53 protein-coding genes (1 of these 53 running past the window's edge) are annotated in these 55,853 nt (G+C 65.9%); 25 read left to right on the forward strand and 28 right to left on the reverse strand.

What is annotated here, in order from left to right:
• Positions 1-366: 366 nt before the first annotated feature.
• The 11 genes from hemE to ACFPU0_RS00845 all read right to left on the reverse strand — a co-directional run bounded on the left by hemE (position 367) and on the right by ACFPU0_RS00845 (position 16,180).
• Complete coding sequence (gene hemE / locus ACFPU0_RS00795) at positions 367-1,434, reverse strand: uroporphyrinogen decarboxylase (protein ID WP_377690894.1); 1,068 nt, start codon at positions 1,432-1,434, stop codon at positions 367-369.
• A 136-nt stretch (positions 1,435-1,570) separates the two neighbouring features.
• A complete protein-coding gene (locus ACFPU0_RS00800) occupies positions 1,571-2,989 on the reverse strand; it encodes an FAD-dependent oxidoreductase (RefSeq protein ID WP_377690895.1) in 1,419 nt (472 codons plus the stop codon).
• A gap of 114 nt (positions 2,990-3,103) precedes the next feature.
• Positions 3,104-7,549, reverse strand: coding sequence for a glutamate synthase large subunit (gltB, locus tag ACFPU0_RS00805; protein WP_377690896.1), 4,446 nt, complete (start codon positions 7,547-7,549; stop codon positions 3,104-3,106).
• A 253-nt stretch (positions 7,550-7,802) separates the two neighbouring features.
• Positions 7,803-9,467: an AAA family ATPase gene (locus ACFPU0_RS00810; protein WP_377690897.1), complete on the reverse strand. Its 1,665-nt coding sequence runs from the start codon at positions 9,465-9,467 to the stop codon at positions 7,803-7,805.
• Between the two features lie 9 nt (positions 9,468-9,476).
• Complete coding sequence (gene aroB, locus ACFPU0_RS00815) at positions 9,477-10,580, reverse strand: 3-dehydroquinate synthase (protein ID WP_377690898.1); 1,104 nt, start codon at positions 10,578-10,580, stop codon at positions 9,477-9,479.
• A gap of 51 nt (positions 10,581-10,631) precedes the next feature.
• Positions 10,632-11,150, reverse strand: a complete 519-nt coding sequence (aroK, locus tag ACFPU0_RS00820; protein ID WP_377690899.1) for a shikimate kinase AroK — start codon at positions 11,148-11,150, stop codon at positions 10,632-10,634.
• A gap of 5 nt (positions 11,151-11,155) precedes the next feature.
• Positions 11,156-13,297, reverse strand: coding sequence for a type IV pilus secretin PilQ (gene pilQ, locus ACFPU0_RS00825; RefSeq protein WP_377690900.1), 2,142 nt, complete (start codon positions 13,295-13,297; stop codon positions 11,156-11,158).
• Positions 13,298-13,351: 54 nt separating this feature from the next.
• Entirely contained in the window at positions 13,352-13,864 is a 513-nt protein-coding gene (pilP, locus tag ACFPU0_RS00830) for a type 4a pilus biogenesis lipoprotein PilP (protein WP_377691329.1), read from the reverse strand.
• Positions 13,865-13,881: 17 nt separating this feature from the next.
• Positions 13,882-14,505, reverse strand: a complete 624-nt coding sequence (pilO, locus tag ACFPU0_RS00835) for a type 4a pilus biogenesis protein PilO (RefSeq protein ID WP_377690901.1) — start codon at positions 14,503-14,505, stop codon at positions 13,882-13,884.
• Positions 14,502-15,116 (reverse strand): type 4a pilus biogenesis protein PilN, encoded by a 615-nt coding sequence (gene pilN / locus ACFPU0_RS00840; RefSeq protein ID WP_377690902.1) that lies wholly within the window; start codon positions 15,114-15,116, stop codon positions 14,502-14,504. Before pilN ends, pilO begins: the two co-directional genes overlap by 4 nt.
• The gene (locus ACFPU0_RS00845) at positions 15,116-16,180 is read right to left on the reverse strand and encodes a pilus assembly protein PilM (protein ID WP_377690903.1); all 1,065 of its coding nucleotides are present in this window, start codon (positions 16,178-16,180) and stop codon (positions 15,116-15,118) included. The genes pilN and ACFPU0_RS00845 overlap by 1 nt, the downstream gene beginning before the upstream one ends.
• A gap of 185 nt (positions 16,181-16,365) precedes the next feature.
• Here ACFPU0_RS00845 and ACFPU0_RS00850 point away from each other — a divergent pair, with 185 nt between their 5' ends.
• Complete coding sequence (locus ACFPU0_RS00850; RefSeq protein WP_377690904.1) at positions 16,366-18,801, forward strand: penicillin-binding protein 1A; 2,436 nt, start codon at positions 16,366-16,368, stop codon at positions 18,799-18,801.
• Positions 18,802-18,857: 56 nt separating this feature from the next.
• On the opposite strand, the gene ACFPU0_RS00855 is transcribed toward ACFPU0_RS00850, so the two are convergent.
• The 4 genes from ACFPU0_RS00855 to rpmE form a co-directional block, all read right to left on the reverse strand.
• The gene (locus ACFPU0_RS00855) at positions 18,858-20,126 is read right to left on the reverse strand and encodes a malic enzyme-like NAD(P)-binding protein (RefSeq protein WP_377690905.1); all 1,269 of its coding nucleotides are present in this window, start codon (positions 20,124-20,126) and stop codon (positions 18,858-18,860) included.
• 99 nt (positions 20,127-20,225) lie between these two features.
• Entirely contained in the window at positions 20,226-21,680 is a 1,455-nt protein-coding gene (locus ACFPU0_RS00860; protein ID WP_377690906.1) for a M48 family metalloprotease, read from the reverse strand.
• Positions 21,677-22,477, reverse strand: coding sequence for a thermonuclease family protein (locus tag ACFPU0_RS00865; RefSeq protein WP_377690907.1), 801 nt, complete (start codon positions 22,475-22,477; stop codon positions 21,677-21,679). The genes ACFPU0_RS00860 and ACFPU0_RS00865 overlap by 4 nt, the downstream gene beginning before the upstream one ends.
• A 26-nt stretch (positions 22,478-22,503) precedes the next feature.
• Positions 22,504-22,716, reverse strand: a complete 213-nt coding sequence (rpmE, locus tag ACFPU0_RS00870; protein ID WP_271409551.1) for a 50S ribosomal protein L31 — start codon at positions 22,714-22,716, stop codon at positions 22,504-22,506.
• A 167-nt stretch (positions 22,717-22,883) separates the two neighbouring features.
• Here rpmE and ACFPU0_RS00875 point away from each other — a divergent pair, with 167 nt between their 5' ends.
• From ACFPU0_RS00875 to ACFPU0_RS00920, 10 genes are all read left to right on the forward strand, one after another.
• Positions 22,884-25,106, forward strand: coding sequence for a primosomal protein N' (locus ACFPU0_RS00875; protein WP_377690908.1), 2,223 nt, complete (start codon positions 22,884-22,886; stop codon positions 25,104-25,106).
• A gap of 114 nt (positions 25,107-25,220) precedes the next feature.
• Positions 25,221-26,960, forward strand: coding sequence for an arginine--tRNA ligase (gene argS, locus ACFPU0_RS00880; RefSeq protein WP_377690909.1), 1,740 nt, complete (start codon positions 25,221-25,223; stop codon positions 26,958-26,960).
• A 6-nt stretch (positions 26,961-26,966) separates the two neighbouring features.
• Positions 26,967-27,707, forward strand: a complete 741-nt coding sequence (locus tag ACFPU0_RS00885; RefSeq protein ID WP_377690910.1) for an SPOR domain-containing protein — start codon at positions 26,967-26,969, stop codon at positions 27,705-27,707.
• 96 nt (positions 27,708-27,803) lie between these two features.
• Positions 27,804-28,334 carry an ATP-dependent protease subunit HslV gene (hslV, locus tag ACFPU0_RS00890; protein WP_280284976.1) on the forward strand — a complete coding sequence of 177 codons (531 nt, stop codon included), beginning with the start codon at positions 27,804-27,806 and terminating at the stop codon, positions 28,332-28,334.
• A 29-nt stretch (positions 28,335-28,363) separates the two neighbouring features.
• Positions 28,364-29,701 (forward strand): HslU--HslV peptidase ATPase subunit, encoded by a 1,338-nt coding sequence (hslU, locus tag ACFPU0_RS00895; protein ID WP_377690911.1) that lies wholly within the window; start codon positions 28,364-28,366, stop codon positions 29,699-29,701.
• 89 nt (positions 29,702-29,790) lie between these two features.
• Positions 29,791-30,165, forward strand: a complete 375-nt coding sequence (locus ACFPU0_RS00900) for a gamma-butyrobetaine hydroxylase-like domain-containing protein (protein WP_377690912.1) — start codon at positions 29,791-29,793, stop codon at positions 30,163-30,165.
• A 276-nt stretch (positions 30,166-30,441) separates the two neighbouring features.
• Positions 30,442-32,121, forward strand: a complete 1,680-nt coding sequence (gene phaC, locus ACFPU0_RS00905; RefSeq protein ID WP_377690913.1) for a class II poly(R)-hydroxyalkanoic acid synthase — start codon at positions 30,442-30,444, stop codon at positions 32,119-32,121.
• 153 nt (positions 32,122-32,274) lie between these two features.
• Complete coding sequence (gene phaZ / locus ACFPU0_RS00910; protein ID WP_377690914.1) at positions 32,275-33,132, forward strand: poly(3-hydroxyalkanoate) depolymerase; 858 nt, start codon at positions 32,275-32,277, stop codon at positions 33,130-33,132.
• Between the two features lie 172 nt (positions 33,133-33,304).
• Complete coding sequence (gene phaC, locus ACFPU0_RS00915; protein ID WP_377690915.1) at positions 33,305-34,987, forward strand: class II poly(R)-hydroxyalkanoic acid synthase; 1,683 nt, start codon at positions 33,305-33,307, stop codon at positions 34,985-34,987.
• A 75-nt stretch (positions 34,988-35,062) separates the two neighbouring features.
• Positions 35,063-35,677, forward strand: a complete 615-nt coding sequence (locus tag ACFPU0_RS00920; RefSeq protein WP_377690916.1) for a TetR/AcrR family transcriptional regulator — start codon at positions 35,063-35,065, stop codon at positions 35,675-35,677.
• 48 nt (positions 35,678-35,725) lie between these two features.
• Here the strand turns inward: ACFPU0_RS00920 and ACFPU0_RS00925 are convergent, their stop codons facing one another.
• The 3 genes from ACFPU0_RS00925 to ACFPU0_RS00935 form a co-directional block, all read right to left on the reverse strand.
• Complete coding sequence (locus ACFPU0_RS00925) at positions 35,726-36,535, reverse strand: phasin family protein (protein WP_377690917.1); 810 nt, start codon at positions 36,533-36,535, stop codon at positions 35,726-35,728.
• A gap of 10 nt (positions 36,536-36,545) precedes the next feature.
• On the reverse strand, positions 36,546-36,977 hold the full coding sequence (locus ACFPU0_RS00930; RefSeq protein WP_377690918.1) for a phasin family protein: 432 nt from the start codon (positions 36,975-36,977) through the stop codon (positions 36,546-36,548).
• Positions 36,978-37,206: 229 nt separating this feature from the next.
• Positions 37,207-37,482 (reverse strand): polyhydroxyalkanoic acid system family protein, encoded by a 276-nt coding sequence (locus ACFPU0_RS00935; RefSeq protein WP_377690919.1) that lies wholly within the window; start codon positions 37,480-37,482, stop codon positions 37,207-37,209.
• A gap of 140 nt (positions 37,483-37,622) precedes the next feature.
• On the opposite strand from ACFPU0_RS00935, the gene ubiE reads away from it, so the two are divergent.
• The 10 genes from ubiE (at position 37,623) to ACFPU0_RS00985 (ending at position 44,144) form a co-directional block, all read left to right on the forward strand.
• Entirely contained in the window at positions 37,623-38,393 is a 771-nt protein-coding gene (gene ubiE, locus ACFPU0_RS00940) for a bifunctional demethylmenaquinone methyltransferase/2-methoxy-6-polyprenyl-1,4-benzoquinol methylase UbiE (RefSeq protein ID WP_377690920.1), read from the forward strand.
• Positions 38,393-39,010, forward strand: coding sequence for a ubiquinone biosynthesis accessory factor UbiJ (locus tag ACFPU0_RS00945; protein WP_377690921.1), 618 nt, complete (start codon positions 38,393-38,395; stop codon positions 39,008-39,010). The genes ubiE and ACFPU0_RS00945 overlap by 1 nt, the downstream gene beginning before the upstream one ends.
• Entirely contained in the window at positions 39,007-40,599 is a 1,593-nt protein-coding gene (ubiB, locus tag ACFPU0_RS00950; RefSeq protein WP_377690922.1) for a ubiquinone biosynthesis regulatory protein kinase UbiB, read from the forward strand. Before ACFPU0_RS00945 ends, ubiB begins: the two co-directional genes overlap by 4 nt.
• A 78-nt stretch (positions 40,600-40,677) precedes the next feature.
• Positions 40,678-41,079, forward strand: a complete 402-nt coding sequence (gene hisI / locus ACFPU0_RS00955) for a phosphoribosyl-AMP cyclohydrolase (protein ID WP_377690923.1) — start codon at positions 40,678-40,680, stop codon at positions 41,077-41,079.
• The gene (locus tag ACFPU0_RS00960; RefSeq protein ID WP_377690924.1) at positions 41,072-41,407 is read left to right on the forward strand and encodes a phosphoribosyl-ATP diphosphatase; all 336 of its coding nucleotides are present in this window, start codon (positions 41,072-41,074) and stop codon (positions 41,405-41,407) included. Before hisI ends, ACFPU0_RS00960 begins: the two co-directional genes overlap by 8 nt.
• Before the next feature lie 25 nt (positions 41,408-41,432).
• The gene (locus tag ACFPU0_RS00965) at positions 41,433-41,693 is read left to right on the forward strand and encodes a twin-arginine translocase TatA/TatE family subunit (RefSeq protein WP_377690925.1); all 261 of its coding nucleotides are present in this window, start codon (positions 41,433-41,435) and stop codon (positions 41,691-41,693) included.
• Positions 41,694-41,699: 6 nt separating this feature from the next.
• Complete coding sequence (gene tatB, locus ACFPU0_RS00970) at positions 41,700-42,176, forward strand: Sec-independent protein translocase protein TatB (protein ID WP_377690926.1); 477 nt, start codon at positions 41,700-41,702, stop codon at positions 42,174-42,176.
• Positions 42,173-42,967, forward strand: coding sequence for a twin-arginine translocase subunit TatC (gene tatC / locus ACFPU0_RS00975; RefSeq protein WP_377690927.1), 795 nt, complete (start codon positions 42,173-42,175; stop codon positions 42,965-42,967). The genes tatB and tatC overlap by 4 nt, the downstream gene beginning before the upstream one ends.
• Positions 42,964-43,671 carry a 16S rRNA (uracil(1498)-N(3))-methyltransferase gene (locus tag ACFPU0_RS00980; RefSeq protein ID WP_377690928.1) on the forward strand — a complete coding sequence of 236 codons (708 nt, stop codon included), beginning with the start codon at positions 42,964-42,966 and terminating at the stop codon, positions 43,669-43,671. Before tatC ends, ACFPU0_RS00980 begins: the two co-directional genes overlap by 4 nt.
• A gap of 50 nt (positions 43,672-43,721) precedes the next feature.
• Entirely contained in the window at positions 43,722-44,144 is a 423-nt protein-coding gene (locus ACFPU0_RS00985; RefSeq protein WP_377690929.1) for a UPF0158 family protein, read from the forward strand.
• 118 nt (positions 44,145-44,262) lie between these two features.
• Here the strand turns inward: ACFPU0_RS00985 and ACFPU0_RS00990 are convergent, their stop codons facing one another.
• From ACFPU0_RS00990 to pip, 5 genes are all read right to left on the reverse strand, one after another.
• On the reverse strand, positions 44,263-44,997 hold the full coding sequence (locus tag ACFPU0_RS00990) for an amino acid ABC transporter ATP-binding protein (protein WP_377690930.1): 735 nt from the start codon (positions 44,995-44,997) through the stop codon (positions 44,263-44,265).
• Entirely contained in the window at positions 44,990-45,889 is a 900-nt protein-coding gene (locus ACFPU0_RS00995) for an amino acid ABC transporter permease (RefSeq protein ID WP_377691330.1), read from the reverse strand. Before ACFPU0_RS00995 ends, ACFPU0_RS00990 begins: the two co-directional genes overlap by 8 nt.
• Before the next feature lie 158 nt (positions 45,890-46,047).
• A complete protein-coding gene (locus ACFPU0_RS01000) occupies positions 46,048-46,839 on the reverse strand; it encodes a transporter substrate-binding domain-containing protein (RefSeq protein ID WP_377690931.1) in 792 nt (263 codons plus the stop codon).
• A gap of 122 nt (positions 46,840-46,961) precedes the next feature.
• Positions 46,962-47,399 (reverse strand): D-aminoacyl-tRNA deacylase, encoded by a 438-nt coding sequence (gene dtd, locus ACFPU0_RS01005; RefSeq protein WP_377690932.1) that lies wholly within the window; start codon positions 47,397-47,399, stop codon positions 46,962-46,964.
• Positions 47,399-48,373 carry a prolyl aminopeptidase gene (gene pip, locus ACFPU0_RS01010; protein WP_377690933.1) on the reverse strand — a complete coding sequence of 325 codons (975 nt, stop codon included), beginning with the start codon at positions 48,371-48,373 and terminating at the stop codon, positions 47,399-47,401. Before pip ends, dtd begins: the two co-directional genes overlap by 1 nt.
• A 93-nt stretch (positions 48,374-48,466) precedes the next feature.
• Here pip and ACFPU0_RS01015 point away from each other — a divergent pair, with 93 nt between their 5' ends.
• The 4 genes from ACFPU0_RS01015 (at position 48,467) to ACFPU0_RS01030 (ending at position 51,056) form a co-directional block, all read left to right on the forward strand.
• Positions 48,467-48,898, forward strand: coding sequence for a hypothetical protein (locus ACFPU0_RS01015; RefSeq protein ID WP_377690934.1), 432 nt, complete (start codon positions 48,467-48,469; stop codon positions 48,896-48,898).
• Positions 48,895-49,368 carry an NUDIX domain-containing protein gene (locus tag ACFPU0_RS01020; RefSeq protein ID WP_377690935.1) on the forward strand — a complete coding sequence of 158 codons (474 nt, stop codon included), beginning with the start codon at positions 48,895-48,897 and terminating at the stop codon, positions 49,366-49,368. Before ACFPU0_RS01015 ends, ACFPU0_RS01020 begins: the two co-directional genes overlap by 4 nt.
• Positions 49,369-49,529: 161 nt before the next feature.
• Positions 49,530-50,945, forward strand: a complete 1,416-nt coding sequence (locus ACFPU0_RS01025) for an NAD(P)/FAD-dependent oxidoreductase (protein WP_377690936.1) — start codon at positions 49,530-49,532, stop codon at positions 50,943-50,945.
• 15 nt (positions 50,946-50,960) lie between these two features.
• The gene (locus tag ACFPU0_RS01030) at positions 50,961-51,056 is read left to right on the forward strand and encodes an alpha/beta fold hydrolase (protein ID WP_377690937.1); all 96 of its coding nucleotides are present in this window, start codon (positions 50,961-50,963) and stop codon (positions 51,054-51,056) included.
• A gap of 34 nt (positions 51,057-51,090) precedes the next feature.
• On the opposite strand, the gene hutG is transcribed toward ACFPU0_RS01030, so the two are convergent.
• The 5 genes in view from hutG to ACFPU0_RS01055 are tightly spaced (at most 12 nt apart) and all read right to left on the reverse strand, a layout consistent with a single transcriptional unit that may run on beyond the window.
• Complete coding sequence (hutG, locus tag ACFPU0_RS01035) at positions 51,091-51,894, reverse strand: N-formylglutamate deformylase (RefSeq protein ID WP_377690938.1); 804 nt, start codon at positions 51,892-51,894, stop codon at positions 51,091-51,093.
• Positions 51,887-53,095 carry an imidazolonepropionase gene (hutI, locus tag ACFPU0_RS01040; protein ID WP_377690939.1) on the reverse strand — a complete coding sequence of 403 codons (1,209 nt, stop codon included), beginning with the start codon at positions 53,093-53,095 and terminating at the stop codon, positions 51,887-51,889. Before hutI ends, hutG begins: the two co-directional genes overlap by 8 nt.
• Positions 53,092-54,624: an HAL/PAL/TAL family ammonia-lyase gene (locus tag ACFPU0_RS01045; RefSeq protein WP_377690940.1), complete on the reverse strand. Its 1,533-nt coding sequence runs from the start codon at positions 54,622-54,624 to the stop codon at positions 53,092-53,094. The genes hutI and ACFPU0_RS01045 overlap by 4 nt, the downstream gene beginning before the upstream one ends.
• Positions 54,625-54,636: 12 nt before the next feature.
• The gene (locus ACFPU0_RS01050) at positions 54,637-55,467 is read right to left on the reverse strand and encodes a quaternary amine ABC transporter ATP-binding protein (RefSeq protein WP_377690941.1); all 831 of its coding nucleotides are present in this window, start codon (positions 55,465-55,467) and stop codon (positions 54,637-54,639) included.
• Positions 55,464-55,853 carry the 3' end of an ABC transporter permease gene (locus tag ACFPU0_RS01055; RefSeq protein WP_377690942.1) on the reverse strand. 462 nt of this gene lie beyond the right edge of the window, so 390 of the gene's 852 nt are visible here — the last part of the coding sequence; its start codon lies beyond the right edge, outside the window; the stop codon is at positions 55,464-55,466. The genes ACFPU0_RS01050 and ACFPU0_RS01055 overlap by 4 nt, the downstream gene beginning before the upstream one ends.

The raw sequence follows: 55,853 nt of genomic DNA on the forward strand, positions 1-55,853 counted from the left end.
ATGTTCGAGAGCAAGGGCGAGAGGGGTCCGCCTTGCGGCGTACCCTCTCGGCGCGGGCTCACGAGCCCGCCCTCCATGACCCCAGCCTCCAGGTAGCGACGGATTGGGCCGCCTCACCCCGCTACGCCGCCTCCATCCGCTTCCTGTTCGTCAGGCCAGCAATTTGCTTCCGGCTTCCTTCAGATTCGCAGTCACCCGCGACACCCTTGCCTTCCGCTAGCACTTCCCCTTGCCGGGCGTGCAGAGGACTTTCACCTCCAAGTCGTCCAGTTCACCACCACAGTGAACCGAACAGCGCCAGTCACGGCGCTACGCGCCATGCCTGGCGCACCCAAGAGAAAGGGCCGCTTGCGCGGCCCCTCATGCTTACCCGTGATACTGCGCCGACAGCTCGTGTACCGCCTCGAAGAAGGCACCGGCGTGGGCCGGGTCGACTTCCGGGGTGATGCCGTGGCCGAGGTTGAACACATGGCCCGAACCCTGGCCGTAGGCCGCCAGGATGCGCCCCACCTCGGCGCGGATGGCGGCCGGGTTGGCGTAGAGCACGGACGGGTCCATGTTGCCCTGCAGGGCCACCTTGGCGCCGACGCGGGCACGGGCGCTGCCGATGTCGCAGGTCCAGTCCAGGCCCAGGGCCTCGGCGCCGGTGTCGGCCATGGATTCCAGCCAGAGGCCGCCGCCCTTGGTGAAGAGGATCACCGGTATGCGGCGACCGTCCTGTTCGCGGATCAGGCCATCGACGATCTTCTTCATGTAGGCCAGGGAGAACTCCTGGTAGGCCGCTGCCGACAGCGCACCGCCCCAGGAATCGAAGATCTGCACCGCCTGGGCGCCGGCCCTGATCTGGCCGTTGAGGTAGGCGGTCACCGCCTGGGCCAGCTTGTCCAGCAGGGCGTGCATGGCCTGGGGATTGTCGTAGAGCATCGCCTTGGACTTGCGGAAGTCGCGGCTGGAACCGCCTTCCACCATGTAGGTGGCCAGCGTCCAGGGGCTGCCGGAGAAGCCGATCAGCGGCACGCGGCCGTTCAGCTCGCGGCGGATGGTGCGCACGGCATCCATCACGTAGCCCAGGTCCTTTTCCGCGTCGGGAATCGGCAGCGCGTCGATATCGGCCTGGCTGCTCACCACCTTCCTGAAACGCGGGCCCTCGCCGGCCTCGAAGAACAGACCCTGGCCCATGGCGTCGGGGATGGTGAGGATGTCGGAGAAGAGGATGGCCGCATCCAGCTGCGGGTAGCGGTCCAGCGGCTGCAGGGTGACCTCGCAGGCCAGCTGCGGGTTCATGCACAGGCTCATGAAGTCGCCGGCCTTGGCGCGGGTGGCGCGGTACTCCGGCAGGTAGCGACCGGCCTGGCGCATCATCCAGACCGGAGTGACGTCGACTGGCTGCTTCAGCAGGGCACGGAGGAAACGGTCGTTCTTCAGGGCGGTCATGGCAGGATTCCAGCAAAAAAAGTGCGGGCATTCTCCCAGAATCTGATGAAGCCGAGTAGAGCGGCTGGAGGCTAGAGGCTGAACGAAACGGGGACATCCGTCGTCCAGCCTTCAGCCTCCAGCGCTTTTATCGGCTTTATACCCCCAGATAGTCGAGGATGCCCTCGGCAGCAGTGCGCCCTTCGAAGATCGCCGTCACCACCAGGTCGGAACCGCGGACCATGTCGCCGCCGGCGAAGATCTTCGGGTTGCTGGTCTGGTGCTTGAACTGCGACTGGGCGGGAGCGACCACGCGGCCCTGGTTGTCGATGCCGATGTCGAACCGCTCGAACCAGGGGGCCGGGCTCGGACGGAAGCCGAAGGCGATCAGCACGGCTTCCGCCGGGATGATTTCCTCGGAGCCCGGGATCGGCTCGGGGCTGCGACGGCCACGGGCATCCGGCTCGCCGAGACGGGTCTCGACCACCTTCACGCCTTCCACCTTGTCCTCGCCGACGATGGCGATGGGCTGGCGGTTGAAGAGGAACTTCACGCCCTCTTCCTTGGCGTTCTTCACTTCGCGGCGCGAACCCGGCATGTTCTCTTCGTCACGGCGATAGGCACAGGTCACGGCCTTGGCGCCCTGGCGAATGGAGGTGCGGTTGCAGTCCATGGCGGTGTCGCCACCACCCAGGACCACCACGCGCTTGCCCTTCATGTCGACGAAGTCCTCGGGGGACTTCTCGAAGCCGAGGTTGCGGTTGACGTTGGCGATCAGGAAGTCCAGCGCATCGTGCACGCCCGGCAGGTCCTCGCCGGGGAAGCCGCCCTTCATGTAGGTGTAGGTGCCCATGCCCATGAAGACTGCATCGTATTCCTCGAGCAGTTGGTCCATGGTCACGTCCTTGCCCACCTCGGTGTTCAGGCGGAATTCGATGCCCATGCCGCTGAAGACTTCGCGGCGACGGCTCAGCACCTGCTTCTCGAGCTTGAACTCGGGGATGCCGAAGGTCAGCAGGCCGCCGATTTCCGGGTTCTTGTCGAACACCACCGGGGTCACGCCATTGCGCACCAGCACGTCGGCGCAGCCCAGGCCTGCCGGGCCGGCGCCGATCACGGCAACGCGCTTGCCGGTGGGCTTGACCTTGGACATGTCCGGACGCCAGCCCATGGCGAAGGCGGTGTCGGTGATGTACTTCTCCACCGAGCCGATGGTCACCGCGCCGAAGCCGTCGTTCAGGGTGCAGGCGCCTTCGCAGAGGCGGTCCTGCGGGCACACCCGGCCGCAGACTTCCGGCAGGGTGTTGGTCTGGTGCGACAGTTCGGCGGCGGCCAGGATATTGCCCTCCGAAACCAGCTTCAGCCAGTTCGGAATGAAGTTGTGCACCGGGCACTTCCACTCGCAATACGGATTGCCGCAGCCGAGGCAGCGGTGGGCCTGGTCGGCCGCCTGCTGCGGCTTGAACAGGTCATAGATCTCGACGAATTCCTTCTTGCGCTGGCGCAGCAGTTTCTTCTTCGGATCCTTGCGCCCGACCTCGATGAACTGGAAGTCGTTGTTCAGACGTTCAGTCATTAAAAAAACCTCTTAACAGCAGCGGCAAGCTACTAGCTGCAAGCTGCAAGACTCATCACGGTGGCGGCAAGCCTCTTGCCCTTGGAACTCGAGGCTTGCCGCTTGGGCTGCTCGTTATTGCGGGTTGGCACGGGTGCTGGAGAGCAGCGAAGCGAGGCTCGCGGCCTTCGGCTTGACCAGCCAGAACTTGCGCAGGTAATCGTCCAGGTTTTCCAGCAGGTGGGCGCCCCAGTCGCTGGAGGTTTCCTTGACGTACTCCACCAGCACGCTGTGCAGGTGGCTGCGGTAGGCCTCCATGGCCTCGTTGCTGATGCGCTGGATTTCCACCAGTTCGTGGTTGACCCGGTCGACGAAGCTGTTGTCCTGGTCGAGCACGTAGGCGAAGCCGCCGGTCATGCCGGAACCGAAGTTATAGCCGGTCTTGCCCAGGACACAGACGAAACCGCCGGTCATGTATTCGCAGCAGTGATCGCCAGTGCCTTCCACCACGGCGTGGGCGCCGGAGTTACGCACCGCGAAGCGCTCGCCCGCGGTACCCGCGGCGAACAGCTTGCCACCGGTGGCGCCATAGAGACAGGTGTTGCCGACGATGGCCGATTCCTGGCTCTTGAAGGGGCTGCCCTTGGGTGGGGTGATCACCACCTTGCCGCCGGTCATGCCCTTGCCCACGTAGTCGTTGGCGTCGCCTTCGAGGTACAGGTTCAGGCCACCGGCGTTCCACACACCGAAGCTCTGGCCAGCGGTGCCGCGGAAGCGGAAGGTCACCGGAGCATCCTTCATGCCCTGATTGCCATGGCGACGGGCGATCTCGCCGGAGATCCGCGCGCCGATGGAACGGTCGCAGTTGCAGATTTCCAGGTCGTAGACGCCGCCGGACTTGTTCTCCACGGCCGCCTTGGCGATGCCCCACATCTTCTCGGCCAGCAGGCCCGGATCGAAGGGCGGGTTCTTCTCCACCTCGCAGAACTGCGGCTTGTCGGCCGGGACATGGTCGCTGCCGAGCAGCGGGCTGAGGTCCAGATGGCCCTGCTTCTCGGTGTCGCCCGGGAGCATTTCCAGCAGGTCGGTGCGACCGATCAGTTCGCTCAGGCTGCGCACGCCCAGCCTGGCCAGCCACTCGCGGGTTTCCTCGGCGATATAGGTGAAGAAATTCATCACCATTTCGACGGTGCCGATGAAGTGGTCCTTGCGCAGCTTGTCGTTCTGGGTGGCGACGCCGGTGGCGCAGTTGTTCAGGTGGCAGATGCGCAGGTACTTGCAACCCAGGGCGATCATCGGCGCGGTGCCGAAGCCGAAGCTCTCGGCGCCGAGGATGGCGGCCTTGATCACGTCGAGGCCGGTCTTCAGGCCGCCGTCGGTCTGCACCCGGACCTTGCCGCGCAGGTCGTTGCCGCGCAGGGTCTGGTGGGTTTCCGCCAGGCCCAGTTCCCAGGGGCTGCCGGCGTACTTGATGGAGGTCAGCGGGGATGCGCCGGTGCCGCCGTCGTAACCGGAGATGGTGATCAGGTCGGCATAGGCCTTGGCCACGCCGGCGGCGATGGTGCCGACGCCCGCCTCGGCCACCAGCTTCACCGAGACCAGGGCCTGCGGGTTGACCTGCTTGAGGTCGTAGATCAGCTGCGCCAGGTCTTCGATGGAGTAGATATCGTGGTGCGGCGGCGGCGAGATCAGGGTCACGCCGGGCACCGCGTAGCGCAGGCGGGCGATCAGGCCGTTGACCTTGCCACCGGGCAGCTGGCCGCCCTCGCCGGGCTTGGCACCCTGGGCCACCTTGATCTGCAGCACTTCGGCGTTGACCAGGTATTCCGGGGTGACGCCGAAACGGCCGGTAGCCACCTGCTTGATCTTGGAGCTCTTCACGGTGCCGTAGCGCGCCGGATCCTCACCGCCCTCACCGGAGTTGGAGCGGCCGCCCAGGCGGTTCATGGCCTCGGCCAGGGCCTCGTGGGCTTCCGGAGACAGCGCGCCCAGGGAGATGCCGGCGGCGTCGAAGCGCTTGAAGATGGACTCCAGCGGCTCGATCTCTTCCAGCGGCAGCGGCTGCGAGGCGACCTTCACCTTGAGCAGGTCGCGCAGCATCGATACCGGGCGGTTGTCCACCAGCGCGGTGTATTCCTTGAACTTCTCGTAGTTGCCCTGCTGCACTGCAGCTTGCAGGGTGTTCACCACGTCCGGGTTGTAGGCGTGGTACTCGCCGCCGTAGACGAACTTCAGCAGGCCACCCTGCTGGATGGCCTTGCGGTTGTTCCAGGCCTCGAAGGCCAGCAGCTTCTGCTCGGACTCGATATCGACGAAACGTGCGCCCTTGATGCGGCTGGCGACGCCACGGAAGCTCAAGTCCACCACTTCCTCGGACAGGCCCACGGCTTCGAACAGCTGGGCGCCGCGATAGGAGGCGATGGTGGAGATACCCATCTTCGAGAGGATCTTCAGCAGGCCCTTGGAGATGCCCTTGCGGTAGTGCTTGAAGACTTCGTAGAGGTCGCCCAGCACCTCACCGGTGCGGATCAGGTCGGCCAGAACCTCGTAGGCGAGGAAGGGGTACACGGCGGACGCGCCAAAGCCCACCAGCACGGCGAAGTGGTGCGGGTCGCGGGCGGTGGCGGTTTCCACCAGGATGTTGCAGTCGCAACGCAGGCCCTTCTCCACCAGGCGGTGGTGCACGGCGCCGACGGCCAGGGAGGCGTGGGCCGGCAGCTTGCCAGGGGCGATATGGCGGTCGGTCAGCACCAGCAGCACCTTGCCGGCACGCACGGCTTCCTCGGCCTGGTCGGCCATGTTGCGCACCGCGGCTTCGAGGCCGAGGCTCTCGTCGTAGTTCAGGTCGATGATGTGGCGCTCGAAGCCCGGGCGGTCCAGGCTCATCAGCGCACGCCACTTGGCCGGGGAGATCACCGGGCTGCTGAGGATCACACGGGTGGCGTGGTCCGGCGACTCTGCGAAGATGTTGCGCTCGGCGCCCAGGCAGATCTCCAGGGACATCACGATGGCTTCGCGCAGCGGGTCGATCGGCGGGTTGGTCACCTGGGCGAACTGCTGGCGGAAGTAGTCGAACGGCGAACGCACGCGCTGGGAGAGCACGGCCATGGGGGTGTCGTCACCCATGGAACCCACCGCTTCCTGGCCTTGCTCGGCCAGCGGGCGCAGTACCTGGTCACGCTCCTCGAAGGTGACCTGGAACATCTTCATGTACTGCTTGAGCTGGTCGCTGTCGTAGCTGGCCACGCCGTGGTCGTCGTCCAGCTTGGCCTGGATGCGCACGGCGCTCTGGCGCAGCCACTGCTTGTAGGGGTGGCGCGACTTCAGGCGGTTGTCGATGGCCTCGGTGTTGAGGACCTGGCCGGTCTCGGTGTCCACCGCGAGGATCTGTCCCGGGCCGACACGGCCCTTGGCCAGCACCTCTTCCGGCTTGTAGTCCCACACGCCGATTTCCGAGGCGAGAGTGATGTAGCCGTTCTTGGTGGTGACCCAGCGGGCCGGGCGCAGGCCGTTGCGGTCGAGCAGGCAGACGGCGTAGCGGCCGTCGGTCAGCACGACGCCGGCAGGGCCGTCCCAGGGCTCCATGTGCATGGAGTTGTATTCGTAGAAGGCACGCAGGTCGGCATCCATGGTTTCCATGTTCTGCCAGGCCGGCGGGATGATCATGCGCACGCCACGGAACAGGTCGATGCCGCCGGTGACCATCAGCTCCAGCATGTTGTCCATGCTCGAGGAGTCGGAGCCCACACGGTTGACCAGCGGGCCCAGTTCGTCGATGTCGGGCAGCTGCTCGTTGGCGAACTTGGTGCGACGGGCCACCGCCCAGTTGCGGTTGCCGGTGATGGTGTTGATCTCGCCGTTGTGGGCGAGGAAGCGGAAGGGCTGCGCCAGCGGCCACTTCGGCAGGGTGTTGGTGGAGAAACGCTGGTGGAAGACGCAAATGGCGGTCTGCAGGCGTTCGTCACCCAGGTCCGGGTAGAACTGCTGCAGGTCGGCCGGCATCATCAGGCCTTTGTAGATGATGGTCTTGTGCGAGAAGCTGCAGATGTAATGGTCGGCATCCGCGGCATTGGCCACGGAGGAGCGGCGACGGGCGCTGAACAGCTTGACCGCCATTTCCTGGTCGCCAAGGCCTTCACCGCCGACGAACACCTGCTCGATCTGCGGCAGGCGCTCCAGGGCCAGGCGGCCGAGGACGCTGGTGTCCACCGGGACCTTGCGCCAGCCGATCAGCTGCAGGCCGGCCGCGACGATTTCGCGGTTCATGTTCTCGCGAGCCGCTTCGGCCCGAACCGGGTCCTGGTTGAAGAAGACCATGCCGACAGCGTACTGGGCAGGCAGCTCGACCGCGAAGGTCTCCTTGGCCACGGCACGCAGGAAGAGGTCGGGCTTCTGGATCAACAGACCACAACCGTCACCGGTCTTGCCGTCGGCGTTGATACCGCCGCGGTGGGTCATGCAGGTCAGGGCTTCGATGGCGGTTTTCAGGAGATGGTGGCTCGCCTCGCCCTGCATATGGGCGATCAAGCCGAAACCGCAGTTATCCTTGAACTCATCAGGATGGTACAGACCTGCTTTCATAGGGGAACTCTCACCAGGGCTGCCTTCAGAAAAAGGCAGAATTGCTTTGTAATTCAACTCCTTACCATACGCACCGGACTTGTCGCCAGCTTTTGCGTAGGGCAAAGGGAGGTCATTGTACATAGCCCTTTGGTCGACCACAAATTTTAGTGGCCAACTAGTGAAAGTCGATGTCGCAAAAATGAATGATTGAGCCAGGAGGTCGTGCTAGCGACCACCTGGTCAGAAGGCGAAGGATCAGGCTCGTGAAGGACTAGCGAGCCATCTCCTGCTGGATGCTGGCGAAGGTCTTGGGCCAGGGTTTACCAGCCTGGACCTTGGCCGGCAAGGACTTGACCGCCGCCAGGGCAGCATCTCGACTGGCGAAGTTGCCGTAGGTCACCACATAGAGCGCCTTGCCCTGGTGCTGCTTCTTGAAGTAGCGGTACTGCCCGCCGTTCTGCTGCACGAAGGCCTTGGCGCTGTTTTCCGAACTGGTGCCCAGCACCTGCAAGGCGAAGTGGCTGCCGGACTGGCTGCGGTACCAGCCGTTTCCGGCTGCGCCGGCGGCGGCGGGTACAGACGCCTGTACGGGCTTGGCGGCTGGCTTGGCCGCCGGTGCAGGAGCGGGCTTGGCCGCGGCCTGGGTCGGAGCGAGCACCGGTTTCGCGGCAGGCGCAGGGGCAGGAGCCACCGGTTTCGGCGCAGCAACCGGCGCGGTCGGCGCCACAGCGATTGGCTGAACCGGCTGCGGCAACGGCTTGGCCGAGGCGATGGGCTCGATCGGCGCGGCCGGCGCCGGGCCGGCTGGGACACCCTGGGGCGGCGCGATGCTGGTGACCGTGGGCGGCACGCTCGCTCCACCCTGGGCAGGAGCCGGGCCATCTTCCGGCTCGCCCTGACCCGCGGCCTGGGCCAGGGGTTCACGAATCACCGGCTGGGCCTCGCCAACCAGCGGCAGGGGCAACGGCTGCGAGGAACCGGCGAACTCGACGGACGGAGCCCCAGAATCCCCCTCGGCCTGCCCGGCCGTCGCCTGAGCCTGGTCCTGGGGCAGTTGGGCCGTGGCGGGAGCGGTCTCGACGTCGTTGCGACCCTGCATCATCCAGGCGGCGATTACACCCACACCCACTACGGCCAGGGCCAGCAGGTGCTTCTTCGGCAGATTGAAGCCCGCCGTGGATTTCCGTACCGCGCCGCGCTGGGCAAGCATCGCCTCGACCAGCATATCGCGGGCCACCTGATTGATGGCCCCGGGCCAGCCGCCGGACTGCAGGTGAATTTCCTCCACCTGCTCATCGCTCAGCAGCTCGACACCACGCCCCGCACCCTCGAGGCGCTGGGCGAGGTATTCGCGGGTCTCTTCCAGGCTGTAAGGCTGCAGCTCGATGACATGGAAACGCTCTTCACCCTCCACCAGCGCATCGAGGCGCGCCAGCAGGGAGTCCTCGCCAAACAGGAATACGTGGGGCCGTGCCTCGACATTGCCTTCGGCCAGGGCCAGCAATTGCTCGAGGGAGGCATCGTCCAGTTCCTCCGCGTCATCTACCAGCAGGTAGACCTCCTGGCCGGTGAGGGCCAGTTGGCCGATCTGGGCGAGGATGGAACGCAGGTCGGCCTGGGCGACGTTCAGCCCCTGGGCGATCTGGCGCAGGAGGCCGCCGGCCTCCACCGAACTGCGCGCCGAAACCACCAGGCTCTGCACCGACTGCTTGTTGGTGCTGGCCACCAGCGCCTGGCGCAGCAGGGTCTTGCCACTGCCGTGGCGACCGCTCACCACCAGCATCAGTTGGCTGTAGCGCGCCAGGTGGTGCAACTGGCCGAGCACCGGCTTGCGCTGGGCGGGGAAGAACTTGAACCCGGGAACGCGGGCCGCGAAGGGATCATGGGTGAACTGGTAGTGGCCGAGGTAGGCCTCGTCGGCGTGCAGGCTGCTCATGGGAATCCTTTACTCTCCAAGCTGGTCGGCCAGGGCGCGATAGTCGGCGGCCAGGGTGGCCTCCAGCACATCGCGCGGGTAGTCGGCGGTCACGACAGCGTCCCCGATCCGGCGCAGCAGCACCAGACGCAATTGGCCATCGAGCACCTTCTTGTCTACGGCCATGTGCCGAAGGAAATGTTCCGGCGCCATGTCCGCCGGCGGGACGACCGGCAGACCGGCGTTGCGCAGCAGGTGAATCGCCGCGTCACGCTCGTCGGTGGAAATCCAGCCCAGGCGGCTGGACATTTCCAGGGCCATGACGGTCCCCGCCGAAACCGCCTCGCCATGCAGCCAGGCACCATAACCCTGCTGGGTCTCGATGGCATGGCCGAAGGTGTGACCCAGGTTGAGGATGGCGCGCAGCCCGGACTCACGCTCATCCACCCCGACCACCCGCGCCTTGGCGGCGCAGGAACGCTCGATGGCTTCGGTCAGTGCACCGGCATCGAGGCCGCGCAGGGCTGGCATTTTCTCGTCCAGCCAGGGCAGGAAGGGCTCGTCGCAGATCAGTCCGTACTTGATCACCTCGGCCAGGCCCGCGGACAGCTCGCGTTCCGGCAAGGTGCGCAGGCTGTCGGTGTCGATGATCACCGCCCTGGGCTGGTAGAAGGCGCCCACCATGTTCTTGCCCAGGGGATGATTGATCCCGGTCTTGCCTCCGACCGAGGAGTCGACCTGGGACAGCAGGGTGGTGGGCACCTGGATGAAGTCCACCCCACGCTGGTAGCAGGCCGCGGCGAAGCCGGCCATGTCGCCGATCACGCCGCCGCCGAGGGCGATGACGGTGGTCCGGCGGTCGTGGCGCGCACCCAGCAGGGCGTCGAAGATCAGCTGCAGGGTTTCCCAGTTCTTGTGGGCCTCGCCATCCGGCAGCACCACCGGCAGCACGGAGTAGCCCTGGAGGGTGCGGGTCAGCTGCTCGAGGTAGAGGGGCGCCACGGTCTCGTTGGTGACGATGGCCACCTGCCGGCCGGCGATGTGCGGCTTGAAGAGTTCGGGCTGCGACAGCAGACCCGAGCCTATGTGGATGGGATAGCTACGCTCGCCAAGATCGACCTGAAGTGTCCGCATGGGGCCCCCGACATAAAAAGGGCTAAAGGATAGCGCAGTTCCGCCCGCGCTTTAACGGGGCGGCAGTTTCTGCAGGCGCGCCAGTATCTCTTGCACCACCATGCGCGGCGGCCTCTCGTCCGTCTCGATGATGATGTCGGCGATCTCGCGATACAGGGGATCGCGGATGGCCATCAGATCGCGCAGGACCTGGCCCGGGTTGACCGACCTCAGCAACGGCCGATTGCGGTCGCGGGAGGTGCGTTCAATCTGCTGCTCCACCGAGGTGTGCAGATAGACCACGCGACCGCCGCCGCGCAGCGCCTGGCGATTGGCCGGGCGCAACACCGCGCCGCCACCCGTGGCCAGGACGACGCCGTCGTGTCCGCAGAGCTCCTCGATCATCGACTGTTCGCGATCTCGAAACCCCTGCTCCCCCTCGACATCGAAGATCCACGGGATGTCCGCCCCGGTACGCTGTTCGATTTCCTTATCGGAGTCCTTGAAAGGAAGACGTAGCTCTTTGGCAAGTAAACGCCCGATGGTGCTTTTTCCTGCCCCCATCGGGCCGATCAATATCAGATTTCGCACCGCAATCAACGACTCACAGCAATGGCCTGGCTGTTCATGATACGCGGTGTGAGGAAGACCAACAGCTCGGATTTCTTGTCCTGGACCACATCACGACGGAATATCCGACCAAGGAACGGCAGGTCGCCCAGGAACGGCACCTTGTCCACCGCCTTGATCTGGGTGTTGGAGAAGACACCACCGATGACGATGGTCTCGCCGTCATTGACCAGCACCTTGGCGTTGACCTCGTTCTTGTTGATCGGCGGCACACCGTTCAGGGCATTGGCGAAGTCCGGTGCATCCTTGGTCACCTTGACCTCCATGATGATGCGGTTGTCCGGGGTGATCTGCGGAGTCACTTCCAGGGACAGCGCCGCTTCCTTGAAGGAGGTGCTGGTGGCGCCGCTGGAGCTGGCCTCCTGGTAGGGGATCTCGGAACCCTTGAGGATCTTCGCGGTTTCCTTGTCGGCGGTGACCACCTTGGGTTGCGAAACGATCTCGCCGTTGCCGCTCTTTTCCATGGCGGAGAGCTGCAGGTCGAGAATCGCATGGCTGGAGACGAAGCCGATCCCCAGGCCGGAGGTGCTGTTGACGGCCCCGAGGTCGACGAAGGGGGTGGGCGAGTCGTTCTCGGTGACCGGCAGGGTGCAGTTGCCAGCGAAGGGACCGCAGCTGACACCCTCGTCGTCGCCGATGCCGATATTGCCGTCCTTGCCGAACAGGGCGAAGTTGCCGTTGGTGACGGCCCCGCCCCAGCGGACGCCCAGCGCCTTGTCGTAGTCCACGTTGGCTTCGACGATACGCGCCTCGATCATCACCTGGCGCACCGGGATGTCCAGCTGGGTGACGATGCGGCGCAGCTCGTCCAGCTTGTCCTGGGTCTGGTAGGCGATGATGCTGTTGGTGCGGTCATCCACGGTGATCGAGCCGCGCTCGTCGGCACCGGCGGCACTTGGCTCGCCACTGGTAACGGACTGGAAGAGCTTGGCGATATCGGCCGCCTTGGCGTAGTTCACCTGGATCAGCTCGCGGCGCAGGGGCGCCAGCTCGGCCAGCTGCTTCTGGGATTCCAGCTCCTGGCGCTCGCGGGCGGCGATTTCGTCGGCCGGAGCCACCAGCAGCACGTTACCCACCTTGCGCTTGTCCAGGCCCTTGGTCTTCAGCACCAGGTCCAGCGCCTGGTCCCAGGGCACATTCTGCAGGCGCAGGGTGATATTGCCCTGCACAGTGTCGGAGGCGACCAGGTTGAGATCGGTGAAATCGGCGATCAGCTGCAGCACCGAGCGCACGTCGATGTCCTGGAAGTTCAGCGACAGCTTCTCGCCGGAATAGGCGAAGCGCTCGGTCTTGCGCTTCTCGACATCATCCTGGGACAACGGCTTGACGCTCACGGTCAGCTTGTTGTCGGTCTGGTAGGCCAGGTAGTCGTAGAAGCCGGTGGGCTCGATGCTGACGCTGGCATTGCTGCCGGAGCCCGAGGCGCTGACGAACTGCACCGGCGTCGCGAAGTCCTTCACGTCCAGGCGCACGCGCAGGGGTTCGGGCAGCTGGGTCTTGGAGAAGTCCAGGCGAATCTTGCCGCCCTGCTCCTGGATGTCCGGACTGACACTGGGGTCGGACAGGGTGATGACCACATTGCCTTCGCCCTGCTCGCCACGCTGGAAGTCGATGTTCTCGATGGCGCGGCTGGCGCGGGAATAGCTCTTGGCCGGTTGCGCAGCGGCCAGGGGAGCGGCCACGGGGGCCGGCAAAGCGGCGACGGTGCGGGGTGCGACCGGTGCGGAAGCGGCATCGCCCACCAGGACATAGAGATTGCGACCGTCCACACGGGTGCTGTAAGGCACCAGGGTGGACAGGTTGATGATCAGACGGGTGCGATCCTTGGCTTCGACCACGGTCAGGCTGCGGGCATTGCCCACGCCCAGTTCGCGGTTCTTGCTGCCGAGCTTGTTGGCCACCCCTGGCAGGTCCAGGGCGATACGCGCCGGCTGCTCGATGGTGTAGCCACGGGGCGCCGCCACCGGCTCGTCGAACCCCAGCTTGAGCTCGACCCTGTCACCCGGCAGGGCCGCAACATCCAGTGCCTGCAGGTTCGCGGCCAGCAGCGCGGGCGATAGCAGGGCGGCCAATAGCGTGATACCGAGGCGCGATAGCGAGCTTTTCATCATCTGGTTCCGTTGTGCAGACCGGTAGTTATTCTTCATCGGTTGACCTCGCCCTCAAGAGCGCTCCCTGAGCGCGAGACTACGCGGACGCTCCAGCCATCCGCCCTCCCCGTCGGGGACGATTTCAACCACATCGACCCTGGCTTCGTCGATCGCGACGATACGGCCATGGTTGCGCCCCAGGTAATCGCCCACCTTGACCCGGTGCACCCCTCCCGCACCACTGATCAGGGCGAAGGTCCCCGCGGCATTGGACAGGGTGCCCACCATCTCGAAGGACTCGATATTGAAGCCCTCGAGGAACTGCTTGACCCGCGTTTCGTCCGGATGGATGTCCTTGGAACCCTTCTGCTGCTGCGCCAGATCGATCTTGACCGGCGGTTGGAAGGGGCTGCGCAATGCCGCAGCACTGTAGGTGAAGGCCTCGTAGGGCTGGAATTTCGGCAGGGGCTCGATGGCCCCCTTGGGACGGGCGCGCACCTCATCCATGTAGGCCTGCAAGTCGCTGAAGTCGTCGCCGACACCGCAACCGGAAAGGCTGGCCAGGATCAGGGCACAGAACGCCATTCGGGCGCGAGCACTACTCATTTCTGCAGCCCCTTGTCGTTATAGCGATAGGTCTTGGCAAGGATCGACATATGCAGCTTGGAGCCGCTGTCCTCGGCGACCGGCTTGATCTCGAAATCATGCAGGGTGACGATCCGCGGCAGGCTGGCCACGCCACTGACGAAGGTGGCAAGGTCATGATAGCCACCCACTACCGAGATCTGGATCGGCAGCTCGATGTAGAACTGCTGGGTGACCTCGGGGAGCAGCTTGATCTCTTCGAACTCCAGGCCGCTGCCCAGGCCGGTGCGCGTGATGTCCTCCAGCAGCCCGGGAACCTCGGTGTCGCTGGGCAACTGGCGCAGCAGGGCGCCGAAGGAGGTTTCCATCTCCTTCATCTGCTCCTTGTAGGCTTCCAGGTTGGCCGCCTGGAAGGCCTTGGTGGAAAACTGCTGCTTGAGCGTCTCTTCTTCGGCGCGCTGGGAATCCAGCTGAGCCTGGAGATCCTTCAGGTGGAAGTTGTAGCCCAGCAACAGGACCACCACGAGCAGCAGGATGCAGGTGATGACCTTGACCGCGATGGGCCAGGAACCAAGGTTATTGAAATCCAGATCCGCCAGGTCGATCTTGCGCAGGCTTTCGAGGGAGTCGGAGAAACTCATTTCGCGGCTCCTTGGGTGGCGGCAGCACTATTCGCGGCACCTGGCTTGCCCGCCTGTTCCTCGGAACCGGGCTGGGTCTGTTGCACGGTGAGCTGGAAGACGTTTGCCTGGTCGACGGCACCGGCGGTGACCGCCTTGACCTCCGTCAGATTGGGCGACATCAGCCATTCGGATGCATCCAGGTTGCGCATCAGGTTGGACACCCGGTTGTTGGACTCGGCGGCGCCGACGATGGCGATGTTCTTTCCGGTCATCTTCAGTCCGGTGAAGAAGACGCCTTCCGGCAGAGTCCGCACCAACTGGTCGAACACGCGGCCGATGATCGGGCGGTTGCCCTGCAGGTCCTGGATGATCTTCATCCGCTCCAGCAACTGCTGGCGGCGGGTCTTCAGCTCGCTGATCTCCTTGATCCTGGCATCCAGGACGGCGATTTCCTTGCGCACGAAATCATTGCGCGCCTGCTGGTTCTCGATGGCGCTGTTCAGGTACTGGTCGCCCAGGAACACCGTGACAGCGCCCAGTGCCAGGACGGCGCCAAGCGCCACCAGGAAGCGCTGCTTGCGCTCCTCTCGCAGCTGCTCGCGCCAGGGGAGTAGGTTGATGCGTGCCATCAGTCGAAACTCCTCATCGCCAGGCCGCAGGCAATCATCAGTGCAGGTGCATCACTGGCCAGCGCTCCGGCGTTGACCTTGCTGCTCAGCGCCATGTCGGCGAAAGGGTTGGCGACCAGGGTCGGGGTGCCGATCTTCTGCTGGATCAGGCGATCCAGGTCCGGAAGGGACGCGGTGCCGCCCGCCAGCAGGATGTAGTCCACGTCGTTGAACTGGCCCGCGGCGAAGAAGAACTGCAACGAACGGGATACCTGCTGGACGACCGCATCCTTGAACGGTTGCAGAACCTCGCTGTCGTAGTCATCCGGAAGACCGCCCTGCTTCTTGGCAAGACCAGCTTCCTCGACGGAGAGACCGTAGCGGCGCTGGATCTCCTCGGTCAGCTGGCGGCCGCCGAAAAGCTGTTCGCGGGTGTAGATGGTGCGGCCGTTGTGCAACACGCTGAGGGTGGTCATGGTCGCGCCGATATCGACCACCGCCACGGTGAGTTCATCATGCGCTTCGCCCAGCTGGGCCGAAAGCAGCGAATAGGCGCGTTCCAGGGCATAGGCCTCGACATCGACCACCTTGGCATTGAGGCCCGCGAGCGCCAGGGCGGCCTCGCGCACCTCGACGTTTTCCTTCCGGCACGCGGCCAGCAGCACATCGACCCGCTCCGGGTTGCGCACGGACGGACCTTGAACCTCGAAGTCGATGGCCACTTCTTCCAGCGGGTACGGAATGTACTGATCGGCCTCGATTTTCAGCTGGTTCTCCATCTCATCGTCGGAGAGACCCGCTTCCATCTCTATGGTCTTGGTGATGACCGCCGAGCCGGCCACCGCCACGGCGGCGACCTTGGCCCCGGTTCGCGCCTTGGTGACCACCCTGGAAAGCGCCTGCCCCACGCCTTCCAGCTCGGCGATGTTCTTCTCGATCACCGCATTGGGCGGCAGCGGCTCGACGGCGTAGGACTCCACTTTGAAGCGGCTTCCCGAACGACTCAATTCAAGGAGCTTGACGGAGGTCGAGCTGATGTCGATCCCCAACAGCGAATTCGCTTTCTTATTGAAGAGCCCTAGCACGACCGATTTCCTATCAGCGTCCGAGACTTACGGACGATTTATGTTTTTTCACATTAAATAGCAGTCTTGACAGAAGCGCAAATGGCTCCCCCGGAAAAAAAACGCTTATAATGTGATCGGTTTTTTGTCTTTTATCATTGCCTTCCGCTCAACTCATTCTTTTGCCTGGAAATCCACAAGCCTTGATGCGTCTGTTGAAGTTCTTCGGGTGGTCTTTCGTCGCCGTTTTCTGTGGCCTGTTGCTCAGTTTCAGCGGTGCCTACCTCTATCTTAGCCCCAGCCTTCCGTCGGTCGATTCGCTACGCCGGATCCAGCTGCAGATCCCCCTGCGCGTCTACAGCGGTGATGGCAAGCTGATCGCCGAATTCGGCGAGATGCGCCGCTCCCCGGTGCGCTTCGCCGACATCCCGCCGGACTTCATCCAGGCACTGCTGGCCGCCGAGGATGACAATTTCGCCAACCATTATGGCGTCGACGTGGCCAGCCTGATGCGCGCTGCCACGCAATTATTGAAGACCGGCCACATCCAGACGGGCGGTAGCACCATCACCATGCAGGTGGCGAAGAACTACTTCCTTACCAGCGAAAGAAGTTTCTCCCGCAAGATCAATGAAATATTGCTGGCCCTGCAAATTGAACGGGAACTCAGCAAAGACGAGATTCTTGAACTTTATGTGAACAAGATCTACCTCGGTAACCGCGCTTACGGCATCGAGGCCGCCGCCCAGGTCTACTACGGCAAGTCCATCCGCGAGCTCAGCCTGGCGCAGATGGCCATGATCGCCGGCCTGCCCAAGGCCCCCTCGCGCTTCAACCCGCTGGTCAACCCCACCCGCAGCAAGGAGCGCCGCGACTGGATCCTCGGCCGCATGTACAAGCTGGGTCGCATCGACGAAGCCCGCTACCAGCAGGCCATCGACGAACCGATCGACGCCAGCTACCACGTCCCCACCCCGGAACTGGCCGCCCCGTACATCGCCGAGATGGCCCGCGCCGAAATGGTCGGCCGCTACGGTAGCGACGCCTACACCGAAGGCTTCCGCGTGACCACCACGGTGCCCAGCGATCTGCAGGAAGCGGCCAACAGCGCCCTGCGCGAGGGCCTGATCGACTACGACGAGCGCCACGGCTACCGCGGCCCGGAAACCCGACTGCCCGGCATGACCAAGGAGTCCTGGCTCCAGGAACTGGCCAAGCAGAAATCCCTGGGCGGCCTGGATCCGGCCATCGTCACCCAGGTCGAGAAGAGCGGCATCCTGGTCCTGACCCGCAGCGGCCAGGAGGAAGCCGTGAGCTGGGACAGCATGAAATGGGCCCGCCCCTTCCTCAACACCAACAGCCTCGGCCCACGCCCGCAACGACCCGCGGACGTCGCCCAGGTCGGCGACCTGATCCGCGTGCAGCGCCAGGCCGACGGCAGCCTGCGCTTCGTCCAGCTCCCGGCCGCGCAGAGCGCCCTGGTCTCCCTGGATCCGAACAACGGTGCGATCCGTGCCCTGGTAGGCGGCTTCTCCTTCGAGCAGAGCAACTACAACCGGGCCGCCCAGGCCAAGCGCCAACCGGGCTCCAGCTTCAAGCCCTTCCTTTATGCCGCCGCACTGGACAACGGCTTCACTGCCGCCAGCCTGGTCAACGACGCCCCCATCGTCTTCCAGGAAGCCGGCATGGAAGAAGCCTGGCGACCGAAGAACGACAACAACACCTTCCTCGGCCCCATCCGCCTGCGGGAGGCCCTGTACAAGTCGCGCAACCTGGTGTCGATCCGCGTGCTCCAGGCCATTGGCATCGACTATGCGCTGAACTACGTCAGCCGCTTCGGCTTCAACAAGGACGACCTGCCGCGCAACCTGTCCCTGGCCCTGGGCACCGCCAACCTCACCCCGCTGGAGATCGCCGGCGGCTGGAGCACCTTCGCCAACGGCGGCTACAAGGTGCAGCCCTACCTGATCGAGCGCATCGAAAGCCGTGACGGCAGGATCCTGTTCACGGCCAACCCGCCGCGAGTCCCCGAGGGCGAGCCCCAGCCCGACGAGGTCGCGCATACCAGCGCGGCTCCGGATACCCTGCTCGCCTCGACCGATGCTTCGGCACCCCAGGGGCATTCCCCCGCCACTGCCGAGCGCATCCTCGACCCACGCACCACCTACATCCTCAACAGCATGCTGCAGGATGTGATCAAGCGCGGCACCGGCCGACGCGCCATGTCCATGGGCCGTAGCGACATCGCCGGCAAGACCGGGACCACCAACGAGTCCAAGGACAGCTGGTTCTCCGGCTACAACGCCGACTACGTCACCACTGTCTGGGTCGGCTTCGACCAGCCGGAAAGCCTGGGCCGCCACGAATACGGCGGCACCGTGGCACTGCCGATCTGGATGAACTACATGAGCGCCGCACTGAAGGACAGGCCAGCCCATGTCCAGCCGGAACCCGCCGGCCTGCTGACCCTGCGCATCGACCCGCTCAGCGGCCGGGCAGCCAGCCCGGGAACGCCGGATGCCTTCTTCGAGCTGTTCAAGAGCGAAGACACGCCGCCGCCCATGAGCGAATTCGAGCCCGGCCTGGCCATCCCCGGCAGCCCGCTACCAGCCGACGAGACGGCCCCCATCGACCTGTTCTGAGGAACAGGCGCCCAATAAAAAGCCCCGCGTTGCGGGGCTTTTTATTGGAGCTCGGCTTAGCCGTTGAACACCTCATCCACCGACGTCAGCGGATAGTGCTTCGGATAGGGCAGGGTCGCCACGCCGGACTCGATGGCGGCCTTGGCCACGGCATCGGATACGACGGTGATCAGGCGCTTGTCCATCGGTTTCGGAATGATGTACTCACGGCCGAACTCCAGGGAGTCCACGCCGTAGGCGTCGCAGACATCCTTCGGTACCGGCAGCTTGGCCAGGTCGCGCAGGGCGATGGCCGCAGCGATCTTCATCTCTTCGTTGATGCGGGTGGCGCGTACGTCCAGGGCGCCGCGGAAGATGAAGGGGAAGCCCAGCACGTTGTTGACCTGGTTCGGATAGTCGGAGCGACCGGTGGCCATGATCACGTCGTTGCGGGTCGCATGGGCCAGTTCCGGCTCGATTTCCGGATCCGGGTTGGAGCAGGCGAAGACGATCGGGTTGGGCGCCATGCGCTTGAGGTCTTCCGCGCTCAGCAGGTTGGCACCGGACAGGCCGACGAACACATCGGCGCCATCCAGGGCTTCGGACAGAGTGCGCTTGTCGGTCTCGTGGGCGAAAACGGCCTTGTACTGGTTCAGGTCGTCGCGGCCGGCGTGGATCACGCCCTTGCGATCGATCATGAAGATGTTCTCGACCTTGGCACCCATGCTCACCAGCAGCTTCATGCAGGAGATGGCGGCAGCGCCGGCGCCGAGGCAGACGATCCGGGCTTCGGCCAGGGTCTTGCCGGAGATTTCCAGGGCGTTGAGCATGCCGGCGGCGGTCACGATGGCGGTACCGTGCTGGTCATCGTGGAATACCGGGATATCGCACTGCTCGATCAGGGTGCGTTCGATCTCGAAGCACTCGGGCGCCTTGATGTCTTCGAGGTTGATGCCGCCGAAGGTGATGGAAATGCGCTTGACGGTGTCGATGAAGGCCTGCGGGCTTTCAGCGTCCACTTCGATGTCGAATACGTCGATGCCGGCGAAGCGCTTGAACAGCACGCCCTTGCCTTCCATTACCGGCTTGGAGGCCAGCGGGCCGAGGTTGCCCAGGCCGAGGATCGCGGTGCCGTCGGAAATTACCGCTACCAGGTTGCCCTTGCCGGTGTACTTGAAGGCCAGTTCAGGATCACGCGCGATTTCGCGTACCGGCTCGGCGACGCCCGGGCTGTAGGCCAGCGACAGGTCGCGGGCGGTGGCGGTCGGCTTGGTCAGCTCGACGCTGAGTTTCCCGGGGCGGGGTTGGGCATGGTATTCGAGAGCGGCCGTTTTCAGATCAGACATTTTGGCATTTCCGCTTTTGCTTGTGACAGACGTGACGGGCGAGCATACGCAAGATGCCGGGGGCTAACAAGACCGTTCAGTCACCCGGCGTCAACCCCTCTAACGTACGACTTTAAGCCAATCTCCTGGCTTCGGCTCGCCGATTGGATACAAATTATTCAGTAATCGGATACGATTTTCCAGATCAGATTGGGACCCCGGTAATTTGCTCTCCCGCGCCAGGCTGGCGACGGTCTGGCCGGGCTTCGTCTGGACCAGATGCAGGCGCAGCGGCTGGGCCAGCGCCTGCTCTTCCTTCTTCATGGGGCGGAAACTTCTGATCACAGCAAGGAAATTATTGTCCTGGGTTTCCAGGGACGCACGATTGCGGATCGCTCCGACGAAAAGGTAGGCCTTGTCGTCCTTGTAGAGCACCGCAATGCGCCGTGCCGGAGCTCCGGGCAGCACGGCGGTGGCGCCTTGCAGACCGGCCTGCTGCAGCGATTCCTCCATGGCCAGGCGCTGCCCGCCGGCCTTCTTGCGCAGATAGTCCGCCGGGGCGAGGTCGGGCTTGCGCCCGTCCAGGCTCATGGCGATAAAGGCCTGCTGGTCGGCGCTGTGGATGATCACCGCGTCGGGGCGGTTGACCAGGCCCCAGCCATCCGGGAAATGCAGGGTGAAATCCAGCCCGGCATGGTAGAAATCCTGGCCGCGACGCACGCCGGTTTCCGCCGAATCGCCAAAGGGCAGGCCCTCCAGATGCTTGAGAAAGGCTTCCCGATTGACCACCTGATTGCCGCCGGCCAGGGCCTTGGCCGGACCGACCACCTGCTGCAGGCGGCGGTCATTGTCCGGGTGGGTATCGAACAGGCCGTGATAACCCGAAGGCGGCTCCGCCTGCCCTTTGCGCCGGGCCTGGTCGCGGGCGAAATCTTCCTGGTTCTTCAGCACCTTGACCACCTCGATCATGGCCTGCGGGTCGTAGCCGCTGCGCTCCAGGTATTGGGCACCCAGGCCGTCGGCCTCCAGCTCCATGTCGCGACCGTAGCCGCGCACGAAGGCGGTTCCCAGCACATTGGTCAGGTCTCCGGCGGCGCCGACACCGGTGCCGATGGCCACCGCCTGGCCGAGGATGTTCCAGGCAGTGGACTGGCTCTGCTGCTGCACGCTGTGGCGCGCGGTGACATGCCCCACTTCGTGCCCCAGCACCGCGGCGAGTTCGGCCTCGGAATTCAGGTAGGCCAGCAGGCCGCGGTGGATATAGATGTAGCCGCCCGGCAGGGCGAAGGCATTGATGTCCGGCGAATCCACCACGGTGAACTGGTAGGGGATATTGCTGCGATGGCTATGAATGGCGACCCGCTGCCCCACCTGCTGGACATAGGCCTGGAGCTTCTCGTCCGCGTAGCGCGGATTCTGCTTGGCGATCTCCTGGTTGTAGCGGCGACCAAGATCGAGCTCCTGCTTTTCGCTCATCATCACGAAGTTGGTGCGCCCGGTGGCCGGATTGACCGCGCAACCGGCCAGCAGGGAAGGCGCCAGCAGCAGCGCCAGACTGAGCGCGGACCATTTCATCGAAGTACCTCGAGCATTGCGTGATGGGTCAGCGGGAGCATCCAGCGGGATTTCCCAGTATTTACGCCGCGCCCTTGCGCGCGGTCAATCACCCAGCCCCGAGCCTCCACGCGCCGCCCCACCAGGCGCTCCAGGAAGGCGGCATCGAACTGGCGCAGCCGTTTCGGCTCGACCCGCAGCACCAGCGGCCCGTCCAGCTGCAACCAGAGCCCACCGCGATTGCGCTCGACCCGGGTCACCCGCCCCTGCACCAGCGCGAAACCGGCCTGGCGCAACTGCCAGGGCGCCCGCTGGGGCGGCCTGCCCCAGAGACCGCGACCGGCCCGCCGGGCCTCGCGCTCGGCGGCTGCATGGCAGTCGCCCAGGGCGGCGTTGGGCGCGATGACGACGTGAAACCCCAGGCCGTCGGCAAGCAGGGCCTCTTCCAGATTGCGCCCGCGATCGTCGTAGAGATGCGCCAGGGTGCGGCCGTACCTGTCCTTAGGCTCGCGGCCGGGTCGCAACCCGACACGCCCGCCACTGGACTGCACCAGTTGCTGGAGGCGCTGACGCGCCGCCACGGCGTAGGGTTCGGCCGACCGGCCCTTGCGTGCAAGCTCGGGCGCATTCAGACCGATCAGGCGAACGCTTCGGCCATCGACCAGACGCAATGTGTCGCCGTCGACGACGTTTCGGACCTTGAAGGCAGGAAGATCACCCGGAACCGGGCAGGCGGCCTGAAGGGAGAAACTCAGGACCAGAAAAAAGAAAAAGGCGCCTGCTGGAGGCGCCTTTCTTGTCAGCGGGGACCTGGCCATTTGGCCTTCCCGGGCCGTTCGGGCTCTTACTTGGAGCCGAACACGCCGAAACGCTGCTTGAAGCGATCGATACGGCCGCCGGTGTCCAGGACCTTCTGCTTGCCGGTGTAGAACGGGTGGCACTCGGAGCACACGTCGAGGCTGATGTTCTTGCCGAGGGTGGAGCGGGTCTTGATGACGTTGCCGCAGCTGCAGGTAGCTTCGATCGCGACGTACTCGGGATGGATTTCCGGTTTCATTGCATGATCCTCAGGTCTGGCGTGCCGCCACCCGACCCTATGTCGAGCACCGCACGGAAACAGGCGGCGGATGATACCAGAGTGATGGGGCGTTGCAACCCGCCGGCCGCGCCGGCTGTCGCGCGGCGGCATGCTAAGATCGCGCCTTTTCCGAAGGGATCGCCAGCGTGCCCGACGCCCCCATCCTGCGCCTCGCCCTGCCCTCGCCCCTGCGCCGCCTGTTCGACTACCGCGCACCGGCTGGCGTACCCCGCGCCGCGCTGCAGCCAGGGGTGCGCCTGCGGGTACCCTTCGGCCGCCGCGAGATCATCGGCGTACTGGTGGAGCTGGCCGACCGCAGCGAGGTGCCGGCGGACAAACTCAAGCCCGCCCTGGAGCTGCTGGACAGCCGTCCACCGCTGCCACCCACGCTGTTCAAGCTGTGCCTGTGGACGGCGCAGTACTACCAGCACAGCCTGGGCGATACCCTGAGCTGGGCCCTGCCGGTGCTGCTGCGTCAGGGCGAGCCGGCAGAGGCGCGGCAGGAGCGTTACTGGCACGCCGCCCCTGGCGCCAGCCTCGACGACCCGCGCCTGGCCCGCGCCCCGCGCCAGCGCCAGGCCCTGGCCACCCTGGCGCAGCATCCCCATGGCGTGCCCCACCAGCTCCTCGGCCAGTTGCAACTGAACAAGGACAGCCTCGACATTCTCCTGGACAAGGGCCTGGCCCGGATCGAGGTGCGCCGCCAGGTATCCAGCCAGCGCCACGGCCCGCTGCTGGCCCAGCCGGAGCTACCGCTGAACCCGGAACAGCGCGCAGCCTTCGATGCGGTGCACGCGTCCTTCGGCGGTTTCAACGCCCTGCTCCTGGCCGGCGTCACCGGCAGCGGCAAGACCGAGGTCTACCTGCAGCTGATCCGCCAGACCCTCGAGGCCGGCAAGCAGGCCCTGGTACTGATCCCCGAGATCAACCTCGGCCCCCAGACCCTGGAGCGTTTCTCCCGCCGCTTCAACGCACGGATCGCCCTGCTGCACTCGGCGGTGAACGATCGCGACCGCCTGGATGCCTGGCTGGCCGCCCGCGATGGCGAGGCCGACATCGTCATCGGCACCCGCTCGGCACTCTTCACCCCGCTGAAGAATCCCGGCCTGATCATCATCGACGAAGAGCACGACGCCTCCTATAAACAGCAGGAAGGCCTGCGCTACCACGCCCGCGACCTGGCCCTGGTACGCGCCCGCCAGGAGAACATCCCGATCCTGCTGGGCTCGGCCACGCCCTCCCTGGAAAGCCTGCAGAACGCCCATGCCGGCCGCTACGGCCTGCTGCGCCTGACCCAGCGCGCCGGCGGCGCCCGGCAGCCACGCTTCCTGCGGCTGGATGTGAAAAGCCTGCCGCTGGACTCCGGTATATCCATGCCACTGCAGCAGGCCATCGCCCAGACCCTGGCCTCCGGCCAGCAGGTACTGGTGTTCCTCAACCGCCGCGGCTTCGCGCCGACCCTGCTGTGTCACGACTGCGGCTGGATCAGCCAGTGCCCGCGCTGCGACGCGCGCATGACCCTGCACCAGCGCTACAACGAACTGCGTTGCCACCACTGCGGCCACACCCAGCGCCAGCCGGCCTGCTGCCCCGATTGCGGACGGGTCGACCTGCGCCCCGTGGGCGCCGGCACCGAGCGCGCCGAAGAGCGCCTGGCGATCCTCTTCCCGAAGACGCAGGTACTGCGCATCGATCGCGACAGCACCTCGCGCAAGGACGCCATAGACAAGCTGTTCGCCACCATCCAGCGCGGCGAGCCCTGCATCCTGGTGGGCACCCAGATGCTCGCCAAGGGGCACCACTTCCCGCGGGTCACCCTGGTGGCCATCCTCGATGCCGATGGCGGCCTGTTCTCCGCCGACTTCCGCGCCAGCGAACGCATGGCCCAGCTCATCGTCCAGGTCGCCGGGCGCGCCGGACGCGCCGAGGAACCGGGCCGGGTGATCATCCAGACCCATCTCGCCGAGCACCCGTTGCTGGTGCAGCTCACCGAACAGGGCTACTTCGCCTTTGCCGAACAGGCCCTCTCCGAGCGCCGCGCCGCCGGCCTGCCGCCCTTCGCCCACCTCGCCCTGCTGCGCGCCGAGGCCCACAAGCCGGGCCAGGCGGAGGCATTCCTCGACAGCGCCTGCGCCGAAGCCGAGCAGCAGTTGGCCGAAATGGGCGTCGACGGAGTCGAACTGCTGGGCCCGGTGCCCGCCCCCATGGAACGCCGCGCCGGCCGTTACCGTGCGCAGTTGTTGCTGCAGGCCAGCGCCCGGGCGCCGCTGCACCGCCTGCTGACACCCTGGAGCCAGGCCCTGGAACAGTTGCCCGGAGGCCGCGCGGTGCGCTGGTCGCTGGATATCGACCCCATCGATCTGTTTTAGGTGGAGCTTCCGACCATCCACCGCTTAAAACTTGAAGCTGCAGCCGCAGGCCGCCGATAATGCACAGTTTTCAACCAGCGCCAGCCCTCTGCGGGGCGGCCGGAAGAGCAGAAGATGAAAGACACCATTCGCCACCTGATCCAGCAAGCCCTGACCCGTCTCGCCAGCGAGGGCGTGCTGCCCGAGGGCCTCAGCCCGGCCATCCAGGTGGAGAACACCAAGGACAAGAGCCACGGCGACTTCGCCAGCAACATCGCCATGATGCTGGCCAAGCCCGCCGGCATGAAGCCGCGCGACCTGGCCGAGAAGCTCATCGCAGCCCTGCCCCAGGACGATCAGGTGGCCAAGGTGGAGATCGCCGGCCCCGGCTTCCTCAACTTCTTCCAGAACACCCAGGCCCTGGCCCAGCGCCTGGAAGCCGCCCTGGCCGACGCTCATCTCGGCGTACGCAAGAACGGCCCGCAGCAGCGCGTGGTCATCGACCTGTCGGCGCCGAACCTGGCCAAGGAAATGCACGTCGGCCACCTGCGTTCCACCATCATCGGTGACGGCGTGGCGCGGGTCCTCGAGTTCCTCGGCGACACCGTGATCCGCCAGAACCACGTCGGCGACTGGGGCACCCAGTTCGGCATGCTGCTGGCCTACATGCAGGAGCAGCCGGTGGGCAGCGATGCCGAGCTGTCGGACCTGGAATCCTTCTACCGCGCCGCCAAGAAGCGCTTCGACGAATCCCCCGAGTTCGCCGACCGCGCCCGCGAACTGGTGGTCAAGCTGCAGGCCGGCGACCCGGATTGCCTGAGCCTGTGGAACCGCTTCAACGACATTTCCCTGAGCCACTGCCAGGCCGTCTACGACCGCCTGGGCGTGAAGCTCAGCATGGCCGACGTGAAGGGCGAGAGCGCCTACAACGACGACCTGCCCCAGGTGGTCGCGGACCTGCGCGCCAAGGGCCTGCTCACCGAGAGCGACGGTGCCCTCTGCGTGTTCATGGACGAGTTCAAGAATGCCGAAGGCAACCCGCTGCCGCTGATCGTGCAGAAGGCCGGTGGCGGCTACCTCTACGCCACCACCGACCTCGCCGCCACCCGCTACCGCAGCGGTGTGCTCAAGGCCGACCGCGCGCTGTATTTCGTCGACCAGCGCCAGGCCCTGCACTTCCAGATGGTCTTCGCCTGCGCCCGGCTGGCCGGTTTCGTGCCCAACGACTTCGAGATGGAACACATGGGCTTCGGCACCATGAACGGCGCCGACGGCCGCCCCTTCAAGACCCGCGACGGCGGCACCGTGAAGCTGGTCGACCTGCTGGACGAAGCCGAGCAGCGCGCCTACGAGCTGGTCAAGGCCAAGAACCCCGAACTGGACGAGGCCGAGCTGCGCCGGATCGCCCGTGCCGTGGGCATCGGCGCGGTGAAGTACGCCGACCTGTCCAAGCACCGCACCAGCGACTACAGCTTCAACTTCGAACTGATGCTGAGCTTCGAGGGCAACACCGCGCCCTATCTGCTCTACGCCTACACCCGTGTGGCCAGCGTGTTCCGCAAGCTGGGCAAGGACTTCAGCGAAGTGGACGGGCAGATCCAACTGGTGGCCGAGCAGGAACAGGCCCTGGCCGCCAAGCTGGCGCAGTTCGCCGACACCCTGGGCAATGTCGCCGAGAAGGGCGTGCCGCACATCCTCTGTGCCTACCTCTATGACCTGGCCGGCCTGTTCTCCAGCTTCTACGAGAACTGCCCGATTCTCACCGCCGAGGACCCGGCCACCCAGCAAAGCCGCCTGCGCCTCGCCGCGCTGACCGGCCGCACCCTCAAGCAGGGCCTGGAACTGCTTGGCCTGCAAACCCTGGAACGCATGTAACGGACTATGGCGAAAAAGAAACCTGCACCCAAGCGCGGGGCCAGCCGCTACCAGGCGCCGGCCAAGAAACCGGTGCCCGGCTGGGTCTGGCTGGCCATCGGCCTGGTCATCGGTGGCTTCGTGATGTTCCTGAACAAGCTCGAGCCCGGCCGCGACGAAGTCCGCCGCGCCAAACCCGAGCAGGCCGCAGCCGGCACCGCTGGCGGCGCCAGCAGCGGCAAGGCCGCCAATGAGACCGACAGCGCCGGCAAGGCCCAGCCCCAGGCCAAGCCCACGCCCTCATCCCAGGAGCCGGTGAAGCCGAAGTACGACTTCTACACCCTGCTGCCGGAATCGGAAGTCATAGTGCCTCCCGAAGCCGTGCCCAAGGCGCCCCCGCCTCCGCCCCCGCAGCAGAAACCGGTCACCCCGGAGGAAGCCGCGAAGATCGACGCCGCGCGAGCGCAAGCCGCCCTCAATGGCGAGACGCCGCCTCCGCCGCCGGTGGTCGCCAAGGCACCGGTCACCAACCAGTTCTTCCTCCAGGCCGGCTCCTTCCGCAAGCGCGACGACGCCGACCGCGTGCGTGCGCAGATCATCCTGCTCGGACAGAACGTCCAGGTGGAATCCGGCACCGTCCGCGAAGAAACCTGGTATCGCGTACTGGTCGGCCCCTTCGCCAACCGCGAGCAGCTCGCCTCGGCGCAGAAGCAGCTGGCAGGCAGCGGCTTCAGCAACCTGCTGTTACAGCAGCGGCAGAGCCGTTGAGCCGCTGGCAGGCCTTGTGCAGTTGAAAAGCTGGGCAAGGCCCCCCATCTGAGTTTCCATTCGGGCATTCCGCCCCGCTGCGTGGAGACTCTCCCCTTGACCACCATCGTTTCAGTCCGCCGCAATGGCAAAGTCGTCATGGGCGGCGACGGCCAGGTTTCCCTCGGCAATACCGTCATGAAGAGCAACGCCCGCAAGGTCCGTCGTCTCTACCACGGCCAGGTCCTTGCCGGCTTCGCCGGTGCCACCGCCGACGCCTTCACCCTGTTCGAACGCTTCGAAGGCCAGCTGGAAAAACACCAGGGCCATCTCGTCCGTGCCGCCGTCGAACTGGCCAAGGACTGGCGTACCGACCGCTCCCTGAGCCGCCTGGAAGCCATGCTCGCGGTAGCCAACAAGGATGCCTCGCTGATCATCACCGGCAACGGCGACGTGGTCGAACCCGAGCACGGCCTGATCGCCATGGGCTCCGGCGGCGGTTTCGCCCAGGCCGCCGCCCTGGCACTGCTGCAGCACACCGAGCTGTCCGCCCGCGAAGTGACCGAGACCGCCCTGAACATCGCCGGCTCCATCTGCGTGTTCACCAACCAGAACCTGACCATCGAGGAGCTGGACAGCGCCGAGTGAGGCCGCCGTCCCGCATTGGAGCACTTTTCATGTCCATGACGCCCCGCGAAATCGTCCACGAACTCAACCGCCACATCGTTGGCCAGGACGACGCCAAGCGCGCCGTCGCCATCGCCCTGCGCAACCGCTGGCGGCGCATGCAGCTGCCCGCCGAGCTGCGCGCCGAGGTGACGCCGAAGAACATCCTGATGATCGGTCCGACCGGCGTCGGCAAGACCGAAATCGCCCGTCGCCTGGCCAAGCTGGCCAACGCTCCCTTCATCAAGGTGGAAGCCACCAAGTTCACCGAAGTGGGCTATGTCGGCCGTGACGTCGAATCCATCATCCGCGACCTGGCCGATGCCGCCGTGAAGATGATGCGCGAGCAGGAGATGCACAAGGTGCGCTACCGCGCCGAAGATGCCGCCGAGGAACGCATCCTCGATGCCCTGCTGCCCCCCGCCCGCACCGGCTTCGGCGACGAGCAGCCGCGCGAGGATTCCAACACCCGCCAGCTGTTCCGCAAGCGCCTGCGCGAAGGCCAGCTGGACGACAAGGAAATCGACATCGAAGTGGCCGAATCCCCGGCCGGCGTGGAAATCATGGCCCCGCCCGGCATGGAGGAAATGACCAACCAGTTGCAGAACCTCTTCTCCAACCTCGGCAAGGGCAAGCGCAAGACCCGCAAGCTGAAGGTCAAGGAAGCCCTCAAGCTGGTGCGCGACGAAGAGGCCGCACGCCTGGTCAACGAGGAAGACCTCAAGGCCGCTGCCCTGGAAGCCGTGGAGCAGAACGGCATCGTCTTCATCGACGAGATCGACAAGATCGCCAAGCGCGGCAACGTCGGCGGCGCCGATGTGTCCCGCGAGGGCGTGCAGCGCGACCTGCTGCCGCTGATCGAGGGCTGCACCGTGAACACCAAGCTGGGCATGGTGAAGACCGACCACATCCTGTTCATCGCATCCGGCGCCTTCCACCTGTCCAAGCCCAGCGATCTGGTGCCGGAGCTGCAGGGCCGCCTGCCGATCCGCGTCGAGTTGAAAGCTCTCTCCCCCGAGGACTTCGAGCGCATCCTTACCGAGCCCCACGCTTCGCTGACCGAGCAGTACAGCGCCCTGCTGAAGGTCGAAGGCCTGAACATCGAGTTCGCCCAGGACGGCATCAAGCGACTGGCCGAGATCGCCTGGCAGGTCAACGAGAAGACCGAGAACATCGGTGCCCGCCGCCTGCATACCCTGCTCGAACGCCTGCTGGAGGAGGTCTCCTTCAGCGCCGGCGACCTGGCCGCGCAGCATGACGAGAAGCCGATCCGCATCGACGCCGCCTACGTCAACGGCCACCTCGCCGAACTGGCCCAGGACGAGGACCTGTCGCGCTACATCCTCTAAGAGCGCGAGCCGCTGGAGGCTGGAGGCTGGACGAAAAGTCGATCCGCGTTCAGCCTAGAGCCTCCAGCCTCAATTCGGCCTTTACGACCATGCGCATCCCCACCGCCATCAAACTGCACAAGGCCTCCAGGACCCTGGAGCTGGAATACGGCCCGGACGAGCGCTATCAGCTCAGTGCCGAATTCCTGCGCGTGCACTCCCCCTCCGCGGAGGTGCAGGGCCACGGCAAGCCCATCCTCCAGTACGGCAAGCTCAGGGTCGGCCTGACCCGCCTCGAGCCCGCCGGCAACTATGCCCTGAAATTGATCTTCGACGACGGCCACGACAGCGGTCTCTTCACCTGGGACTACCTCTATCAGCTCGCCACGCATCAGGAGGAGCTGTGGAGCGACTACCTGCAGGAGCTGGCGGCCGCCGGCCGTTCCCGCGACCCCGACGAGTCGGTGGTCAAGCTGATGCTCTGAAAAAGTGCGGGGCGCGCCCCATTCCGGCTCGCACCGCCCGAGGTTAGGGCGCTTTTTCTAAACCCGCGCGACATACTCCCGCTGCAGCGAACTCTCTGCGACCAACTTGCGCAAACTGACAAACTCGAGTAACCAAGTTCTGGCAGGGTCCATGCATTTGGCATCGCCAGATACAGAGAAATACGCGAAGTTCGCTTCGCCTTCCCGGTAACCCGAGCGAGTCAGCGCACTGTTGTGCCAGGGCGCTGTTCGACTCAGGACAATGGAGCGTCGTAGATGAGCAACAAGAACAATGAAGACCTGCAGTACCAGGCTTCGGACAACACCCTGAACCTCAACCCGGTGATAGGGATCCGCGGCAAGGACCTGCTGTCTTCAGCGCGGATGGTGCTGTTGCAAGCCATCAAGCAACCTTTCCACAGTGCAAAACACGTCGCCCATTTCAGCCTTGAACTGAAGGACGTACTGCTCGGCAAGTCCGGCCTGCAGCCCGAATCCGACGACCGCCGCTTCAACGACCCGGCCTGGAGCCAGAACCCGCTGTACAAACGCTACCTGCAGACCTACCTGGCCTGGCGCAAGGAGCTGCACAAGTGGATCGAAGAGAGCAACCTCTCGGCACAGGACACCAGCCGCGGCCACTTCGTCATCAACCTGATGACCGAAGCCATGGCGCCCACCAACAGCATGGCCAACCCGGCTGCGGTCAAGCGCTTCTTCGAAACCGGCGGCAAGAGCCTGCTTGACGGCCTCTCCCACCTGGCCAAGGACCTGGTCAACAATGGCGGTATGCCCAGCCAGGTGAACATGTCCGCCTTCGAGGTCGGCAAGAACCTCGCCACCACCGAAGGCGCGGTGGTGTTCCGCAACGACGTGCTGGAGCTGATCCAGTACAAGCCCATTACCGAGAGCGTGCACGAGCGCCCGCTGCTGGTGGTGCCGCCGCAGATCAACAAGTTCTATGTCTTCGACCTGTCGCCGGAGAAGAGCCTGGCGCGCTTCTGCCTGCGCAACGGCCTGCAGACCTTCATCGTCAGCTGGCGCAACCCGAACAAGGCCCAGCGCGAATGGGGGCTGTCGACCTACATCGACGCCCTCAAGCAGGCCATCGACGTCATCCTGAAGATCACCGGCGCCAAGGACCTCAACGTCCTCGGCGCCTGCTCCGGCGGCATCACCACCGTGGCCCTGCTCGGCCACTACAAGGCCATCGGCGAGCACAAGGTCAACGCCTTCACCCAGATGGTCAGCGTCCTCGACTTCAACCTCGACACCCAGGTAGCCCTGTTCGCCGACGAGCAGACCCTGGAAGCCGCCAAGCGCCGCTCCTACCAGGCCGGCGTGCTGGAGGGCAAGGACATGGCCAAGGTCTTCGCCTGGATGCGCCCCAACGACCTCATCTGGAACTACTGGGTCAACAACTACCTGCTGGGCAACGAGCCGCCGGTCTTCGACATCCTCTACTGGAACAACGACACCACGCGCCTGCCCGCCGCCCTCCACGGCGAGCTGGTGGAGATGTTCAAGACCAACCCGCTGACCCGCCCCAATGCCCTGGAAGTCTGCGGCACGCCCATCGACCTCAAGCAGGTCACCGCCGACTTCTACTGCGTGGCCGGCACCACCGACCACATCACCCCCTGGGAAGCCTGCTACCGCTCGGCGCGGCTGCTGGGCGGCAAATGCGAGTTCGTGCTGTCCAACAGCGGCCACATCCAGAGCATCCTCAACCCTCCCGGCAACCCCAAGGCGCGTTTCTCCACCAGCAGCGATATGCCGGCGGACCCCAAGGTCTGGCTGGAGAACGCCACCAAGCACGCCGACTCCTGGTGGCTGCACTGGCAGAAGTGGATAGCCGAACGCTCCGGCGAGATGAAAAAAGCCAGATTCACCCTGGGCAACAAGGCCTTCCCGGCCGGTGAAGCGTCGCCCGGCACCTACGTGCACGAGCGATGAGAGATTGCGCCCTGCGCACCACTGCCCACGGCACCAGGACGTGCCTTGCGCACCGCCGGCAATCACCGGCGGTGCTATCCAGGCTCAGCCTGGCGGATACCGGGGAGGCCGGGGAGGCCCTCCTCCGGCCTTCAAAACAATAGGGCCCTGCGCATGCCGCTACCATTCGTCTTCAGAACCATCGAGCTGGACGGCCAGACCATCCGCACCGCGGTGCGACCCGGCCAGTCGCACATGACGCCCTTGCTGATCTTCAATGGCATCGGCGCCAACCTCGAGCTGGTATTCCCCTTCGTCCAGGCGCTGGACCCTGACCTGGAGGTGATCGCCTTCGACGTGCCAGGTGTCGGCGGCTCCTCGACCCCGAGCATGCCCTACCGCTTCTGCGGCCTGGCCAAGCTGGCCGCACGCATGCTGGACTACCTGGACTACGGCCAGGTCAGCGCCATCGGCGTGTCCTGGGGCGGCGCCCTGGCCCAGCAGTTCGCCCACGATTATCCCGAGCGCTGCAAGAAGCTGATCCTCGCCGCCACCTCGGCCGGCGCCGTGATGGTGCCCGGCAAACCCAAGGTGCTCTGGCGCATGGCCAGCCCGCGGCGCTACATCCAGCCGTCCTATGGTGTCCACATAGCCCCGGACATCTATGGTGGCGCCTTCCGTCGCGACCCGAGCCTGGCCATGGCCCACGCCAGCAAAGTGCGCTCCTCCGGCAAGCTGGGCTACTACTGGCAACTGTTCGCCGGCCTCGGCTGGACCAGCATCCACTGGTTGCACCGCATCCGCCAGCCGACCCTGGTACTGGCCGGCGACGACGACCCGATCATCCCGCTGGTGAACATGCGCCTGCTGGCCTGGCGCATTCCGAACGCGGAACTTCACGTGATCGACGACGGTCACCTGTTTCTCGTGACCCGCGCCGAAACAGTGGCGCCGATCATCATGAAATTCCTCGCCGAGGAGCGACAACGTGCGGTGATCCACCCCCAGGCAGTGCCGCTGCGCAGCGGCTGAACGGCAGCCGCTCCCATGTGGGGCAGAGGCCAGGCGCCCGAACCAGACCAGTGCGCCGTGTCATCAACTTGAATTCTGCCCGCGATAGTCTGGAATGCACTTCGGGCTTCTGATGGTACAACCCTTGCTGTAGACCTCCTGAACCACGGACCGAATACGGAGCGCTGCCCCAATGCGAGAAAAACAAATCCCGGGCACCTTGCCGGCACCTGCCGCCTTCATGAACGCGCAAAGCGCCATCGTCGGCCTGCGCGGCAAGGATCTGTTTTCCACGGTACGCAACCTGGCGCTGCAGGGACTGCGGCATCCGGTGCACAGCGCACGACACGTGCTCGCCTTCGGCGGCCAGGTCGGCCGCGTCCTGCTCGGCGACACCCTGCACCAGCCCAACCCGCAGGACAGCCGTTTCGCCGACCCCTCCTGGCAGCACAACCCCTTCTACCGCCGCGGCCTGCAGGTCTACCTCGCCTGGCAGCGGCAGCTCAGCGCCTGGATCGATGAAAGCGACCTCAGCGACGACGACCGCGCTCGCGCACGTTTCGTCCTGGCCCAGCTGAGCGACGCACTGGCGCCCACCAACAGCCTGCTCAACCCGCTTGCGGTGAAGGAGCTGTTCAACACTGGCGGGCTCAGCCTGGTCAAGGGCCTCGGCCACCTGCTGGACGACCTGCTGCACAACGACGGCATGCCCAGCCAGGTCAGCAAGCACGCCTTCGAGATCGGCCGCAACCTGGCCACCACCCCCGGCGCAGTGGTCTTCCGCAACGAGCTGCTGGAGCTGATCCAGTACAAGCCGATGAGCGAGAAACAGTACCTGCGCCCGCTGCTGGTGGTGCCACCGCAGATCAACAAGTACTACATATTCGACCTCAGCCATGACAAGAGCTTCGTCCAGTACGCCCTGAAGAACGGCCTGCAGGTGTTCATGGTGAGTTGGCGCAACCCCGATGCGCGCCACCGCGAGTGGGGTCTCTCCACTTACGTGCAAGCCCTGGAGGAAGCCTTCGAGGTCTGCCGCGCAATCACCGGCAGCAAGGAAGTCAACCTGGTCGGCGCCTGCGCCGGCGGCCTCACCAACGCCGCACTGCAGGGCCACCTGCAGGCGCGCCGGCAGCTGCGCAAGGTCAGCAGCGCCACCTACCTGGTCAGCCTGCTGGATAGCCAGGTGGACAGCCCCGCCGCGCTCTTCGCCGACGAGCAGACCCTGGAAGCCGCCAAGCGCCGCTCCTACCAGGCCGGCGTGCTGGACGGCAAGGCCATGGCCAAGGTCTTCGCCTGGATGCGCCCCAACGACCTGGTGTGGAACTACTTCGTCAACAACTACCTGCTGGGTCGCGAACCCCCGGCCTTCGATATCCTCTACTGGAACAACGACAACACCCGCCTGCCCGCTGCGCTGCACGGCGACATGCTGGACTTCTTCAAGCACAACCCGCTGACCCGCAGCGGCGGCCTGGAGATCTGCGGCACCCCGATCGACCTGCAGAAGGTCAACGTGGACAGTTTCAGCGTGGCCGGCATCAACGATCACATCACGCCCTGGGACGCCGTCTACCGCTCCGCCCTGCTACTGGGTGGCGACAGCCGCTTCGTGCTGTCCAACAGCGGCCACATCCAGAGCATTCTCAACCCGCCGGGCAACCCCAAGGCCAACTACTACGAGAACGGCAAGCTCAGCTCCGACCCGCGCGCCTGGTACTACGATGCCCGGCACGTGCAGGGCAGTTGGTGGCCGCAGTGGCTGGGCTGGGTCCAGGAGCGTTCCGGCGAGCAACGGGAAACCATCATGGCCCTGGGCAACCAGGACTATCCGCCGATGGAAGCCGCGCCTGGAACCTATGTGCACGTGCGCTGAACCCTCCACGAGCCGGCCGGGCGAGCGCCCGGCCGGCTCATCAACCCGCTACGCAACGCCTGGCAAGACACCTGGATGAAGACCCGCGACCGCATCCTCGAATGCGCCCTCGATCTGTTCAACCGCAATGGCGAACCCAACGTCACCACCCTGGAAATCGCCACCGAACTGGGCATCAGCCCCGGTAACCTCTACTACCACTTCCACGGCAAGGAGCCGCTGGTGATGGTGCTGTTCGAGCGCTTCCAGGAAGAACTGGCGCCCCTGCTCGACCCGCCGGCCGAAGCGCGACTGGATGCCGAAGACTACTGGCTGTTCCTGCACCTGATCGTCGAACGCCTGGCCAAGTACCGCTTCCTCTTCCAGGACCTGTCCAACCTCGCCGGGCGCCTGCCGAAGCTGGCCCGCGGCATACGCAGCTGGCTCAACCACCTCAAGCGTACCCTGGCCGCCCTGCTGGCCCGCCTCAAGGCGGAGCGCCAGTTGGTCAGCGATACCGAAGCCCTCGGCCAACTGGTGGAGCAGATCACCCTGACTCTGCTGTTTTCCCTCGACTACCAGCGGGTGCTGGGCAGCGGCGGTGAAATCCGCCTGGTGGTCTACCAGGTGATGATGCTGGTCGCGCCGCACCTGCGCCCCGGCCCGCGGCACGCCGCGGAGAGCCTGGCCAGGCGTTATCTGGACGCCTGAAACGCAAACGCCCGGCGAAGCCGGGCGTCTGGGTCATGCCGGTAAAGCTCAGGACTGGCTGGACGGCGGCGTGACCGGTGCAGCTGCCGGAGCCGGTGCCGCGGGTGCGGCCGGCGCAACGCTCGGAGCCGGAGCGGCACTGGCGGCCGGAGTGGCTGCCGGGGTCGGGCTCGCAGCCGGAGCGGCGGGCTTGGCTGCCTTGGGCGCGGCGGGCTTCTTCGCTGCCGGTTTCTTCGCGGCGGCGGGTTTCGCCGCTGCAGGCTTGGCAGCGGGCTTGGCGGCAGCGGCCGGCTTGGCAGCAGCTTTCGCGGCGGGCTTGGCAGCAGCAGCCTTGGCAGCCGGTTTGGCAGCCGCAACCTTGGCGGCGGGCTTCGCGGCGGCCTTGGCAGCCGGTTTGGCGGCAGCCTTGGCCGCAGGCTTGACCGACTTGGCCGACACACCGGTGAGTTTCTCGATCTGCTTGGTCAGGGCATCGACCTTGCCTTGCAGGTCCTTCACCTCACTGCGGCTGGGCACGCCGAGACGGGAAATGGCGCTGTTCAGGCGTTTGTCGAACGCCTCTTCCAGCTCGCCCCACTTGCCGATCGCCTTGCCCTTGACCTCTTCGACCTTGGATTTGGCCGAACCCACGCGGGAGTCGACCCGCGACTTGACCGCCTCGACCTGCTTGTCCACCTCGGTCTTGGCCTGCTTCTCGGCCTTCTCGCCATCCTTTACCAGCGTGTCGAACAGCTTGGAGCCGTCGTTGCTGATCTTCGAGTAGGCCCCCAAGCCAGCCAGCCAGATCTGGCGCGAGTATTTCTCGATCTCGCCGATCCAGGAGTTGGTGTCTTTATCGGTTTTCTTCTTGCCAGCCATCCTGCTCTCCTTATTTGGTTCGCGCGACGTGCTCGAGCAACGCGCTCAGCTCATCAAGCTTAGCAGAGAGTGCCTCAACATCCTGCCGGGAGGGAATACCGATGCGGTTGAGAGCACTGGCCACACGGTTGTCGAAGGCTTTCTCGATCTTGTCGAGCTGCAGCTCGACCTTTTCCTTCACGCCGGTGACGCTGCTCTTCACGCTGTCGAACTGGCTGTTGGCGGCCTCGACCTGCTCGTCCACCAGTTTCTTGCCCTGCTTCTCGACGCCTTCGCCGGTCTTCACCAGCTCCTTGAAGTAATCGACACCCTCGGCACCGGCCTTGGCGTAGGCCCCCAGGCCGGCGAGCCAGATCTTGCGGGCGTAGACTTTGACGTCAGCGAGGACGGTGGACTTGCTTTCTACTTTCTCGACTTTCTTCTTGACGGCTACTTTGGCCATGGCGCACCTCACGCGGAAAGTTGGATGACTCGCCCTTTTTCAGGGCTTGAGCGCAAGGTAACGAGGAAAATTAGAAACCGCATACTAGCGATGGCGCGGTCATGCTCGGACCGTAGGTTGGTGCCGAGCGCAGCGAGGCCCAACAAGGGCAGGCGCATCGGAAATGCTGGGCTTCGCAAGCTCGGCGCCAACCTACACAGGTATCATTCCCGGCGAGCCTGGCCCCGAATCACACCAGGTACTCGTCCAGCGCCTTCTCGATCTCGCGCCTGATCATGCCGCCCATGGCCGACAGCAACAGGCCCAGCCTGACCTCCACACGCACCTTGTCGGCACCCACCTCGATCTGGCCATCGGCACCGCTGCGCTTGAACTCCAGGGTGTCGCCGCGCCACTGGTAACGCACGTCGTACTCGCGCGCCAGGCGTTCGGCCAGCTTCTCGGCCTTCTCACGCACGGCCTCGTGGCTCAGGGTGTGCGAACGTTCGACATGGATACGGGACATGGACTGCTCCTGCTGCGACCTTTGGTCGCGCGACTATACCAGCCCCCGCGAGCCCTCGCCGCGTCCGGCGTCCACCGTTGCCAAGACAAAGCCGGACGCCGGCATTAGAATGGCCGCCATTCAATTCCGGTGGCAGCGACATGAACGACCCGCGCAAAGGCAACGACGCCGAACCCACGACCCACTTCGGTTACCAGCAGGTCCCCGAGAGCCAGAAGGCCGACAAGGTCGCCGAGGTGTTCCACTCGGTGGCGGCCAAGTACGACCTGATGAACGACCTGATGTCCGGCGGCGTCCACCGCCTGTGGAAGCGCTTCACCATCGAGCTGTCCGGCGTGCGCCCGGGCAACCGGGTGCTGGACATCGCCGGCGGCACGGGCGATCTCACCCGCCAGTTCTCGCGCCTGGTGGGCATGACCGGAGAAGTGGTGCTGGCGGACATCAATGCTTCCATGCTCAAGGTCGGCCGCGACAAGCTGCTGGACAGCGGCGTGGCCGGCAACGTCAGCTTCGTCCAGGCCGACGCCGAGAAGCTGCCCTTCCCCGACAACCACTTCGACGTGGTCACCATCGCCTTCGGCCTGCGCAACGTCACCCACAAGGAGGACGCCCTGCGCTCCATGCTGCGGGTGCTCAAGCCGGGTGGCCGCCTGCTGGTGCTGGAGTTCTCCAAGCCCACCAGCGGCCTGCTGTCCAAGGCCTACGACGCCTACTCCTTCAGCCTGCTGCCGCTGATGGGCAAGCTGATCACCAACGACGCCGACAGCTACCGCTACCTGGCCGAGTCGATCCGCATGCACCCGGACCAGGAAACCCTCAAGGCGATGATGGCCGAGGCCGGATTCGAGCGGGTCACCTACCACAACATGACCGGCGGCATCGTCGCCCTGCACCGCGGCATCAAGCCCTGATGCTGACCCAGGCGCTGCTCGCCGGCATCGAGCTCGGCCTCAATCGGGTGCTGTCCCTGGACAGCACCGCGTTGCCGCGCATGGCCGCCCTGGAAGGCAGCGTCATCGAGGTCGACTGCCAGAGCCCGGCGCTGAAGCTGTTCCTGCTCCCCGGCGGCGATGGCCTGAAACTCGCCGCCCACTGGTCCGCCCCCGCCGACTGCCGCCTGAGCGCACCGGCCGGCAGCCTGCTGAAACTGGCCACAACCCGGGAGAAGACCGCCGTGCTGCACGGCCCGGAAGTCGCCCTGGACGGCGACAGCGCCGTATTGCTGGAGTTGGCGGCCGTCCTCCAGGACCTGGAACTGGACTGGGAATACGAACTGTCGCGCTGGCTCGGCCCGGTGGGCACCCAGCTGCTCGCCGGCCACCTGAAGAGCCGCACAGGCTGGGCCGGGCAAGGCCTGGACAGCCTGCGGCAGAACCTCGCCGACTACCTGGCCGAAGAGTCGCGCACCCTGGTGGGCCGCCGCGAAGCCGACGCGCGCTTCGCCGAACTGGACCGCCTCAAGCTCGCCCTCGACCGTCTCGAGGCCCGCGCCGAGCGTCTGAACCAGAGAACCAAGTCCAACGCATGAAGCTGCTCGCCGCCCGCCGCCTGCTGCGCATCCAGCAGGTCGTCATCCGCTACCGCCTCGATGACCTGCTGCTCGAACTGCCGCTGCCCTGGTGGCTGCGTGCGCTGAGCTACGCCCTGCCCTGGCGCTGGCTGCCGCGCCGGGAACTGACCCTGTCCCGCGGCGAGCGCCTGCGCCTGGCCCTGGAAGACCTGGGCCCGATCTTCATCAAGTTCGGCCAGCTGCTCTCCACCCGCCGGGACCTGATGCCGCCGGACATCGCCGACGAGCTCGCGCGCCTGCAGGACCGGGTACCGCCCTTCGCCCCGGAAAAGGCCGTGGCGCGCATCGAGGATCAGCTCGGCGCCAAGGTCAGCGAGGTCTTCGCCCGCTTCGACGTCGAACCGCTCGCCTCGGCCTCGGTGGCCCAGGTGCACGCCGCCCAGCTGAAGAGCGGCGAGGAAGTGGTGGTCAAGGTGATCCGCCCCAACCTGCGACCGATCATCCGCCAGGACCTCGCCTGGCTGTTCACCCTCGCCCGCCTGGCCGAACGCGTCTCCGCCGACGCCCGCCGCCTGCGCCCAGTGGAGGTGGTGGACGACTACGAGAAGACCATCTACGACGAACTCGACCTGCTGCGCGAGGCGGCCAACGCCAGCCAGCTCAAGCGCAACTTCGACGGCTCGCCGCTGCTCTACGTGCCCCAGGTCTACTGGGACTGGTGCCGCCCGAAGGTACTGGTGATGGAGCGCATCTACGGCATCCCGGTGACCGACCTGGCCACCCTCGCCGACCAGCGCACCGACATGAAGCTGCTGGCCGAGCGCGGCGTGGAGATCTTCTTCACCCAGGTGTTCCGCGACAGCTTCTTCCACGCCGACATGCACCCGGGCAACATCTTCGTCGCCACCCGCCAGCCCTGGAACCCGCAGTACATCGCCATCGACTGCGGCATCATCGGCAGCCTCACCCCCGAGGACCAGGACTACCTGGCGCGCAACCTGATCGCCTTCTTCAAGCGCGACTACCGCCGCGTGGCCCAGTTGCACATCGATTCGGGCTGGGTGCCCCCGGAAACCAAGGTCAACGATTTCGAAGCGGCCATCCGCACCGTCTGCGAGCCCATCTTCGAGAAACCCCTGAAGGACATCTCCTTCGGCCAGCTGCTGCTGCGCCTGTTCCAGACCGCCCGCCGCTTCAACATGGAAGTCCAGCCGCAGCTGGTACTGCTGCAGAAGACCCTGCTGAACATCGAAGGGCTCGGCCGCCAGCTCTATCCCGACCTGGACCTCTGGACCACCGCCCAGCCCTTCCTCGAGCGCTGGATGCGCGAGCGCGTCAGCCCCCTGCAGCTGCTGCGCAACCTGCAGCAACAGGCCGAGCAGGTGCCACATCTCTCGCAGATGGCCCGCGATACCTTGGAACGCCTGGCGCTGCCCGCCGCCGCCCCGCAGAAGGCCGAGAAACAGGCCGGCGCCCACTGGCCCGCGCGCCTGCTCGGCGCCCTGCTGGTCGCCGGTGCCGCCACCCAGGGCCTGGCGCCCACGGCCGAAACCTGGCCGAGCTGGCTGATGCTGGCCGGTGGTCTCTATCTGGTGCTGCGCCGATAGCCAGCCCGCAGTGGCGCTGGCACACTATTTCGATCTGAGCGCTGGCCCCGAGTGGCCAGCCCCGCTGTGGAAGAGACGATGAAAGACTGGCTGGAAGAGATCAACTGGAATGCCGAGGGCCTGGTGCCGGCGATCGCCCAGGACCACAAGACGGGCCGGGTGCTGATGATGGCCTGGATGAATCGCGAAGCCCTCGCCCTCACCGTCGCCGAGCACCGCGCCATCTACTGGTCACGCTCCCGTGGCAAGTTGTGGCGCAAGGGCGAGGAATCCGGCCACGTGCAGCGCCTCCACGAACTGCGCCTGGACTGCGACGCCGACGTCGTCATCCTGCTGGTCGAACAGCTGGGCGGCATCGCCTGTCATACTGGACGCGAAAGCTGCTTCTACCGCGTTTTCGAAGACGGCGGCTGGAAGACCGTCGACCCCGTGCTCAAGGACCCGCATGCCATCTATGCCGCAGGACACAGCCATGAGTGATACCCTCGCCCGCCTGGCCGAGGTGCTGGAAGAGCGCAAGAACGCCGCGCCCGACAGTTCCTATGTCGCCAGCCTGTACCACAAGGGCCTGAACAAGATCCTGGAGAAGGTCGGCGAAGAAGCGGTGGAAACCATCCTCGCCGCCAAGGACGCCGCCACCAGCGGCGATGCCAGCGACCTGATCTACGAAACCGCCGACCTCTGGTTCCACAGCCTGGTCATGCTCGCCGCCCTTGGCCAGCACCCCCAGGCCGTGCTGGATGAACTGGACCGTCGCTTCGGCCTGTCCGGGCACGCCGAGAAGGCAGCCCGCCAGCCCTCCGCCTGACAAAGACAATCAAGAGGAACACACCATGGGCATCTTCGACTGGAAACACTGGCTGGTCATTCTCATCGTCGTCGTGCTGGTCTTTGGCACCAAGCGCCTGAAAACCCTCGGCTCCGACGTCGGCGACGCCATCAAGGGCTTCCGCAAGGCCATGAACACCGAAGAAGGTGACAAGGCTCCCGAGCAGAACAACGCCCAGCAACCCGGCGCCGCTCCCCTGAACCAGGCCCAGACCATCGAGGGCCAGGCGCAGAAGGTGCAGGACCCGGTGACCCGCAAGGACTGATGCCCCATGTTCGGTATCAGCTTCGGTGAACTGCTGCTGATCGGCCTGATCGCGCTGCTGGTGCTCGGGCCCGAGCGGCTGCCGGGCGCTGCGCGCACCGCCGGCCTGTGGATCGGCCGCCTGAAGCGCAGCTTCAACGCGATCAAGACCGAGGTCGAGCGCGAGATAGGCGCCGACGAAATCCGTCGCCAGCTGCATAACGAACACATCATGGCGCTGGAAAAGCAGATCAAGGAGAGCATCGTGCCTCCGGCTGCCACTACTACGCCCGAGTCCGAGCCTGAAGCCGCCCCGGTAGCGCCGCCCGCCGTGGCAGCGGCCCCTGCTGCGGGCTCGCCTGCCACCAGCACGCCCGGCCAGGCCACCCAGCCCGGACCGCAGCCCGCAGCGGCCCAGTCGCCCGCCCCCGCAGCGAGCAACCCGGCAGCTCCCACAGCGCCCCAGGCCCCCGTCGAACCGCAACAGCCGTCCCGCATCCCATGAGCGACCAGAAGCCGGAACAGGACCAGGAAATGCCCCTGGTCTCGCACCTCACCGAACTGCGCACGCGCCTGTTGCGCTGCGTGGCGGCGATCTTCGTCATCTTCGCCGGCCTGTTCTACTTCGCCCAGAAGATCTACACCCTGGTCTCGGCGCCGCTGCGCCAGTACCTGCCGGAAGGCGCCACCATGATCGCCACCGATGTGGCCTCGCCCTTCCTCACCCCCTTCAAGCTGACCATGGTGGTGGCGCTATTCCTCGCCATGCCGGTGATCCTGCACCAGGTCTGGGGTTTCATCGCACCCGGCCTGTACAAGCACGAGAAGCGCATCGCCCTGCCGCTGCTGGTGTCGAGCATCGTGCTGTTCTACGGTGGCATGGCCTTCGCCTACTTCCTGGTGTTCCCGCTGATCTTCCACTTCTTCGCCAGCGTGACCCCCGAAGGGGTGGCGATGATGACCGACATCAGCAGCTACCTCGACTTCGTGATGACGCTGTTCTTCGCCTTCGGGGTGGCCTTCGAGATCCCCGTGGCCGTGGTGCTGCTGATCTGGATTGGCGTGGTGGACGTGGCCTACCTCAAGCGCATCCGCCCCTATGTGATCATCGGCTGCTTCGTGGTGGGCATGATCCTGACCCCGCCGGACATCTTCTCCCAGACCCTGCTGGCCGTGCCCATGTGGTTGCTGTTCGAGGTCGGCGTGTTCTGCGGCGGCCTGATCCGCAAGCGCGGTGACCACCCGGACGATGACGCCGAAGAGCCCGGCGACCAGCCGCCCGCCACCCGCCCGTGAACCTGCTCCTTCTCGAAGACGCCGACTTCGTCGCGGCGGACCGGGCACGCCTCGAAGGCCGGCGCCTGAAACACCTGCATGAAGTCCACCGCGCCGAAGAGGGCGACAGCCTGAGGGTCGGCCGCCTCGGTGGACTCATGGGCCAGGGCCGTCTGCTGCGCCTGGAAGCGGACTGCGCGGAACTGGAGGTCAGCTTCGACCAGCCGCCGCCGGCCAAGCTGCCCATTACCCTGCTGCTCGCCCTGCCGCGGCCGAAGATGCTCCGCCGCGTACTGCAGACGGTCGCCTCCATGGGTGTGCCGCGCCTGGTGCTGCTGAACAGCTACCGGGTGGAGAAGAGCTTCTGGCAAACCCCCTTCCTCGAGCCCGCGGCCATCCGCGAGCAGCTGATCCTCGGCCTGGAGCAGGCCCGGGACACGGTCCTGCCCGAGGTGGTCATCGAAAAGCGCTTCAAGCCCTTCGTCGAGGACCGCCTGCCACAACTGGCCGCCGACACCCTGGGCCTGGTGGGCCATCCGGGCGATTTTCCGCCCTGCCCCCGCGCAGTGAACGAGCCCATCACCCTGGCCATCGGCCCGGAAGGCGGCTGGATTCCCTACGAGGTGGAAAAGCTCCGGGAGGCCGGCCTGCAGCCGGTGCAGCTCGGGGAACGCATCCTGCGAGTCGAGACGGCGGTCACCGCCCTGCTCGCCCGGCTGTTCTGAATGACGAGGCTGGCGTAGGCTGGCAGCATCCTTAGTCATCGAGACTTCCCATGCGCCCGCTGACCATCGACCTCGACCAGTTGGCCTTCGCCCTCAACACCGAAGGCCTGGACCATTACCTCGACCTCTTGAGCGGCAAGGTGCTGCTGATCCCCGAAGAAGACGCCGACCCCGAACTCGAAGCCCTGCTGCGCGCCGAGCCTGAACGCTTCCTGCTGGTGGAGCCCCTGGGCCAGGGCGAGGAGCTGCGGCTGATGCAGGAGTTCCTCGTCGAGGTGGTCCACCCCCACGCCTATTCCGCCCTGCAGCAGGCCCTGGCGGGCCGCAAGCCGGTGCGCAGCTTCCGCCATGTGCTGATGGAATACCCCGTCCTGCTGGAAGCCTGGCACCAGTACGAGGCCGCCCGCCTGCGCGAGCTGGCCCAGGACTGGCTGGAGGAGAATGAACTGCAGCCGGCGACGCCCCTGCATTGAGGCGCCTCATTCCCCTACAAGGAAGCCGCACCGGCGCTGTAGGGGGATAGCGCTTTTCTATCCACCTTCCGTCGGCGGATCGGTGAAGCGTGATCCACCCTACTGCTGAACTCCGCAGTCAGAGCACCTGCCGCAGAAAGCTCTGCGCGCGCGGGTCCCGGGGCTGGGCGAAGAACTGCGCCGGCGGCGCGTCCTCCAGCAGCTTGCCGTGGTCGAAGAACAGCACCCGGTCGGCCACTTCGCGGGCAAAACCCATCTCGTGGGTGACGCAGACCATGGTCATGCCTTCCTGGGCCAGCTGCTTCATCACGTCCAGCACCTCGCCGACCATTTCCGGGTCCAGCGCCGAGGTGGGTTCGTCGAACAGCATCACCTTGGGCTCCATGCACAGGGCACGGGCGATGGCCACGCGCTGCTGCTGGCCGCCGGACAGGCGCGAGGGGTATTCGTTGGCCTTCTGCGCGATGCCGACCTTGGCCAGCAGTGCCTGGGCCTTGGCCTCGCGCTCGGCCTTGCCGCGCTTGCGCACGATCTTCTGCGCCAGGCAAAGGTTCTCCAGCACGGTCATGTGCGGGAACAGGTTGAAGTGCTGGAACACCATGCCCACTTCGCGACGGTAGGCGTTCACATCGGTCTTCGGGTCGGCGAGGTCGACGCCGTCGATGCTCACCGAGCCCGAATCCAGTTCCTCCAGGCCGTTCAGGCAGCGCAGGAAGGTGGACTTGCCGGAGCCCGAAGGCCCGATCACCACCACCACTTCGCCACGCTTGACCTGCGTGGTGACGTTATCCACGGCACGCACTTCATGGCCGCGGGCTTCAAAGACTTTCACCAGGTTACGGACTTCAATCACTTTTCCCGAGCCTCCGCTCCAGACGGCTGGCGAATTGCGACAGCGGCAGGTTGATGACGAGGTAGAGCGCGGCGACGCAGAACCAGATCTCGAAGGTGGAGAAGGAGGTGGTGATCGCCTCGCGGCCGCTCTTGGTCAGTTCGGTGATGGCGATCACCGAGACCAGCGAGGTGTCCTTGACCAGGCTGATGAACTGCCCGGCCAGCGGCGGCAGTACGCGCTTGAACGCCTGGGGCAGGATCACATGGCGCATGGACTGACCTGCGGTCAGGCCGAGGGAGCGCGCCGCCTCGTTCTGCCCACGGGCGATGGACTGCACGCCGGCACGGACGATTTCGCCCACGTAGGCGCCGGTGAACAGGGCCAGTGCCGCCACCCCGGCGAATTCGCGGGAGAGGTCCAGCACGGTGCCGATGAAGAAGTAGAAGATGAAGATCTGCACCAGCAGCGGCGTGCCGCGCACCAGCTCGACATAGACGGTGGACAGGTCGCGCAGGGTGGGGTTGTTCGACAGCCGGCAGAGGCCGGTGAACAGGCCGATCAGCAGGCCGAAGGCACCGGACACCACGGATATCCACAGGGTGGTCCAGAGCCCCCAGAGCAACGGGCCGGCCGCCCAGTGGCGGGTTACGCCGACCAGGTCGCCTTCGGAAACATCGTCGCCCTGGCTCACCTGGAGGCTGTCGCGGTCCACTTCCAGCACCTGCTCCTCGCCGCCCTCGGCGGTCAGGGTCACGCGGGCGCTGTCGCCGGCGTCGGCGATGGCCGTGACGGTGCCGTAGTCGGCGGCGCGCTGGCCTTCCTCGGCCTGGTAGGCGAAGTACTGGGGTACCCGGTTCCAGCGCCATTCGTAGGAAATCAGTGAAGTGGAGTACCAGAGGCCCCAGCCCATCAGGACCAGGGTAAGCCCGGTCAGGATGTGCCAGGGCCAGGTGCGGCGATGTTTTCTAATCACGGGAAATCTCGCTCATGGCGGGGGACAAAAGGCAGGCCCGGCCTTGTGGGCCGGGCCTGTCGCTGCCAGCTGGGGCCTTGGGGCCGCCGCCGGGCTTATTCCATCTCTTTCAGCCAGTCGGTCTTCTTGAACCACTTGGCGTGGATGCGATCGTAGGTGCCGTCCTGCTTGATCTGGTGCAGGTAGTTATTGATCCAGTTGAGGCTGTCGTAGTCGCCCTTCTTCAGGCCGAAGGCCAGGGGCTCGTAGGTGAAGGGCTGCTCCAGGAACACCAGCTTGCCGGCGCCGGCCTTGTTCACCGCCACCACGTTGTAGGGCGCGTCGTAGATGAAGGCATCGGCCTTGCCGTTGACCACGTCCATCACCGCTTCCTGCTCGTTGTCGAAGCCGTGGTACTGGGCCTTGGAGATCAGCTTCTTGGCGACCATCTCGCCGGTGGTGCCGATCTTCGAGGTGATGCGGTACTTGGCATCGTTCAGGTCCTTGTAGGACTTGATCTCGCCTTGCAGCTCCTTGCGGACCAGCAGGGTCTGGCCGACCACGATGAAGGGCTCGGAGAAGTTGATGCGCAGGTTGCGCTCCTGGGTCAGGGTCATGCCGGAGCCGATCATGTCGAACTTGTCGGTCAGCAGCGCCGGGATGATGCCGTCGTAGCTGGTGGACACCAGCTCCAGCTTGACGCCCATGGACTTGGCCATGGCCTTCAGCAGGTCGACTTCGAAGCCGATGATCTCACCGCGCTTGTTGGTCATCTCGAAGGGCATGTAGGTCGGGTCCATGCCGACGCGCAGGGTGCCGCGCTTGACGGCGTCATCGACCATGCCGGCGTGGGCCAGGCCGGTCAGGGCGCAGGCGGAGAACAGCAGTGACGCGAGAAACTTTTTCATTCTTTCTCCTAATGGGGCAGCTCGTTGTTCTTCTTCAAGCCCACGGATGACGGGGCATGGCGCGCATGCTAACCGTCATCTTCGTGGATGGCGAGTCGCAAAGAAGCAGAGATCGGGCCCGCTCAGCTTTCGAGCAGGAAGGTGACCGGCCCGTCGTTGACCAGGTGCACCTGCATCTTGGCGCCGAAGCGCCCGGTGGCCACCTGCGGGTGCTTGAGCCGGGCCTGGCGCACCAGATAGTCGAACAGTTCCTCGCCCCGGGCCGGCGGCGCGGCGGTGGAGAAACTCGGACGCAGGCCGCTGTTGGTGTCGGCGGCCAGGGTGAACTGGGAAACCAGCAGCAGGCCGCCGCCGACGGCGCCCAGGGACAGGTTCATCTTGCCCTCGGCATCGGCGAAGACCCGGTAGTTGACCAGCTTGTGCAACAGTTTGTCGGCGCTGGCCTCGGTGTCCTGGGGCTCTACCCCCACCAGCACCAGCAGGCCCTGGTCGATGGAGCCGACCACTTCGCCATCCACCTCGACGCGGGCCGCGCTGACCCGCTGCAGCAGCCCCTTCATCAGGCGTCCTCTTCCGGCGGCATGTCCAGCAGGCGGCGCGCCATCTGGTAGGTCGCCCTCACCAGGGCGTCGGTGATGCCGGCCTCGGAGGCGGCGTGGCCGGCGTCCCGGACGATCTGCAGCTCGCTGTTGGGCCAGGCCTTGTGCAGCGCCCAGGCGTTGTCCAGGGGACAGATGGCGTCGTAACGGCCATGCACTATGACCCCCGGCAGGTGGGCGATGCGCGGCATGTCGCGGAGCAGCTGGTTGGGCTCCAGGAAGGCGTTGTTGACGAAGTAGTGACACTCGATGCGGGCGATTGACAGGGCGCGCATCGGCTCGCTGAAGCGCTCCACTACCGGCGCGCTGGGGCGCAGGGTGGCGGTACGGCCTTCCCAGGTGGACCAGGCCTTGGCGGTGTGCATCTGGGCGATCTGGTCCGGGCCGGTCAGGCGCTTGTGGTAGGCGTGCATCAGGTCACCGTGCTCCTCCGCCGGAATGGGCGCCAGGTAGTCCTCCCAGTAGTCCGGGAACAGCCGGCTGCAACCTTCCTGGTAGAACCAGTGGAAGTCCTCCGGACGGCACAGGAAGATGCCCCGCAGGATCAGGCCGAGCACTCGCTCCGGGTGGGTCTGGGCGTAGGCCAGCGACAGGGTGGAGCCCCAGGAGCCGCCGAACAGCACCCACTTCTCGATGCCCAGGTGCTCGCGGATGCGTTCCAGGTCGGCCACCAGGTCCCAGGTGGTGTTCTTTTCCAGGCTCGCATGGGGCGTGGAACGACCGCAGCCGCGCTGGTCGAAGGTGACTATGCGGTACAGGTTGGGGTCGAAGAAGCGCCGGCTCATGGCGTCGCAGCCGGCCCCGGGGCCGCCGTGGATGAACACCACTGGCAAACCTTCCGGCGTGCCGCTTTCATCCACATAGAGCACGTGCGGCGCGTCCACCGCCAGCTCATGCCGGGCATGGGGTTTTATCTCCGGATACAAAGTCTGCATGCTGGGCTCCCTGATCTGTGCGAAAGGTCGACCCCTGGACGAGTCCGGCCTTCTAACCTGCCGGGAATCATAACGAGGAAAAAGGAGTTCAGCATGCTACTCGGGAAGTTCGCGCTGCCGACGCTCTGCGTTCTGGCAATGCTAGCCGGTTGTGGCCGCAGCGACCCGGCTGCGGAGTTGGATGCGGCGGTGCAGCGACTGCAGGACAACCTCGAGGCCAAGCGAACCAGCTCGGTACTGGAGCAGTTGCACCCGCAGTTCGTCGCCCAGCAGCAGAACGACCGCGACTGGGCCCGTCGCACCATGGCCCTGCTGTTCATGCGCCACAAGAACGTCGGCGTGCTCGCCCTGGCCAAGGCCAGCCGGCTGGACCCGACCTACCGGGAGAAGGGCTACACCGAGGCCCAGGTCGCCCTCACCGGCGCCGAGGGCCTGATCCCCGACAGCGCCCGCCACTACGGGGTGAAACTGGAATGGTGGCTGGACGACGGCGAGTGGAAGCTCGCCAGGCTGGACTGGCAATGAGCGCGCCGCTGACCCACCGCATCCGCGCCGCCGGCCTGCTGGTGCATGAGGAGCGCATCCTGCTGGTCAAGCATGTGGTGGGCGACGACACCTACTGGATACCGCCGGGCGGCGGCTTCGAGTCGCAGAGCGACGAGTCGACCTGCGACACGGTGCGCCGCGAGTTCATGGAGGAGACCGGGCTGGAGGTGGAGGTCGGCCCCCTGGTCTACGTCCGCGAGTTCGCCGAACCGGCCATGGGCCGTTTCCACATGGAGCTGTTCTACCGGATCGACGCCTGGCGCGGCGAACTCAGCCTGGCCAACCTCAATGGCCTGGGCGGCGATGAGTTCGAGATCCGCGAGCTGGCCTGGGTCGGCCGCGACGAACTGGCCACCCTGCCCTTCTACCCGGCCGAACTGCTGGATGATGTCTGGGAACGGGTGGCAGCCAAGGTGGTGGTGATCCGCCACCTCGGCCTGCAGCGCTAGAGGCCCCGCGCGTGGATCTGTACCCTGCGCGCCGCGGGACAGCGTGGCGCCGATGAAAGAGCCCTTGGCTATGGTCGCAATCAGTTCTTGATCTGGAGTACCTGGCCAACGGGACTAGCCTTGAGGGTTTGGGGGCTTCCACTTTCGCGAGGACGGTCGCCATGGACCCTGACCTGCTGGAAACCGACTATCTGGTGATCGGCGCGGGCGCCGCGGCCATGGCGTTCGTCGATACCTTGCTCAGCGAGTCGGACACCGCCACCGTGCTGATGGTGGACCGGCACGCACAACCCGGCGGCCACTGGAACGACGCCTACCCCTTCGTGCGACTTCACCAGCCCTCGGCCTGGTACGGGGTCAATTCCCGCGAACTGGGCAGCGGCGGGAAGGACAGCTCCCCCCTGGGGGACAACCTCTACGAACTGGCTTCCGGCGCGGAAATCCTCAGCTACTACGAGCAGGTGATGAACCAGCGTTTCCTCCCGTCGGGCCGCGTGCGCTACCACCCCATGTGCGACTACGTCGGGGACCGTTCATCGGAGCATCGCTTCGTCTCCCTGCTCAGTGGCCGGGAGTACCGGGTGCGGGTGCGGCGCAAGCTGGTGGACGCCACCCACGCCCAGACCCAGGTGCCCTCCACCCATCCGCCGAAATACCGGGTCGCAACCGGGGTGACCTGCATACCGCCCAACGAGCTGCCGCGAATCCGCCAGCCGATGCCGGCTTACACGGTGGTGGGCTCGGGCAAGACCGGCATGGACAGCTGCCTGTGGTTGCTGCAGAACGGCGTGTCGCCGGAATCGATCCGCTGGATCATGCCCAACGACCCCTGGCTCACGGATCGCGCCACCCTGCAGCCCGGCCTGGAAAATTTCGAGCGGACCATCCGCAGCTTCACCGCCCAGTATGCGTCCATCGCCTCCGCTACCTCCCCGGCCGACCTGTTCGACCGGCTCGAACAGTCCGGCCAGCTGATGCGCATCGACCCGGCGATCACGCCGACGGCCTATCGGGGGGCTATCGTCTCGCGGGCCGAGCTGGCCGCCCTGCGCAGCATTCGCCACAAGGTCCGCCTGGGCCACGTGCGGGCGATCGAGCCGGAGCGGGTCGAGCTTGACCGGGGCAGTCTCGCGGTGCCCCCGGGGACCCTGCACGTGGACTGCAGCGCCAACGGCATCCCCGGGTGGCAGCCGGTGCGGGCCTTCGACGGCAACCGGATCAACCTGACGCTGGTCAGCAACAACCAGCCGGTCTTTTCCGCAGCCCTGACCGCCTATGTCGAGTGCCACCTCACCGACGAGGACGAGAAGAACGCCTACTGCGGGCCGGTTCCCCTGCCCCGGGTCCCCGAAGACTGGATCAGGATCTGGGCAAGCTTCATGGGCAACCTGCTGCGCTGGCGCGGCGATCCGGCACTGGCCCAGTGGCTGGGCAGATCGCGCCTGTTCCTGACCAGCGTGGTCGTGCGCGACGTACCGGCGGAGGACACGGCGCGCCACGCCCTGCTGCATGAACTGGGCGCTGCCAGGCAGCAGGCGGCGGCGAACCTGCCGAAGCTGATGGCGGCGCTCGCCTGAGCGGATGGCCCGGGCGTGCGCCACCTGCTCGATGGCGCCGGTCACTGGCTGCAGCAGGAGCACACAGCTGAGGTCAATGAACGGCTGGTGGACTTCCTCGACGGGCTCTGACCAGCAGCGGCACCCGCCGCCTCAACGGCGCGCGTCACTTGCCGTAACGCCGGCGCCCCCACTCCAGCATCGCCTGCAACAGGTTGCGCAGGACCGCCTGGGTCGGCACGGCCAGATCCTCGCGGTAGTCGAAGGGCACCTGCTCGTCCATGTAGGTGCACTGCGCCAGCTCCAGCTGCACGGCGTGGATATGCTGGTCCGGCTGGCCGTAGTGACGGGTGATGTGGCCGCCCTTGAAGCGGCCGTTGAGCACATGGCTGTAGTCCGGCGCCTTGGCGCAGACCGCCAGCAGGGCCTCGGCCAGGCCCGGATCGCAGCTGGCACCGGCATTGGTGCCGAGGTTGAAGTCCGGCAGGCGGCCGTCGAACAGGCGCGGGATGAAGGAGCGGATGGAGTGGGCGTCGAACAGCAGCGCATAGCCGAATTCGGCCTTCATCCGCGCCAGTTCGTCGGTGATGGTCCGGTGATAGGGCGTCCAGATCTCCGCCAGGTAACGCGCCCGCTCCGCCGCCGAGGGCTCCTCGCCTTCGCGATAGAGCGGCTCGCCGTCGAACAGGGTGGCCGGGTAGAGGCCGGTGGTGGCGGTCGCGTAGAGCGGCTTGTCATCGGCCGGGCGGTTCAGGTCGATGACGTAGCGCGAGTACTGCGCCGCCAGGGTGCTCGCCCCCAGTTCGACGGCGAAGTCGTAGAGGCGCGGGATGTGCCAGTCGGTATCGGTGAGGTCCCAGCCGGCCTCCACCATGCCGGCTTCCACCGCCGGGGTCAGGCGGGTGCCGGGGTGCGGCATGCTGATCAGCAGCGGCAGCTTGCCGCGGCTGAAGCAGAGAACGTTATCCACAGTCGATCTCCTGTCCGTGTCGAATCACCCGTTTGGGCAGGTCGCCGCCCAGCCAGTAGGCCAGTTCCGCCGGGCGCTGGATGTCCCAGGCGATGAAGTCAGCCATCTTGCCCACTTCCAGGCTGCCATGGCTGTCGGCCAGGCCCAGGGCCCTGGCGGCATTCAGGGTGGCACCGGCCAGCGCTTCTTCCGGGGTCAGGCGGAAGGAGGTGCAGGCCATGTTCAGCATCATGCGCAGCGACAGCGCAGGCGAAGTGCCGGGGTTGAGGTCGGTGGACACCGCCATGGCCACGCCGTGCTTGCGCAGCGCCTCGATGGGCGGCAGCTGGGTCTCCCGCAGCAGGTAGAAGGCGCCGGGCAGCAGCACGGCGACCGTCCCGGCGGCGGCCATGGCTATGGCGTCGTCCTCGGTCATGTATTCCAGGTGGTCCGCCGACAGCGCCTGGTAGCGCGCGGCCAGGCTCGATCCGTGCAGGGAGGAGAGCTGCTCGGCATGCAGCTTCACCGGCAGGCCCAGCTCCCTCGCCACCTTGAACACCCGCTCCACCTGGGCCGGGGAAAAGGCCAGGTGCTCGCAGAAGGCGTCCACAGCGTCCACCAGCCCTTCGCCGGCGAGAGTCGGCAGTATCTCGTTGCAGACGAGGTCGATGTAGTCGTCGGCGCGGCCGGCATACTCCGGCGGCAGGGCGTGGGCCGCCAGGCAGGTGGCGCGCACCGTGATCGGCAGGGTCTCGCCCAGGCGGCGGGCGACCCGCAGCATCTTGCGTTCGCTGGCCAGGTCCAGGCCGTAGCCGGACTTCACTTCCAGGGTGGTGACGCCATCGCGCAGCAGCTGGCGGGCGCGACGGGTGGCGCTCTCCAGCAATTCGTCCTCGCTGGCTTCGCGGGTGGCGCGCACCGTGCTGGCGATGCCACCGCCCTGGGCGGCGATCTCGGCGTAGCTGACGCCTTCCAGGCGCTGCTCGAATTCGCCGCTGCGGTCGCCGCCGAACACCAGGTGGGTGTGGCAGTCGACCAGCCCCGGGGTGAGCCAGGCGCCTTCGAGGTCGACCTCCACGTCATAGGGAATGGACGGCAGCGCCTCGCGCGGGCCTATCCATTCGATGCGGCCGGCGTAGGTGACCAGCACCGCGTCTTCGATGATCGAGTACTTGCCGCCCTGCATGGTGGCGGCGTGGCAGTTGTGCCAGAGGTGTTTCATTGCAGTCCTCCAATGCGCGCGGCGATCCCCTCCAGCGCGGAGCGGTCACGCAGGAGCTCCGCGGCGCGGGCGATGTCCGGCGCCAGCCAGCGATCCTGGTCATAGGCCGGCACCGATTCGCGCAGGGCTTCCCAGGCGGCGCCGGTGCCCGCGCCGAAATGCCCGGGCTTGTGGAACTCGAAGGCCTGGGCCGCCAGCAGGTATTCGATGGCGAGGATGCGGGTGCAGTTTTCCAGCGCCTTGCCCAGCTTGAGCGCGGCACTGGTGCCGAGGCTCAGGTGGTCTTCCTGCAGGCCCGAGGTGACGAAGTTGTCCACCACCGCCGGATGCGCCAGCTGGCGGTTCTCGCCGGCCAGGGCCGCGGCCACGTACTGCGCGATCATCATCCCCGAGTTGACCCCGGGCTGGCTCACCAGGAAGGCTGGCAGGCCGCTGACCAGCGGGTTGACCAGGCGATCCAGGCGCCGTTCGGCGATGCCGCCCAGTTCAGCCACGGCAATGGCCAGCAGGTCCGCCGCCATGGCTACCGACTCGCCATGGGGGTTCGCCTGGGATACCACCTTGTAGGCGTCGGGCGTGCCCAGCAGCAGCGGGTTGTCGTTGGCCGAGGCCAGTTCGGTGTCCACCTGGCGCGCGGCATGGGCGAACTGGTCACGGCAGGCGCCATGCACCTGGGGAATCGAGCGGATGCTCAGGGCGTCCTGGGTGCGGATGCCCCGGCTGGCGGCAACCACCTCGCTGCCGGCGAGCAAGGCCAGCAGGTTGGCGCCCACCACCTGCATGCCGGGGTGCGGCTTGAGGGCGATGATGTCCGGGTCGAAGGCGGCGATCTGCCCGCGCAGGGCCTCGAAACTCATGGCGCCGATCACGTCGGCCCAGCGCATCAGGCGCTCGGCGTCATCCAGCGCCAGGCAGGTCAGGCCGGTCATGCACGGCAGGCCGTTGACCAGGCAGAGCCCGTCCTTGGCCCCCAGCCGCACCGGCTCCAGCCCTTCGGCCGCCAGCGCCTCGGCGGCGGGTACCACCTGGCCGCGATAGCTGACCTCGCCGACGCCGAGCAGGGTGATGCCGACATGGGCCATATGGGTCAGGTAGCCCACCGACCCCTGGGAGGGCACTTGTGGGGTGATTCCACGGTTCAGCAGTGCCAGCAGCGCCTCGACCACCTGCCTCTGCAGGCCGGAGCGGCCGTGGCTGTAGTTGGCGATGGCGCAGCAGATGATGGCGCGGGTCCGATCGACGGCCAGCACCGGGCCAACGCCGCAGGCGTGGCTGAGCAGCGTGTTGCGCGACAGCGCGGCGAACTGTTCGGCGTTCAGCACCACCTCGCTCAGGGCGCCAAGGCCGGTGCTGATGCCGTAGGCACGCTCGCCACGCTCGACAATGCGCTCGACGATGCCGCGGGCATTGTCGATGCGCGCCCAGGCCGCTTGCGTCAGTTCCAGACACGCGCCATGCCGGGCCACCGCCACCACCTGGCGCCAGGTCAGCGGCGTATCGCCCAGCAGGACTTTCTCGGGTAACGACATCTGGGCTGTTCCTTACAGATTGGCCACGCGGCGCTGGACGAAGCGATCGACGTAGTCGTCCGCCGGCTGGTGGAGGATTTCCTTCGGCGTGCCGACCTGGATCAGCTGGCCGTCCTTGAGGATGGCGATGCGGTTGCCGATGCGTACCGCTTCGTCCAGGTCATGGGTGATGAAGACGATGGTCTTCTGCAGGGTTTTCTGCAGCTCCAGCAGCTGTTCCTGCATGTCGGCACGGATCAGCGGGTCGAGGGCGCTGAAGGCCTCGTCCATGAGGATGACGTCGGTGTCCGAGGCCAGCGCCCGGGCCAGGCCGACGCGCTGGCGCATGCCGCCGGAGAGCTGGTGCGGATAGGACTTCTCGTAGCCTTTCAGGCCCACGGTGGTGATCCAGTGCTGGGCGCGTTCCAGGCAATAGGCCTTGGTCTCGCCACGCACCTTGAGGCCGTAGGCGACGTTATCCAGCACGGTCTTGTGCGGCAGCAGGCCGAAGCTCTGGAACACCATGCTGATCTTCCGGCGGCGGAATTGCTGCAGCTCTTCCAGGTCGTACTGCAGGATGTCCTCGCCATCCACCAGGATCTGCCCGCTGGTGGGGTCGATCAGGCGGTTGAAGTGGCGCACCAGGGTGGACTTGCCGGAGCCGGACAGGCCCATGATCACGAAGATCTCGCCGGCACCGATGGACAGCGACAGGTCGTTGACCCCGACCACGCAGCCGGTATTGGCCAGCACATCGGCCTTGCTCTTGCCCTGTTGGATCAGCGCCAGGGCTTCGTCGGCGCGCTGGCCGAAGATCTTGAATACATTCTTGACGACAATCTTGCTCATGTTCTCGCCACTCAATTGCTGGCTACGTGCCGCGAACGGCCGTAAGCCTGGGTGATGCGGTCGAAGACCACGGCCAGGATGACGATGGCCAGGCCCGCTTCGAGGCCCTTGCCGACGTTGAGGGTCTGGATACCCACCAACACGTCCTCGCCGAGGCCGCGGGCGCCGATCATCGAGGCGATCACCACCATCGACAGCGCCATCATGGTGGTCTGGTTGATCCCCGCCATGATGCTCGCCAGCGCCAGCGGCAGCTGCACGCCGAACAGCTGTTGCCAACGGTTGGCGCCGAAGGCGTTGACCGCTTCCATCACCTCCTTGTCCACCTGGCGGATGCCGAGGTCGGTGAGGCGGATCAGCGGCGGCGCGGCGTAGATCACGGTGGCGAAGATGGCCGGCAC

Source organism: Pseudomonas sp. GCM10022186, from assembly GCF_042656385.1.
Classification (GTDB): Bacteria; Pseudomonadota; Gammaproteobacteria; order Pseudomonadales; family Pseudomonadaceae; genus Metapseudomonas.

What these genes read in the sequence shown, in the direction of transcription:
- phaC (WP_377690915.1), top strand. Translation starts at nt 33,305, where the DNA reads ATGCGAGAAAAACAAATCCCGGGCACCTTGCCGGCACCTGCCGCCTTC.
- ACFPU0_RS00965 (WP_377690925.1), top strand. Translation starts at nt 41,433, where the DNA reads ATGGGCATCTTCGACTGGAAACACTGGCTGGTCATTCTCATCGTCGTC.
- ACFPU0_RS01020 (WP_377690935.1), top strand. Translation starts at nt 48,895, where the DNA reads ATGAGCGCGCCGCTGACCCACCGCATCCGCGCCGCCGGCCTGCTGGTG.
- phaZ (WP_377690914.1), top strand. Translation starts at nt 32,275, where the DNA reads ATGCCGCTACCATTCGTCTTCAGAACCATCGAGCTGGACGGCCAGACC.
- ACFPU0_RS00945 (WP_377690921.1), top strand. Translation starts at nt 38,393, where the DNA reads ATGCTGACCCAGGCGCTGCTCGCCGGCATCGAGCTCGGCCTCAATCGG.
- ACFPU0_RS00920 (WP_377690916.1), top strand. Translation starts at nt 35,063, where the DNA reads ATGAAGACCCGCGACCGCATCCTCGAATGCGCCCTCGATCTGTTCAAC.
- ACFPU0_RS00995 (WP_377691330.1), bottom strand. Translation starts at nt 45,889, where the DNA reads ATGGGCTGGGGCCTCTGGTACTCCACTTCACTGATTTCCTACGAATGG.
- ubiB (WP_377690922.1), top strand. Translation starts at nt 39,007, where the DNA reads ATGAAGCTGCTCGCCGCCCGCCGCCTGCTGCGCATCCAGCAGGTCGTC.
- ACFPU0_RS00810 (WP_377690897.1), bottom strand. Translation starts at nt 9,467, where the DNA reads ATGAGCAGCCTGCACGCCGACGAGGCCTACCTCGGCCACTACCAGTTC.
- ACFPU0_RS00960 (WP_377690924.1), top strand. Translation starts at nt 41,072, where the DNA reads ATGAGTGATACCCTCGCCCGCCTGGCCGAGGTGCTGGAAGAGCGCAAG.
- ACFPU0_RS01025 (WP_377690936.1), top strand. Translation starts at nt 49,530, where the DNA reads ATGGACCCTGACCTGCTGGAAACCGACTATCTGGTGATCGGCGCGGGC.
- hemE (WP_377690894.1), bottom strand. Translation starts at nt 1,434, where the DNA reads ATGACCGCCCTGAAGAACGACCGTTTCCTCCGTGCCCTGCTGAAGCAG.
- ACFPU0_RS00800 (WP_377690895.1), bottom strand. Translation starts at nt 2,989, where the DNA reads ATGACTGAACGTCTGAACAACGACTTCCAGTTCATCGAGGTCGGGCGC.
- pilN (WP_377690902.1), bottom strand. Translation starts at nt 15,116, where the DNA reads ATGGCACGCATCAACCTACTCCCCTGGCGCGAGCAGCTGCGAGAGGAG.
- ACFPU0_RS00860 (WP_377690906.1), bottom strand. Translation starts at nt 21,680, where the DNA reads ATGAAATGGTCCGCGCTCAGTCTGGCGCTGCTGCTGGCGCCTTCCCTG.
- rpmE (WP_271409551.1), bottom strand. Translation starts at nt 22,716, where the DNA reads ATGAAACCGGAAATCCATCCCGAGTACGTCGCGATCGAAGCTACCTGC.
- ACFPU0_RS01000 (WP_377690931.1), bottom strand. Translation starts at nt 46,839, where the DNA reads ATGAAAAAGTTTCTCGCGTCACTGCTGTTCTCCGCCTGCGCCCTGACC.
- pilP (WP_377691329.1), bottom strand. Translation starts at nt 13,864, where the DNA reads ATGGCGTTCTGTGCCCTGATCCTGGCCAGCCTTTCCGGTTGCGGTGTC.
- gltB (WP_377690896.1), bottom strand. Translation starts at nt 7,549, where the DNA reads ATGAAAGCAGGTCTGTACCATCCTGATGAGTTCAAGGATAACTGCGGT.
- phaC (WP_377690913.1), top strand. Translation starts at nt 30,442, where the DNA reads ATGAGCAACAAGAACAATGAAGACCTGCAGTACCAGGCTTCGGACAAC.
- ACFPU0_RS01045 (WP_377690940.1), bottom strand. Translation starts at nt 54,624, where the DNA reads ATGTCGTTACCCGAGAAAGTCCTGCTGGGCGATACGCCGCTGACCTGG.
- tatC (WP_377690927.1), top strand. Translation starts at nt 42,173, where the DNA reads ATGAGCGACCAGAAGCCGGAACAGGACCAGGAAATGCCCCTGGTCTCG.
- ACFPU0_RS00935 (WP_377690919.1), bottom strand. Translation starts at nt 37,482, where the DNA reads ATGTCCCGTATCCATGTCGAACGTTCGCACACCCTGAGCCACGAGGCC.
- ACFPU0_RS00985 (WP_377690929.1), top strand. Translation starts at nt 43,722, where the DNA reads ATGCGCCCGCTGACCATCGACCTCGACCAGTTGGCCTTCGCCCTCAAC.
- ACFPU0_RS00900 (WP_377690912.1), top strand. Translation starts at nt 29,791, where the DNA reads ATGCGCATCCCCACCGCCATCAAACTGCACAAGGCCTCCAGGACCCTG.
- hslU (WP_377690911.1), top strand. Translation starts at nt 28,364, where the DNA reads ATGTCCATGACGCCCCGCGAAATCGTCCACGAACTCAACCGCCACATC.
- aroB (WP_377690898.1), bottom strand. Translation starts at nt 10,580, where the DNA reads ATGCGGACACTTCAGGTCGATCTTGGCGAGCGTAGCTATCCCATCCAC.
- ACFPU0_RS00930 (WP_377690918.1), bottom strand. Translation starts at nt 36,977, where the DNA reads ATGGCCAAAGTAGCCGTCAAGAAGAAAGTCGAGAAAGTAGAAAGCAAG.
- ACFPU0_RS00855 (WP_377690905.1), bottom strand. Translation starts at nt 20,126, where the DNA reads ATGTCTGATCTGAAAACGGCCGCTCTCGAATACCATGCCCAACCCCGC.
- ACFPU0_RS00885 (WP_377690910.1), top strand. Translation starts at nt 26,967, where the DNA reads ATGGCGAAAAAGAAACCTGCACCCAAGCGCGGGGCCAGCCGCTACCAG.
- pilQ (WP_377690900.1), bottom strand. Translation starts at nt 13,297, where the DNA reads ATGAAAAGCTCGCTATCGCGCCTCGGTATCACGCTATTGGCCGCCCTG.
- pip (WP_377690933.1), bottom strand. Translation starts at nt 48,373, where the DNA reads ATGCAGACTTTGTATCCGGAGATAAAACCCCATGCCCGGCATGAGCTG.
- pilO (WP_377690901.1), bottom strand. Translation starts at nt 14,505, where the DNA reads ATGAGTTTCTCCGACTCCCTCGAAAGCCTGCGCAAGATCGACCTGGCG.
- ubiE (WP_377690920.1), top strand. Translation starts at nt 37,623, where the DNA reads ATGAACGACCCGCGCAAAGGCAACGACGCCGAACCCACGACCCACTTC.
- ACFPU0_RS00865 (WP_377690907.1), bottom strand. Translation starts at nt 22,477, where the DNA reads ATGGCCAGGTCCCCGCTGACAAGAAAGGCGCCTCCAGCAGGCGCCTTT.
- hutI (WP_377690939.1), bottom strand. Translation starts at nt 53,095, where the DNA reads ATGAAACACCTCTGGCACAACTGCCACGCCGCCACCATGCAGGGCGGC.
- hisI (WP_377690923.1), top strand. Translation starts at nt 40,678, where the DNA reads ATGAAAGACTGGCTGGAAGAGATCAACTGGAATGCCGAGGGCCTGGTG.
- ACFPU0_RS00850 (WP_377690904.1), top strand. Translation starts at nt 16,366, where the DNA reads ATGCGTCTGTTGAAGTTCTTCGGGTGGTCTTTCGTCGCCGTTTTCTGT.
- tatB (WP_377690926.1), top strand. Translation starts at nt 41,700, where the DNA reads ATGTTCGGTATCAGCTTCGGTGAACTGCTGCTGATCGGCCTGATCGCG.
- dtd (WP_377690932.1), bottom strand. Translation starts at nt 47,399, where the DNA reads ATGAAGGGGCTGCTGCAGCGGGTCAGCGCGGCCCGCGTCGAGGTGGAT.
- ACFPU0_RS00925 (WP_377690917.1), bottom strand. Translation starts at nt 36,535, where the DNA reads ATGGCTGGCAAGAAGAAAACCGATAAAGACACCAACTCCTGGATCGGC.
- ACFPU0_RS01015 (WP_377690934.1), top strand. Translation starts at nt 48,467, where the DNA reads ATGCTACTCGGGAAGTTCGCGCTGCCGACGCTCTGCGTTCTGGCAATG.
- argS (WP_377690909.1), top strand. Translation starts at nt 25,221, where the DNA reads ATGAAAGACACCATTCGCCACCTGATCCAGCAAGCCCTGACCCGTCTC.